This window comes from Streptomyces sp. NPDC048196, from assembly GCF_040652715.1.
In the GTDB taxonomy this organism is placed as follows: Bacteria; Actinomycetota; Actinomycetes; order Streptomycetales; family Streptomycetaceae; genus Streptomyces; species Streptomyces siderophoricus.
In genome coordinates this window covers 1-48,292 of sequence record NZ_JBEZMM010000056.1, presented here as the reverse complement: position 1 = coordinate 48,292, position 48,292 = coordinate 1, and the positions used below count along the sequence as shown (strand labels likewise).

42 protein-coding genes and 1 tRNA gene are annotated in these 48,292 nt (G+C 73.9%); 28 read left to right on the top strand and 15 right to left on the bottom strand.

What is annotated here, in order from left to right:
* Positions 1-396 precede the first annotated feature (396 nt).
* A complete protein-coding gene (locus tag AB0E02_RS33715; RefSeq protein ID WP_362146704.1) occupies positions 397-1,290 on the bottom strand; it encodes a DMT family transporter in 894 nt (297 codons plus the stop codon).
* A gap of 220 nt (positions 1,291-1,510) precedes the next feature.
* On the opposite strand from AB0E02_RS33715, the gene AB0E02_RS33710 reads away from it, so the two are divergent.
* From AB0E02_RS33710 to AB0E02_RS33685, 6 genes are all read left to right on the top strand, one after another.
* Entirely contained in the window at positions 1,511-3,166 is a 1,656-nt protein-coding gene (locus tag AB0E02_RS33710; protein WP_362146701.1) for an FAD-binding dehydrogenase, read from the top strand.
* 214 nt (positions 3,167-3,380) lie between these two features.
* Positions 3,381-4,373, top strand: a complete 993-nt coding sequence (locus AB0E02_RS33705) for a hypothetical protein (RefSeq protein WP_362146698.1) — start codon at positions 3,381-3,383, stop codon at positions 4,371-4,373.
* A 76-nt stretch (positions 4,374-4,449) separates the two neighbouring features.
* The gene (locus AB0E02_RS33700; protein ID WP_030416229.1) at positions 4,450-5,202 is read left to right on the top strand and encodes a molybdopterin-dependent oxidoreductase; all 753 of its coding nucleotides are present in this window, start codon (positions 4,450-4,452) and stop codon (positions 5,200-5,202) included.
* Entirely contained in the window at positions 5,186-5,839 is a 654-nt protein-coding gene (locus AB0E02_RS33695; protein WP_362146693.1) for a cytochrome b/b6 domain-containing protein, read from the top strand. The genes AB0E02_RS33700 and AB0E02_RS33695 overlap by 17 nt, the downstream gene beginning before the upstream one ends.
* Before the next feature lie 86 nt (positions 5,840-5,925).
* A complete protein-coding gene (locus AB0E02_RS33690) occupies positions 5,926-6,579 on the top strand; it encodes a helix-turn-helix domain-containing protein (protein WP_362146690.1) in 654 nt (217 codons plus the stop codon).
* Positions 6,576-7,883 carry an MFS transporter gene (locus AB0E02_RS33685; RefSeq protein ID WP_362146687.1) on the top strand — a complete coding sequence of 436 codons (1,308 nt, stop codon included), beginning with the start codon at positions 6,576-6,578 and terminating at the stop codon, positions 7,881-7,883. Before AB0E02_RS33690 ends, AB0E02_RS33685 begins: the two co-directional genes overlap by 4 nt.
* Before the next feature lie 180 nt (positions 7,884-8,063).
* Here the strand turns inward: AB0E02_RS33685 and AB0E02_RS33680 are convergent, their stop codons facing one another.
* From AB0E02_RS33680 to AB0E02_RS33670, 3 genes are all read right to left on the bottom strand, one after another.
* On the bottom strand, positions 8,064-9,188 hold the full coding sequence (locus AB0E02_RS33680; RefSeq protein ID WP_030801935.1) for a HAMP domain-containing sensor histidine kinase: 1,125 nt from the start codon (positions 9,186-9,188) through the stop codon (positions 8,064-8,066).
* Positions 9,185-9,979 carry a response regulator transcription factor gene (locus AB0E02_RS33675; protein WP_362146679.1) on the bottom strand — a complete coding sequence of 265 codons (795 nt, stop codon included), beginning with the start codon at positions 9,977-9,979 and terminating at the stop codon, positions 9,185-9,187. Before AB0E02_RS33675 ends, AB0E02_RS33680 begins: the two co-directional genes overlap by 4 nt.
* A gap of 138 nt (positions 9,980-10,117) precedes the next feature.
* On the bottom strand, positions 10,118-10,525 hold the full coding sequence (locus AB0E02_RS33670) for a (2Fe-2S) ferredoxin domain-containing protein (RefSeq protein WP_362146676.1): 408 nt from the start codon (positions 10,523-10,525) through the stop codon (positions 10,118-10,120).
* A gap of 119 nt (positions 10,526-10,644) precedes the next feature.
* Between AB0E02_RS33670 and AB0E02_RS33665 the strand changes: the two genes are divergently transcribed.
* The 3 genes from AB0E02_RS33665 to AB0E02_RS33655 all read left to right on the top strand — a co-directional run bounded on the left by AB0E02_RS33665 (position 10,645) and on the right by AB0E02_RS33655 (position 16,094).
* A complete protein-coding gene (locus AB0E02_RS33665) occupies positions 10,645-12,087 on the top strand; it encodes a cytochrome P450 (RefSeq protein WP_362146673.1) in 1,443 nt (480 codons plus the stop codon).
* Between the two features lie 303 nt (positions 12,088-12,390).
* Positions 12,391-14,022, top strand: a complete 1,632-nt coding sequence (locus tag AB0E02_RS33660) for an ABC-F family ATP-binding cassette domain-containing protein (RefSeq protein ID WP_362146670.1) — start codon at positions 12,391-12,393, stop codon at positions 14,020-14,022.
* A gap of 113 nt (positions 14,023-14,135) precedes the next feature.
* A complete protein-coding gene (locus tag AB0E02_RS33655) occupies positions 14,136-16,094 on the top strand; it encodes a HEAT repeat domain-containing protein (RefSeq protein WP_362146667.1) in 1,959 nt (652 codons plus the stop codon).
* Here the strand turns inward: AB0E02_RS33655 and AB0E02_RS33650 are convergent.
* The 4 genes from AB0E02_RS33650 to AB0E02_RS33635 form a co-directional block, all read right to left on the bottom strand.
* Positions 16,091-16,546, bottom strand: a complete 456-nt coding sequence (locus AB0E02_RS33650) for an NUDIX domain-containing protein (protein ID WP_362146664.1) — start codon at positions 16,544-16,546, stop codon at positions 16,091-16,093. The genes AB0E02_RS33655 and AB0E02_RS33650 overlap by 4 nt on opposite strands.
* A gap of 38 nt (positions 16,547-16,584) precedes the next feature.
* Positions 16,585-17,259 (bottom strand): HAD family hydrolase, encoded by a 675-nt coding sequence (locus AB0E02_RS33645; protein ID WP_362146661.1) that lies wholly within the window; start codon positions 17,257-17,259, stop codon positions 16,585-16,587.
* An 87-nt stretch (positions 17,260-17,346) separates the two neighbouring features.
* Positions 17,347-18,315: a pseudouridine synthase gene (locus AB0E02_RS33640; protein ID WP_362146658.1), complete on the bottom strand. Its 969-nt coding sequence runs from the start codon at positions 18,313-18,315 to the stop codon at positions 17,347-17,349.
* A gap of 96 nt (positions 18,316-18,411) precedes the next feature.
* Positions 18,412-18,496 (bottom strand) — tRNA-Leu (locus AB0E02_RS33635).
* Positions 18,497-18,727: 231 nt separating this feature from the next.
* Here AB0E02_RS33635 and AB0E02_RS33630 point away from each other — a divergent pair.
* The 3 genes from AB0E02_RS33630 to AB0E02_RS33620 all read left to right on the top strand — a co-directional run bounded on the left by AB0E02_RS33630 (position 18,728) and on the right by AB0E02_RS33620 (position 21,584).
* Positions 18,728-20,053: a M20/M25/M40 family metallo-hydrolase gene (locus AB0E02_RS33630; protein WP_030801914.1), complete on the top strand. Its 1,326-nt coding sequence runs from the start codon at positions 18,728-18,730 to the stop codon at positions 20,051-20,053.
* Positions 20,054-20,235: 182 nt separating this feature from the next.
* Complete coding sequence (gene chpH / locus AB0E02_RS33625) at positions 20,236-20,469, top strand: chaplin ChpH (RefSeq protein WP_362146654.1); 234 nt, start codon at positions 20,236-20,238, stop codon at positions 20,467-20,469.
* 185 nt (positions 20,470-20,654) lie between these two features.
* Positions 20,655-21,584, top strand: a complete 930-nt coding sequence (locus AB0E02_RS33620; RefSeq protein ID WP_362146651.1) for a chaplin — start codon at positions 20,655-20,657, stop codon at positions 21,582-21,584.
* Between the two features lie 133 nt (positions 21,585-21,717).
* Here the strand turns inward: AB0E02_RS33620 and AB0E02_RS33615 are convergent, their stop codons facing one another.
* Positions 21,718-21,906 (bottom strand): DUF5703 family protein, encoded by a 189-nt coding sequence (locus AB0E02_RS33615; protein WP_030416245.1) that lies wholly within the window; start codon positions 21,904-21,906, stop codon positions 21,718-21,720.
* Between the two features lie 47 nt (positions 21,907-21,953).
* Between AB0E02_RS33615 and AB0E02_RS33610 the strand changes: the two genes are divergently transcribed.
* Positions 21,954-22,628 carry a hypothetical protein gene (locus AB0E02_RS33610; RefSeq protein WP_362146646.1) on the top strand — a complete coding sequence of 225 codons (675 nt, stop codon included), beginning with the start codon at positions 21,954-21,956 and terminating at the stop codon, positions 22,626-22,628.
* 43 nt (positions 22,629-22,671) lie between these two features.
* Here the strand turns inward: AB0E02_RS33610 and AB0E02_RS33605 are convergent, their stop codons facing one another.
* Both AB0E02_RS33605 and AB0E02_RS33600 read right to left on the bottom strand, forming a co-directional pair.
* Entirely contained in the window at positions 22,672-25,047 is a 2,376-nt protein-coding gene (locus tag AB0E02_RS33605; protein ID WP_362146643.1) for a helix-hairpin-helix domain-containing protein, read from the bottom strand.
* Positions 25,044-26,027 (bottom strand): aldo/keto reductase, encoded by a 984-nt coding sequence (locus AB0E02_RS33600; protein WP_362146640.1) that lies wholly within the window; start codon positions 26,025-26,027, stop codon positions 25,044-25,046. The genes AB0E02_RS33605 and AB0E02_RS33600 overlap by 4 nt, the downstream gene beginning before the upstream one ends.
* Positions 26,028-26,154: 127 nt before the next feature.
* On the opposite strand from AB0E02_RS33600, the gene AB0E02_RS33595 reads away from it, so the two are divergent.
* Together AB0E02_RS33595 and AB0E02_RS33590 are read left to right on the top strand one after the other, a co-directional pair.
* Positions 26,155-27,210 (top strand): LLM class F420-dependent oxidoreductase, encoded by a 1,056-nt coding sequence (locus AB0E02_RS33595; protein ID WP_030414739.1) that lies wholly within the window; start codon positions 26,155-26,157, stop codon positions 27,208-27,210.
* A gap of 315 nt (positions 27,211-27,525) precedes the next feature.
* Positions 27,526-28,314, top strand: a complete 789-nt coding sequence (locus AB0E02_RS33590) for a ferritin-like domain-containing protein (protein WP_362146637.1) — start codon at positions 27,526-27,528, stop codon at positions 28,312-28,314.
* Between the two features lie 34 nt (positions 28,315-28,348).
* Here the strand turns inward: AB0E02_RS33590 and corA are convergent, their stop codons facing one another.
* Complete coding sequence (corA, locus tag AB0E02_RS33585) at positions 28,349-29,344, bottom strand: magnesium/cobalt transporter CorA (RefSeq protein WP_362146634.1); 996 nt, start codon at positions 29,342-29,344, stop codon at positions 28,349-28,351.
* Positions 29,345-29,403: 59 nt separating this feature from the next.
* Between corA and AB0E02_RS33580 the strand changes: the two genes are divergently transcribed.
* From AB0E02_RS33580 to AB0E02_RS33560, 5 genes are all read left to right on the top strand, one after another.
* Positions 29,404-30,099: a histidine phosphatase family protein gene (locus AB0E02_RS33580; protein WP_362146631.1), complete on the top strand. Its 696-nt coding sequence runs from the start codon at positions 29,404-29,406 to the stop codon at positions 30,097-30,099.
* 105 nt (positions 30,100-30,204) lie between these two features.
* The gene (locus tag AB0E02_RS33575; RefSeq protein WP_078872005.1) at positions 30,205-30,795 is read left to right on the top strand and encodes a DUF3090 domain-containing protein; all 591 of its coding nucleotides are present in this window, start codon (positions 30,205-30,207) and stop codon (positions 30,793-30,795) included.
* Positions 30,759-31,682, top strand: a complete 924-nt coding sequence (locus tag AB0E02_RS33570; RefSeq protein WP_362146628.1) for an SCO1664 family protein — start codon at positions 30,759-30,761, stop codon at positions 31,680-31,682. Before AB0E02_RS33575 ends, AB0E02_RS33570 begins: the two co-directional genes overlap by 37 nt.
* A 131-nt stretch (positions 31,683-31,813) precedes the next feature.
* Positions 31,814-33,043 carry a cysteine--1-D-myo-inosityl 2-amino-2-deoxy-alpha-D-glucopyranoside ligase gene (gene mshC / locus AB0E02_RS33565; RefSeq protein WP_362146625.1) on the top strand — a complete coding sequence of 410 codons (1,230 nt, stop codon included), beginning with the start codon at positions 31,814-31,816 and terminating at the stop codon, positions 33,041-33,043.
* Positions 33,044-33,213: 170 nt separating this feature from the next.
* Positions 33,214-36,270 carry an NPCBM/NEW2 domain-containing protein gene (locus tag AB0E02_RS33560; RefSeq protein WP_362146622.1) on the top strand — a complete coding sequence of 1,019 codons (3,057 nt, stop codon included), beginning with the start codon at positions 33,214-33,216 and terminating at the stop codon, positions 36,268-36,270.
* Positions 36,271-36,371: 101 nt separating this feature from the next.
* On the opposite strand, the gene AB0E02_RS33555 is transcribed toward AB0E02_RS33560, so the two are convergent.
* Positions 36,372-37,430 carry a PAC2 family protein gene (locus AB0E02_RS33555; RefSeq protein ID WP_051798063.1) on the bottom strand — a complete coding sequence of 353 codons (1,059 nt, stop codon included), beginning with the start codon at positions 37,428-37,430 and terminating at the stop codon, positions 36,372-36,374.
* 305 nt (positions 37,431-37,735) lie between these two features.
* Between AB0E02_RS33555 and AB0E02_RS33550 the strand changes: the two genes are divergently transcribed.
* The 8 genes from AB0E02_RS33550 (at position 37,736) to AB0E02_RS33515 (ending at position 46,504) form a co-directional block, all read left to right on the top strand.
* The gene (locus tag AB0E02_RS33550; RefSeq protein ID WP_362146617.1) at positions 37,736-39,061 is read left to right on the top strand and encodes an enolase C-terminal domain-like protein; all 1,326 of its coding nucleotides are present in this window, start codon (positions 37,736-37,738) and stop codon (positions 39,059-39,061) included.
* Complete coding sequence (locus AB0E02_RS33545; protein WP_362146615.1) at positions 39,058-39,825, top strand: SDR family oxidoreductase; 768 nt, start codon at positions 39,058-39,060, stop codon at positions 39,823-39,825. The genes AB0E02_RS33550 and AB0E02_RS33545 overlap by 4 nt, the downstream gene beginning before the upstream one ends.
* Positions 39,826-39,880: 55 nt before the next feature.
* The gene (locus AB0E02_RS33540) at positions 39,881-40,942 is read left to right on the top strand and encodes a sugar ABC transporter substrate-binding protein (protein WP_362146612.1); all 1,062 of its coding nucleotides are present in this window, start codon (positions 39,881-39,883) and stop codon (positions 40,940-40,942) included.
* Complete coding sequence (locus tag AB0E02_RS33535) at positions 40,939-42,585, top strand: sugar ABC transporter ATP-binding protein (RefSeq protein ID WP_362146609.1); 1,647 nt, start codon at positions 40,939-40,941, stop codon at positions 42,583-42,585. The genes AB0E02_RS33540 and AB0E02_RS33535 overlap by 4 nt, the downstream gene beginning before the upstream one ends.
* Positions 42,582-43,619, top strand: a complete 1,038-nt coding sequence (locus AB0E02_RS33530) for an ABC transporter permease (RefSeq protein ID WP_362146606.1) — start codon at positions 42,582-42,584, stop codon at positions 43,617-43,619. The genes AB0E02_RS33535 and AB0E02_RS33530 overlap by 4 nt, the downstream gene beginning before the upstream one ends.
* Before the next feature lie 12 nt (positions 43,620-43,631).
* A complete protein-coding gene (locus tag AB0E02_RS33525) occupies positions 43,632-44,660 on the top strand; it encodes an aldo/keto reductase (protein WP_362146603.1) in 1,029 nt (342 codons plus the stop codon).
* Positions 44,660-45,493, top strand: a complete 834-nt coding sequence (locus tag AB0E02_RS33520; protein ID WP_362146600.1) for an amidohydrolase family protein — start codon at positions 44,660-44,662, stop codon at positions 45,491-45,493. Before AB0E02_RS33525 ends, AB0E02_RS33520 begins: the two co-directional genes overlap by 1 nt.
* A 231-nt stretch (positions 45,494-45,724) precedes the next feature.
* The gene (locus AB0E02_RS33515) at positions 45,725-46,504 is read left to right on the top strand and encodes an SDR family oxidoreductase (RefSeq protein WP_362146710.1); all 780 of its coding nucleotides are present in this window, start codon (positions 45,725-45,727) and stop codon (positions 46,502-46,504) included.
* Positions 46,505-46,553: 49 nt separating this feature from the next.
* On the opposite strand, the gene AB0E02_RS33510 is transcribed toward AB0E02_RS33515, so the two are convergent.
* Both AB0E02_RS33510 and AB0E02_RS33505 read right to left on the bottom strand, forming a co-directional pair.
* Positions 46,554-47,225 (bottom strand): FadR/GntR family transcriptional regulator, encoded by a 672-nt coding sequence (locus tag AB0E02_RS33510; protein ID WP_362146707.1) that lies wholly within the window; start codon positions 47,223-47,225, stop codon positions 46,554-46,556.
* Positions 47,226-47,395: 170 nt separating this feature from the next.
* On the bottom strand, positions 47,396-48,292 hold an 897-nt coding region (locus AB0E02_RS33505), incomplete at its 5' end, for an FAD-dependent oxidoreductase (protein WP_362146597.1).

Genomic DNA, 48,292 nt, shown 5'->3' with positions numbered 1-48,292 from the left:
GGCGCAACGGCGAACATCCCCGCGGCGCCGCAGATGGCTACGTGCGGGGGCGCCGCAAGGCGCAACGGCGAGACGCCCCGCGGCGCAGCAGACAGGTACGTGCGGCGCGCCGCAAGGCGCACAGCGGCGAGCCCCGCGGCGCAGCACACGGGTACGTGCGGGGCGCCGCAAAGCGCAACGGCGAGACGCCCCGCGGCGCGAAAGACAGCCACGTGCGGGGCGCCGCAAAGCGCGCAACGGCGAGTAGCCCCGCGGCGGGACGGCGAGCTACGTGCGGGGCGCCGCAAAGCGCAACGGCGAGACGTCCCGCGGCGGATCAGACGGCTACGTGCGGGGCGCCGCAAAGCGCACAACGGCAACCCCCGCGGCGGGACAGCCAGCTACGTGGGCAGAAGCTCAATGCGGCTGCATCGCGCGGACGTCCTCCGGACGCCCCGCGCCCGGTGGCATCGCCGGGTGGGTGCCGATCAGGACGATGCCCGCGACCACGGCCGCGATGCCGGCGACCTCCCAGGCCAGTGCGCCGGGGGTGACCCGCAGCTGGTCGCCGAGGAAACCGACTCCGCACAGGATCCCGGCCAGCGGCTGGGCGGCGGTGAGTGCGGGCAGGGACAGCCGCAGCGGCGCAGACTCGAAGGCGCTCTGCACCATCACCAGTGCCAGCACCCCGAGGACCACGATCGCGTACGGCTGCCAGCTGGTGAGCAGGGCCGACCAGCCGCCCTGGCCGAAGTGCTCGCCGCTGATCCGGGTCAGCGCGTCCTGCAGGCCGTATATCAAGCCGGCCGCCACGCCCAGCAGCGCGGCCTCCAGGCTCACGTGCACCCGCTCCCGTTTGGCCACCGCCGCCAGCGTCAGGGCGATGCCCAGCACCACGCCCATGATCAGCCACTGCCACAGGTGGTCGGTGCTGCGCTGGCCGCCCCGGGGCCGGCCGGCCACGATGAACGCGGTGACGCCGCCGGCCAGCAGCCACAGGCCGGCCCAGCCGGTGCGGCCCAGCCGCTGTCTGGTCAGCCGTCGGGACAGGGCCATCGCGAAGAGCAGATTGGTCGCGAGCAAGGGCTCCACCAGAGTGATGTCGCCCATGCCCAGCGCCACCGCCCCCAGTGCCATGCCCACCACCATCAGCCCGATACCGGCCACCCACAGGGGCATCCGCACGAGGTCGAGCAGCAGGCGGAGGGAGAGGTAGTCCTTCATCGGGGCGTGCTGTGCGGCGGCTTGCTGGAGTACGAAGCCGAGTCCCAGACAGCAGGCCGCTCCAAGGGCGAGCAGTATCACCGTCACGTCGCACCTCTATCGCGCGGGGCGGGGGATGCGCCTGAGGATAGCCATCCGGCGGCGGGTGAGGGGTGGCCCTGGTCACCCCCCATTCTCCCGCGCGCCTTCCTCTACTGCGCGGTAACGGACGGTTGACGCGGCAGTCGGGTGCACTGAGGATCGTTCCACCCGGGTGGGCCCGGGGCGGCCGGGACGCCCGGCGGGCCCCGGCGAGGAGAGGCTGCTGATGGCGTACGACGCTGATGTGATCGTGATCGGAGCGGGTCTGGCGGGGCTGGCGGCCACCGCGGAACTGGTGGACGCGGGACGCAAGGTGATCCTGCTCGACCAGGAGCCCGAGCAGTCCCTCGGCGGGCAGGCCCACTGGTCCTTCGGCGGCCTCTTCCTCGTCGATTCACCCGAACAGCGCCGGCTGCGGATCCGCGACAGCCACGCCCTGGCGTGGCAGGACTGGCTCGGCACGGCCGGATTCGACCGTCCGGAGGACCACTGGCCGCGCGCCTGGGCCGAGGCGTACGTCGATTTCGCGGCCGGCGAGAAGCGGTCCTGGCTGCACCGGCAGGGCGTACGGTTCTTCCCCGTCGTGGGCTGGGCCGAGCGGGGCGGCTACGCCGCGACCGGGCACGGCAACTCCGTCCCGCGCTTCCACATCACCTGGGGCACCGGCCCCGGTCTGGTCGCGCCGTTCGCGCGCCGGGTGCGGGCCGGGGCCGCGCGCGGCCTGGTGGACCTCCGCTTCCGGCACCGGGTCACCAGTCTCACCCGGAGCGCCGGCAGCGTGGACACGGTCGGCGGCGAGGTCCTGGCGCCCTCCGACGTCCCGCGCGGGAAGCCCAGCAGCCGCGAGGTGACCGGTGCCTTCGAGCTGCGGGCGCAGGCCGTGATCGTCACCTCCGGCGGGATCGGCGGCAACCACGAGCTGGTGCGCGCCAACTGGCCCGAGCGCCTGGGCACCCCGCCGGAGCGGATGCTGTCCGGTGTGCCCGCGCACGTCGACGGCAAGATGCTGGGCATCGCCGAGGCGGCCGGCGGGCGGATCATCAACCGCGACCGGATGTGGCACTACACCGAGGGCATCGAGAACTGGAACCCGATCTGGCCGCTGCACGGCATCCGGATCCTCTCCGGCCCCTCCCCGCTGTGGCTGGACGCCCGCGGCCGGCGGCTGCCGGTGCCGCTGTTCCCGGGCTTCGACACCCTCGGCACCCTCGAACACATCATGCGCACCGGCCACGACCACACCTGGTTCGTGCTCACCCGGAAGATCATCGAGAAGGAGTTCACCCTCTCCGGCTCCGAGCAGAACCCGGATCTGACCGGCAAGAGCATCCGTGACGTGCTGGGCCGGGCCAGGGCCGGCGCGCCCGGCCCGGTGCAGGCGTTCATGGACCGGGGCACGGACTTCATCGTCGAGCGCTCGCTGCCCGATCTCGTACGACGGATGAACGCGCTCACCAAGGAGCCGCTGATCGACGAGGCCGCGCTGCGCGGCGAGATCGTGGCCCGGGACCGGGAGATCGCCCACTCCTTCACCAAGGACCTCCAGGTGACGGCGGTGCGCGGGGCCCGCAAGTACCTCGGTGACCGGCTGATCCGCACCGCGGCCCCGCACCGGCTGCTCGACCCCAAGGCGGGCCCGCTGATCGCCGTCCGGCTGAGCATCCTCACCCGCAAGACGCTCGGCGGGCTGGAGACCGACCTCTCCTCGCGGGTGCTGACCGACGGCGGGGCGCCCCTGCCGGGCGTCTACGCGGCGGGCGAGGCGGCCGGCTTCGGTGGCGGCGGGGTGCACGGTTACCGCTCGCTGGAGGGCACCTTCCTGGGCGGCTGCCTGTTCTCCGGCCGTACGGCGGGCCGGGCGGCTGCCCGGGCGGTGGCCTGACGGCGTGGGGGCCGCGGAAAGATGTTGGCGGATCCAGCCATTCCTCTTTCCGCCTTGACGGGGAGCTCTGCGTACCGCTTTGCTGTGCGTGATGACTGGTGCGGACCAGACCGTCACCCTCTGCACAGGCGCGCGCAGAACCGGCCCCGCCCACCAAGGACGACAGGTGCGGCGCACGACCGGCGCGGCGCGCCATGGAGCCCGCTGACCCGTGATGTCGATTTCCCCCTCGCCGCCCCTCGCACCCCCGGCCCCCGGCCCCACCGGCCGGGCGGCCGGCCCGGCCACCGGCCCCGCGCTGGACGACGCCGAACTGGCCGTCGCCGCCGACGCCCTGGCGCTCGGCCAGTGGGCCCGGGTGCGCACCCTGCTCGCCGGGACCGGCACCGACTGGGACCGCCGGGGCCACCGATTAACGGTGCTGGCCGGCGTCCCGGGCAGTGCCGCCTGGGCCGGTGACTGGCAGCTCGCCGAACCGGACAGCGGGGACGCGGCCACCCTCCTCGCCGTCGCCACCGTCCGGCGGGCGCTGCGCGGCGAGACCAGCAGTGGTGCCGCCGCCGCGGCCTGTGCGGCCGCCGCCCGGCTGCTGCCCGACGACCCCACGCCCTGGCTCGGCGCGCTGATCCTGGCCCGCCGCACCGGCACCGAGGACGCCCGCGCCCACGCCTTCAGCCAGATCCGGGCCCGGCACCCCGACCACCACCACGCCCACCACGTGATGGCCGCCTGCCTGGCCGAACAGCAGCCGCACGCGGCCGACGACCCGCGGCACCCGGCCCATGACTTCGCCGCCCGTGCCGCGGCCCGCGCCCCCGCGGACTCCCCGCTCGCCCTGCTCCCCGTCGTCGCCCACGCCGAGCGCTACCGCGTACGGGCCGCCGCCGGCCTGGAGCCGCCCGACCCGGCGGACTCCGGCCACTGGCGCACCCGGCACGCGCACCGGCTCCGGCAGGCCGCCTTCGACTGGTGGCTGGAATGGGAGGGCGAGGACCACCCCCGCGGCAAGGTCGACCTCAACTTCCTGGCCCACGCCACCTTCCACGAGGGACGGATGGCCGAGGCCGCCACCCTCTTCGCGCGCATCGGCCGCCACCGCACCCGCGCCCCCTGGTCGTACGCGGGCCGCGACCCCGACCGCGCCTTCCGGGCCGCCCGGGCCGCCGCACTGCGCCGGGCCCGGGGGTTCGGGCGCACCGGCCCATGACGGAAGCCCATGACGAAAGTCTGACGCCGGGGCCCCGACACTGGCCCCGGCGCCCGCGCGGTGTTCGAATCGAGGGGTGACCAAGGACGAAAATCCGGCCCGCCCGGCCGGCCACGACGACGACCGGCGCGGCACGCCCGTCGGCCGCCGCGTGGTGCTCGGGATGCTCGCGGCCGGCGCCGCCGGCGTCGCCGCGGCCCCCTACCTCCAGCGCGCCTACGACGAGACCCTCGGCGCCGCCGCGCAGAACGACCCCACCGGTCTGTCCGGTCTGCTGCCCGCCGGCGGCGGCTTCCGCTACTACTCGGTGACCGGTTCCGTCCCGGACAAGGACGAGCACAGCTACCGCCTCACCGTCGACGGCCTGGTGCGCCACCGCGCCAGCTACCGCCTCGCCGATCTGCGCGCCCTGCCGCAGACCCGGCTGGTCCGGGACGTCCAGTGCGTGACCGGCTGGCGGGTGCCCCGTACCCCGTTCGAGGGCGTGCGCCTGGCCACCCTCCTGGATGCCGCCGGGGTCCGCCCCGAGGCCAAGGCCGTCCGCTTCACCTGTTTCGACGGCGCCTACAGCGAATCCCTCACCCTCGAACAGGCCCGCCGCCACGACGTCCTGGTCGCCCTGCGGATGCAGGACCGGCCGCTCGGCCACGACCACGGCGGGCCGGTGCGCCTCTACGTCGCGCCCATGTACTTCTACAAGTCGGCGAAGTGGCTCTCCGGGATCACCGTCACCGACCACGTCCAGCCCGGATACTGGGAGCAGCTCGGATATGACGTCGATGCCTGGGTCGGCCGGTCGAACGGACGGGACGATGTCCCCACGACCTGAGACCGCCGCCGGCCCGGACCGAGGCCGCCCCCGTGTCCCGCGCTTCACCCGCGCCGAACACCGGGTGCACCGGGCCACCGCCGCCCTCATGGCCGTCTGCGTGGCCACCGCGGCCTGCCTCTACCTCCCCTTCCTCGCCCAACTCGTCGGCCGCCGCGCCCTGATGGTCACCCTCCACGAGTGGTCCGGCATCCTGCTGCCGGTCCCGCTGCTGCTCGGCCTGGCCTCCCGTGCGCTGCGCGCCGACCTCACCCGCCTCAACCGCTTCGGCCCGCACGACCGGCGCTGGCTGCGGGCCGTACTGCGCCGCCGGGGAGGCCGTCCGGCCGGGAAGTTCAACGCCGGCCAGAAGCTGTACGCGGCCTGGCTCGCCGGCGCGGTCCTGGTGATGACCGGCACCGGCCTGCTGATGTGGTTCACGCACCTGGCGCCGCTGGTCTGGCGCACCGGCGCCACGTTCGTCCACGACTGGCTCGCGCTCAGCCTCCTCATCGTGATCGGCGGCCACCTCTGGATGGCGTACCGGGACCCCGAGTCGAGGGTGGGGCTGCGCACCGGGTCGGTCGACGCGGCATGGGCCCGTCGCGAACACCCGTTGTGGACGCCGGAGGACGACAAGGGAGGCAGCGGGGAGTAGGAAAACCCACTGCAGAGGGTTCTCTGCACAGAATTCTCTGCAGAGAACTCTGTGCAGAGGGCCCTCTGCAACGCTATGCTCAGGTCATGCCTGACGACCCCTCAACACCGCCTGCGCGGCCGGCCGGCGCCCTTCCCGAGCGCCGGATGGACGCCCGCAGCCTGCGCGGCCTGGCGCATCCGCTGCGGATGCGCATCCTGGACCTGCTGAGCCTCGACGGCCCGGACACCGCGACCGGGGTGGCCCGGCGGCTCGGCGAGAACACCGGCACCGTCAGCTGGCACCTGCGCCACCTCGCCGACCACGGTTTCATCGAGGAGGACACCGGCCGGGGCACCAAGCGCGAACGGTGGTGGCGGGCGGCCCGGGTCTCGCACCGCCTCGACACCGCCGAATTCCGCGACGATCCGGCCACCCGCGGCGCCTTGTCGGTCTACCTCCACGAGTTCGTCCAGCGGGACTTCCACCAGGTCACGACCTACCTCACCGAGGACTGGGAGCCCGAGTGGCACAACGCCGGCACCCTCTCCCGCTGGCAGGACCTGCGGATGACGGCCGAGCAACTGGAGGCGCTCAACGCCGAGCTGGCCGAGGTCGTCGAGAGACACCGGGCGGCGGCGCTGGACGCGAACCGCAACCCGTCCGCGGTGGACGGCGAGGCGGTCCGGCCGGTCCTCGTCCAGCTGCAGTCCTTCCCCCGGAAGGAGAGCGGGGGCGCGGACGGGGGCGGCGACCGATGAGCGGACTGCTCCGCCGGCACCGCGACTTCCGGCTGCTGTGGTGCGGCGAGACGGCCGGGAAGTTCGGGGCCGCGGTCACCAACGTGGCCATGCCGCTCGTCGCGGTGTCCACCCTGCACGCCTCCACCTTCGCGGTCGGACTGCTCGCCGCCGCCGGCTGGCTGCCCTGGCTGCTGATCGGCCTCCCGGTCGGCGTATGGGTGGACCGGGTGCGCCGCCGCCCCCTGATGCTCGCCTCCGCCGCACTGTCCCTGGCGCTCTTCGCCGCCGTCCCCGTCCTCGCCAGGTACGGCAGGCTCGGCCTGGGAGCGCTGCTCGCGGTGGCCCTGCTGACCGGCGGTGCCGCGGTGGTCTTCCAGACCGCGTACAGCGCCTACCTCCCCACCCTCCTCGACCCCGCCGACCAGGCCGAGGGCAACGCCAAGCTGCACGGCAGCGCCTCCGCCGCGCAGATCGTCGGACAGGGCACCGCCGGCCTCCTCGCCCAACTGGCGGGCGCGGTCAACGGCTTGCTGGCCAACGCCGGCACATTCCTCATCTCCCTGCTGTGCCTGCTCGGCATCCGGCACCGCGAACCCCGCCCGGCGGAGCGGAACGACGGCCGCGCGGCGCGCTCCCTGCCCGCCGAGATAGCCGAGGGCGTGCGGCTGGTCGCCGGCGATGTGTGGTTCCGTACGCTGACGCTCTTCGGCGCGCTCTCCAACCTCGCGCTGATGGCCTATCAGTCCCTGGTCGCCGTCTTCCTGGTACGCGAGGTCGGCCTGCCGTCCGGAGCCGTCGGCGGACTGCTCGCGCTGGCCAGCACGGGCGGGATAGCGGGCGCGTTCCTGGTGCGCCGCACCGCCGCCCGGCTCGGCACCGCCCGCGCCATGCTGCTGTACGAACTCGGCCTGCCCAGCGCCGCGTTGCTCATCCCGCTGACCACCCAGGGCGCCGGCACGCTGCTCTACGTCGCGGGCAGCTTCGGGGTCAGCGCGGGCGTGGTGGGCGGCAACATCCTCAAGGTGGGCTTCCAGCAGCGGTACTGCCCGCCGTCCCTGCTCGGCCGGCTGGTGGCCAGCAGCGCCTTCCTCAACTACGGGACGCTGCCGCTGGGTGCCCTGCTCGGCGGTGCGCTCGGCTCCGCCCTCGGGGTCCGCACCGCCCTGTGGATCACGACCGCCGGTGTGCCGCTCGCGGCCCTGACCCTGGTCCTCTCGCCGGTCCGTACCGTCCGGGACTTCCCGGAGCGCCGCACGGACGACACGCACCACGCCACCGGCCCCGGCCCGGAGGAACGGGACGGGGCGGCGGCCCGCGGCTGAGCCGGTACACGACCGCCGGGCCCCTACGTCCCAGCCCCCGGCCCGGAGGAACGGGACGGGGTGGCGACCCGCGGCTGAGCCGATACACGACCGCCGGGCCCCTACGCCCCCCGCCCCCGGCCCGGAGGAACGGGACGGGGTGGCGGCCCGCGGCTGAGCCGGTACACGACCGCCGGGCCCCTACGCCCCCGCCCCCGGCAGTGCCACCTCGAAGCGGCAGCCCGCGCCGGCGTTCCGTACCGTCGCCCGGCCGCCGTGGGCCTCCACGATGCCGCGGACGATCGCCAGCCCGAGCCCCGCCCCGGCCTGGCCGTCCGCGCGCGGGGTGCGGGCGCTGCCGCCGCGCCAGCCGGTGTCGAAGACCCGGGCCAGGTCCTCCGGCGGGATGCCGCCGCAGCCGTCCTCGACGGCCAGGACCACCCGGTCCGCCTCCTGCCGGGCGCTGACCGCGACGGTCCCCTCGGCCGGGGTCGCCCGGATCGCGTTGACCAGCAGATTGCCCAGGACCCGGGTGATCTGCTGGGCGTCCACCCGCACCGGCAGCGGCGCCACCCCGCCGTCCACCAGCCGCACCCCGCCCGCCCGCGCCAGCGGCCGGGCCCCGGTCAGCGCGTCGTCCACCAGGTCGTACACCGACACCCGCGACAGGGTCAGGGCCAGCGCCCCGGCCTGGATCCGGGACAGTTCGAAGAGGTCGTCGACCATGGCGGACAGCCGTTCCACCTCGATCCGGATCCGGGAGTGGTAGCGCGCGGGGTCCTCGGCGACCCCGTCCTCCAGCGCCTCGGCCATCGCCCGCAGCCCGGCGAGCGGGGTCCGCAGATCGTGCGAGATGCCCGCGATCAGCTCACGGCGGGAGCCGTCCAGGGCCCGCTCGCGTTCCCGGGCCTTGGCCAGCCGCGCGCTGGTCTCCTCCAACGCTCGTGACAGCGCGGCGAGTTCGGCCGTCGGCGGCTCGTCCGGCGCGACGAAGCCGCCCTCGCTGCCGACCGTACGCGCCGACCGCGCCAGCTCCCGGCTGCCCGCCGCGATCCGCCGGCCGAAGAGCAGCGCGGCCGCCAGCGACACCACCCCGGACACCGCCACCACGGCCATCACCACGCCCAGGTCGTGTCCCGACAGGAACATCGCCTGGGCGACCGCCACCGTTCCCGCGGCCATCGCGGCCACCGCCAGCGCCGCCACCGCGAACAGCGACAGAGCCACCGAACGGCGCCGCAGCGCCCGTACCGCGGGCGCGGCGAGCAGCCCCACCAGAGCCGCGCCGAGCGCCGCCAGCGCCACGATGACCAGGAAGTCCGTCATGGCAGACACCCCTCGTCCGCCTCTCCCGGCCCGGGGGAGCCCGGCGCCGGATCGAAGCGGTAGCCCGCGCCCCACACCGTCGTCACCAGCCGGGGCGCCGCCGGATCCGACTCGACCTTCTCGCGCAGCCGCCGCACATGGACGGTCACCGTCGACAGATCGCCGAACTCCCAGCCCCACACCCGTTGCAGCAGCTCCTCCCGGGAGAAGACCCGGCCCGGGTGGCGCATCAGGAAGACCAGCAGGTCGAACTCGCGGGCGGTGAGGGCGAGTTCGCGTCCGCCGCGGTCGGCCCGCCGGCCCTCGGGATCGGCGGTCAGGTCCCCGGCCCGCAGGACGGGCGCGGGCGCCGCGGCCGGCGGCGGGGCCTCCGCGCGCCGCAGCACCGAGCCGATCCGCAGCACCAGCTCGCGGGGGCTGAACGGCTTGGTGACGTAGTCGTCCGCGCCCAGCTCCAGCCCGAGGATGCGGTCCGCCTCCTCGCCGCGCGCGGTCAGCATCACCACCGGGACCGCGGGCCCGTCGTGGGCGCTGCGCAGCCGGCGGCACACCTCCAGGCCGTCGAGGCCGGGCAGCATCAGATCCAGGACGACCAGATGCGGCCGGAAGGCCGCGGCCCGGTCCAGCGCGGCGAACCCGTCGGCGGCGTGCTCGGTGGCGTATCCGGCGCGGGAGAGATAGCCGGTGACGACCTCGGCGACGGTCGGATCGTCCTCGACGACCAGGACGCGCCGGGGCGGTCCGGACGCGGGGGCGGGCGGGGGAGCGGCGGGCGGCGGTTCGCGGTGCACGGTCAGCGGGCCCTTCCCGGGAGAGACCTCATGGCCCCAGCCAACACCACCGGGCGGCGCGGCGCGCGGTCCGGCGTGCGGCCGTAAGACTCCGGTAACCGGCGGCAGGAGCCGGACGTCGGGGCGGCACGCGCGCGCTCAGTCCGCCAGTCCCTCGCGCACCCGCCGCGACACCGTGATCGTGTACAGGTCCAGGACGCCCGGAGGTTCGGCGAGACCGGGGCCGCCGGCCCGGATCCAGGCGGCGATGTCCGCCAGCGCGTCGTCGTCGTTGACCAGCCCCAGCCACACCGGCCGGCCACCCGCCGCCCGGCCGGCCGGCGAGGGCTGCACCACCACGACGTTCGCCTGGTCGCAGACGTCCAGGCAGTCCGAGGCGCGCACCGGTGCCGCGCCGTCCAGGGCCGCCCGCAGCCGGGGTATCTGACCGGTGTGGTCCACGCCCGGGATCTTGGCCGCATCGCCGCAGCAGCAGCCGCGGCAGACGGTGACCCGGCAGGACGTCGCGGCCGCGGGGGCCGGGCGCCCGGCACGCTTGTTGATCATCCGGCCCATGTTACGCGGCCCGGCACGGCGCCGCCCCGGGCCCCTGCGCCTTCCCGCCACATTGCGGCCGGGCCCCCGCCGGGGGTAGGAACACCCGTCGCCGGGATAGACATCCGACCATGCCCATAACCGACTCCCAGCCCGACTCGCCCTCCGGCTCCCGGCCCGCCCCGGCCGCCGTCGACGCCATCCCCGGCCCGGCCGGGCTCCCCCTGCTCGGCTCGATGCTCGACCTGCGGCGCGACTCCCTCAGCACGTTCGCCCGGGCCCGGCGCGAACACGGCGACGTGGTCCGCCTGGAGGCCGGCCCGCCCGGTCTGCGCAGCGTGTTCCACGCCGTCTTCGCGCCCGAGGGCGTCCAGCAGATCCTCGCCTCCCAGGCCGCCAACTTCCGCAAGGACCACCCGCTGTACGAGGAGGTCCGGCAGGCGTTCGGCAACGGCCTGCTCACCAGCCAGGACGCCGACTACCTCCGGCAACGGCGGCTGGTGCAGCCGCTGTTCACCAAGCGCCGGGTGGACGGCTACGCCTCGGCCGTGACGGGCGAGGCCGCCACCGTCGTCGACCGCTGGCGGACCGCCGAGGACGCCACCGTCGACCTGGTCCCCGAGATGAACCGGCTCGCGCTGCGCACCGTCGCCCGGATCCTCTTCGGCCTGGACGCCGAGGAGGCGGTGGCCGCCATCCACCGCTGCGCCCCGGTCATCAACGCGTACGTCGTCCAGCGTGCCTACGTGCCGGTGAAGGTCCCGCGGCACTGGCCGACCCCGGGCAATCTGCGGGCGCGGGCCGCCATGGACGAACTCGACGCGCTGTGCGACCGGATCATCGCCGGCCGTCGCGCGGCGACCGGGGCGGCGGACGGCCCGGACACCGCCGGGGGCGAGGACCTGCTCTCGCTGCTGGCCGCGGCCGGCAACGCCGAGGACGGTTCGCTGGACGCCACCGAGATCCGCGAGCAGGTGCTGATCTTCCTGCTGGCCGGCCACGAGACCACCGCGATCTCCCTGGCCTTCACCCTGCACCTGCTCGCCCGCCACCCCGAGGAACAGGCCCGGGTCCGGGCGGAGATCGACGGTGTGCTGGCGGACCGGGTGCCCACCGCCGCCGACCTGGACCGGCTGCCGTACCTGACCCAGGCGCTCAAGGAATCGATGCGGTTGTACCCGGCGGCCCCGGTCGTCAGCCGGCGGGCCGTGGCGGCCACCGAGATCTGCGGCTTCCGCATCCCGGCCGGTGCGGACGTGGTGGTCGCGCCGTGGGTGACCCATCGCGACCCGGCGCTGTGGCCGGACCCGGAACGCTTCGATCCCGGCCGGTTCGCACCCGAGCGGGACGGGGAAAGGCACCGGTACGCCTGGTTCCCGTTCGGCGGCGGTCCGCGCGCCTGCATCGGGCAGCACTTCTCCATGCTGGAGTCGGTGCTCGCGCTGGCGATGCTGCTGCGCGCGTACGAACTCGACGCCGTGGACGAGGAGGTGCCGGTCGCCGCCGGCATCACCCTGCAGCCGACCGGTCCCGCCCGGGTACGGCTGCGCCCGCGCGAGGGGGCGGGGGAGTAGGGCGGGATTCCGGGGGCGCCGGCGCGCACCACCGCTTACAAACGCAACGAAAAATGCGTTTGCTTTTTCGTGGCGTCCCCCGTACCGTCTTTCCCGGCCCCATTGCCGCCGATTGGAGAAGGCCGTTGCTCGTCTGAGGTCTTGAGACACCGCGCGCACGCGTACGCCCTGACGTACCGCGTGGCGCCGTCCGTGACCTCGGCGTGCCGACCGGCGTACCCCGGCGCACCCGGCCCTTCGGCGTCCCCCGCGGTGTCTCCCGCGCAGCTCCCCGCACACTTTCCGCGCACCCAGGAGACCCGTATGTCACAGACCCCCGCATCCCGTGCCGCCTCCGCCGCCTCCCTCGCCTGCTCCGGCCTCGGCTTCAGCTGGCCCGACGGCAGCTGCGTCTTCGAGGACTTCCAGCTCACCGTCGGCCCCGGCCGCACCGGCCTGATCGGCCTCAACGGCTCCGGAAAATCCACCCTGTTGAAGCTCCTCGCGGGCGAGCTGACCCCGACCGCGGGCAGCGTCCGGACCGCCGGTGAGATCGGCTACCTCCCGCAGCACGCCCCGCTCGACACCGCGCTCCGCGTCGACCAGGCACTCGGCATCGCCGCGGCCCGCGCCGCCCTGCACGCCATCGAGAGCGGCGACCCGAGCGAGGAGCACTTCGCCGTCATCGGCGACGACTGGGACGTCGAGGAGCGGGCCCGCGCCACCCTCGACCAGCTCGGGCTGACCGGTATCGACCTCGACCGCACCATCGGCGAGATCTCCGGCGGGGAATCCGTCCTGCTCCGGCTGGCCGCCCTGCTGCTCGGCCGGCCGGACGTCCTGCTGCTCGACGAGCCCACCAACAACCTCGACCGGGCGGCCCGCGAGCGCCTGTACACCGCGGTGGACGGCTGGTCCGGCGTGCTCGTCGTGGTCAGCCACGACCGGGAACTCCTCGGCCGGGTCGACCGGATCGCCGACCTCCGCGGCGGCGAGGTCCACTGGTACGGCGGCAACTTCGCCGACTACGAACGCGCCCTGGCCGCCGAACAGGAGGCGGCCGAACGGATGGTGCGGGTCGCCGAGGCCGACGTCCAGCGCCAGAAGCGCGAACTGTCCGACGCCCAGGTCAAGTTGGCCCGCCGGGCGCGATACGGCAGCAAGATGAACGCCAACAAGCGCGAACCCAAGATCGTCATGAACGGACGCAAGCAGGACGCCCAGGTCTCCGCCGGCAAACACCGCATCCTGCACACCGAACGCCTCAAGGAGGCCAGGGAACGCCTCGACGAGGCCGTCGAAGCGGTCCGGGACGACGACGAGATCCGCATCGACCTGCCGCACACCGCCGTCCCGCCGGGCCGCGGCGTGCTCACCCTGCGCGAGGTACGCACCCGCTACGGCGCCCGCGCCCACCTGGAGGTGCACGGTCCCGAACGCATCGCCCTCACCGGCCGCAACGGTTCCGGCAAGACCACCCTCCTGCGCACCCTCGCCGGCGAGATCCCACCGGAGTCCGGCACCGCGGAGGTCCACGTCCCGCACCGCTTCCTCCCCCAGCGACTGGAGGTCCTCGACCACGACCTGACCATCGTCGAGAACGTCGCCCGCTTCGCCCCGGACGCCACCAACAACCGCATCCGGGCCCGGCTCGCACGCTTCCTCTTCAAGGGCGCCCGGGCCGACCAGCAGGCCGGCACGCTCTCCGGCGGCGAACGCTTCCGCGCCTCGCTCGCCGCGCTGATGCTGGCCGAGCCCGCCCCGCAGCTGCTGCTGCTCGACGAGCCGACCAACAACCTCGACATGGCCTCGGTCCGCCGGCTGGTCACTGCCCTGGAGTCCTACGAGGGCGCGCTCGTGGTCGTCAGCCACGACCTGACGTTCCTCCGGGAACTGGGCATCACCCGCTGGCTCGCCCTGGAGGACGGCGAACTCACCGATGTCGCACCGCTGTAGGGCCGCGGAGGAAGGCGACGGAAGGCTCGTCCCGTAAATGCGTTGCCGCCGCCCTTCCCGTGGTTCATGATCCTCCCCATGACCTACAGGAAGGGCGGCCACCGCCCCACCCGATGACCACGCGGACGCCGGGCCAGGATCCGGCCTCCACCCCGTCGACCACTGCCGGCCCGTCGACCGATGCCACCGAGTCGACCTCTCCCGGCCCCGACCGTCCGCCGGACCTCACCGCGGCGGTCCTCGACGGATCCGTCCTCACCCCGGGCACCCCGGCCAGAACCGCCGTCTTCGAAGCGGTCGGCGCCGACGCCGACGGCCCGGCCACCCGCGAACTGCTCTCGCTCACCCGCCACATCAGCCCCGCGGTACGCCGTACCGCGCTCACCCTCCTCGGCGAGCTGACGTACGGCCGTACACCCTGGCCGGCGCCGGCCCCGGCGGCCGCGGCAGCGCTCCACGACCCGGACCCGGACGTCCGCAGGGCCGCCGCCACGCTCCTCGTCCGCACCGGTGCCGCCGACCGGGCCCGTACCGCCCTCGGCGAACTCACCGACCCCGGCACCCGGATCGCCCTGGCCGACGCGCTGCTCGGCACACCGGGCGCCTCCTGCCCGACCGGCCCGCTCCGCACCGACCCGCTCCCCGAGATCCGGCTGCTCGGCTGCCTGGAGGAGCTGGCGACCGCACCGCGCGAACGCTGGCCGGAACTGGACGCCCAGATCCTGACGGAGGTCACCGCGCTCACCGCCCACGACGCCGACCGCGGCTGCTCCATCGGCGCACGCTGGGGCCGCGCCCTCCACCGCCAGGAACGCGAACAGGACTGCTACGCCACCGTTACCCGGCTGCTGGCCGGCGAGGCCGGCGCCTACGGGCGACGGGTCGGGGTGCAGCTGGCCCACCGGGCGTTCCAGGAGTGGCGGGCCGCCCCCGGCACCCTGGCCCCGCACCTCGTCCGGCTGCTGCCCACCGCACCGCCCGGCCTGCGCGCCCTCGTCGTGCCCGCCCTGTGCGCCTCCCGCACCGCCACCCGCCGGTCCGCCGCCGCCCTGGGCGCCCTGGTGCCGGACCCCGCCACGGCCCCGGCCGCGGACCCCACCGGCCCGGGCGCCGACCCCTCCGCCGCCCTTGCCTGGGACATCACCTACGCCCTCGCGACGGTCGACGATCCACGCGCCGCCCCGCACGTCCACGCCCTGCTGACCACCGGCGCCCGCCCGCCCGGCATGCTCGCCGCCCTCCGCGGCCTGCTCCGCGCCGGAGCCGTCGATACCGCCCAACTGGCCACCTACGCAGGCGAGTTGCTCCGATTCGAAGACCACGACGCACTGTCCCTCGCCCTCGGCATCCTCGACGCCCTCGATCCGGCGGACGCCGCTCCGTGCGTCCCCGGCCTCCTCACCGCGCTGCGCGCAGTGTGCGAGGCGGCCGAGGCCCGCGGCGCCACCCTGGCCACCTGGCCGGAGCTCTCCCTCGTCGGCACGCTCGGCCGGATCGGCCCGCCCGCGGCCGCCGCGGTGCCGCTGATCACCACGCTCACCCGCGACTCCCGCCGGCGCCCCGGCCACGGCGCACTGGCCCTGGCCCGGATCACCGGCGACCGGGCGCCCGTCGAGACCTACCTGCGCACCCGTCGACCGGAGGGCCGCCGCACCGCCGACCACTCCGCCCTCTTCCGGTGGCTGCTCGACCACGGCGGCCTCGACCACGAGCAGTCCGAGCAACTGCGCGCCGCCGTCCTCGGCCGCCCCGGCGCCATGCAGGTACGCGGCTCACTGCTGCTGTGGCGGAACGAGGGCCCACCCGTGGCCACCGAACTCCTCGCCGTACTCCCGGCCTACCTCGACGACGACCTCTTCGGGCCCGTCGCGATGACCACCCTGGCCGCCATGGGGCCGCACGCCCGTCCCGCGCTCCCGCACCTGCGCGCGCTGATCGACCGACGCACCCGGCTCCCGCTGTACGCCGGTTCCGCGGACGCCGACCTGCGCGCCGACGAACAGCTCCTGGAAGCCGCCGAGCGCACGGTGGCGGCGCTCACCGGCCCCACCGGCCCCACCGACGGGCCCTAGCCACCCGCCTCCGCGGACGAGACGGACCGCACGAACAACGCCAGGCTCTCCCCGCACTGCGAATGCAGCGGCGCGGGGAGGGCGTCCGGCGGGCACCACCTCAGCGCGTCGAACTTGTGCGGCTCGCCGATCGTCACCGCCTCCGGCGCCACCCGCACCGCGAAGACCACCGCGACCCAGTGCGAGTCCACCGGATCGCCGCGCAGCACATTGCGCACCCCGAGCTGCTCGATACCGAGCGGCCGGGTGCCGTACTCCTCGTGGACCTCCCGCGCCACCGCGGCCTCGAAGGTCTCGCCGAACTCCAGCGCCCCCGCACCGCAGTCCCACGTCCCCGGCTCGTCCCGGGCCCCGGCGCTCCGCCGCGCCAGCAGCACCCGCCCCGCACCGTCGTGGCACACGAACACGCACGACACCCCCGGCCGCCGCACCGCACCGTCACCTTCTCCCACGTCGCCCCTCCTCACTTCCGTACCGGTGCCTGCCGCCCTCAGAAGTGCCGCAGCAGCTCCTGGAACGCCGACAGGTGCAGCACCTTCTTGTCGTCCGGGTCGAGCTCGTCGTGCTCCAGCACCCAGGTGTGCCGGTGCGGGATGAACACCGCGTTCAGCCCGGCCGAACGCGCCGGCAGGATGTCCGACTTGGGGGAGTTGCCGATCATCCAGGTCTCGTCCGGCACCAGGTCGTAGGCGCGCTTCAGCCGCTCGTACGTGGCGACGTCCTTCTCCGCCACGATGTGCACCCCGCGGAAGTGCCCGGTCAGCCCCGAGGCCGCCACCTTCCGCTCCTGCTCCTCGGTGTCGCCCTTGGTCAGCAACAGCAACTCGTGCCGCCGTGCCAGCTCCGCCAGCGTCTCGGCGACCCCGGGTATCAGCTCCACCCGGTCCCCGGCGAAGGCGGCCGCCCACCCGGCGATCCGCGCCGTCTCCTCGGCCGTCGCGGCCCGCCCGCGCAGCCGCGCCACGCACTCGCCCAGGCTGTGCAGGAAGACCTTGCTGCCGTACCCCAGCGTCGGGGCGTTCGCGGCCTCGATCCCGTCGAGCACCGTCCGCACCGCGACCCGGTCGAGCCCCGGCTGCACCATCCACTCCAGGAACTCGTCGATGACCCGCTCGAAGATCACGTTGTTCTCCCACAACGTGTCGTCCGCATCAAAGATCAGCATCCGGCCGGCCCTTCGCCCCAGTTCACCAACCCCCGCACCCTACGGACGCCGGACCCCCGCCCGCACCCCAAATTCCGCCTGCGGACGTCAGCCGGCCGCGGCCCCCGGCCACGCCGCCAGCCGCAGCCCGCTCTCGAACCGCCGCTCCCGCCCGTCCACCGGGTCCCGGAACGCCAGCACCTTCGCCAGCAGCTGCAACGGCGCCCCGAAGTCCTCGGCGCCCGCCCCACCGGCTCCCTGGGCACCCGCCGCGCCATCACCGCCCGGATACAGCGGATCATGGAGGATCGGCAGCCCCAGACCGTGCATGTGCACCCGCAGCTGATGCGTGCGCCCGGTCGCCGGCAGCAGCCGGTAGCGTCCGAGCCCGCCCCGCCGCTCGACCAGCTCGATCCGGCTCTCCGCGTTCACCGCCCCGGGCACCTCACGCGCCGTCTGCACCCCGCGCTCCTTGACGATCCGGCTGCGCACCGACACCGGCAGCGCCACATCCGGGTCGTACGGGGCCACCGCCTCGTACTCCTTGCGCACCCGGCGCCCGCCGAACAGCCCCTGGTACGCCCCCCGGTCCTCGGGCCGTACGACGAACAGCACCAGCCCCGCCGTCAGCCGGTCCAGCCGGTGCGCGGGCTGCAGCGCCGGCAGCCCGAGCTCGCGCCGCAGCCGGGCCAGCGCGGTCTCGGTGATGTGCTGCCCGCGCGGCGTGGTGGCCAGGAAGTGCGGTTTGTCGGCGATCACGATCCGTTCGTCCCGGTGCACGATCCGCACCTCGAACGGCACCCGCACCTCCGGCGCGAAGTCCCGGTGGAACCACACATACCGCCCCGCGACGTACGGCTCGTCCCCGCTCAGCGCCCCCTCAAGCCCCACGAACCGGCCCGCGCCCAGCATCTCCACCACCCGCCCGGCCCCGATCGCCCCACCGAACCGCGCCACGAGATGATCCCCGACCGTCCCCCACACCCCACCCGGATCGGCCGGCAGCCGCACCCGCACCGCATCGATCCCGTCCCGCTGCGGCAACGGCGCGGGCGGCACGGGGGAGCGGCGTCTCACGGGATCTCCGGGGCGGGGGGAAACGGCGAAGCGAAGAACGTGGGAAAACACCGAGGCCCGCTTGGTCAGTGCCAAGCGGGCGTCGATGTTGATGAGTGTCCGAGGGGGGACTTGAACCCCCACGCCCGATAAAGGGCACTAGCACCTCAAGCTAGCGCGTCTGCCATTCCGCCACCCGGACCAGGTGTCTGCCGGTGTGGCCTGGGCCGTTCCGACGTGGAAAACAATAGCAAACGTTCGGGGGTGGTCGATCACCCGTACATTCCGCCGGGTGCGGGCCTGTGACCAGCGGATGTCGGGAGTATTGCGGCCTTGGGCAGAGCGTGGCCGGGGTGGAGGATGGCGGTGGACCCCCGCCGCGGACCGGGCGCCTCGGGGCGCGCGACGCGGCCGTGAACCAAGAGGAGGCAGCGTGATCGAGTCACAGCCGGCCCGTACGGTGACCGGCGAGGACGAGGTCGTCGACCTGTGCCGGGATCTGATCAGGATCGACACCAGCAACTACGGCGACCACTCGGGCCCCGGTGAGCGGGCCGCCGCCGAGTACGTCGCGGAGAAGCTCGCCGAGGTCGGCCTGGAGCCACGGATCTTCGAGTCGCACAAGGGGCGCGCGTCGACCGTCGCCCGCATCGAGGGCGAGGACCGCTCCCGGCCCGCGCTGCTCATCCACGGGCACACCGACGTCGTGCCGGCCAACGCCGCCGACTGGACCCACCACCCGTTCTCCGGGGAGATCGCGGACGGGTGCGTCTGGGGGCGCGGCGCGGTCGACATGAAGGACATGGACGCGATGACGCTGGCCGTCGTCCGGGACCGGCTGCGCACCGGCCGCAAGCCGCCGCGGGACATCGTGCTGGCGTTCCTCGCGGACGAGGAGGCGGGCGGCACCTACGGCGCGCGGTACCTCGTCGACCACCACCCGGAGCTCTTCGAGGGGGTGACCGAGGCGATCAGCGAGGTCGGCGGCTTCTCCTTCACGGTCAACGAGCAACTGCGGCTGTACCTGATCGAGACGGCCCAGAAGGGCATGCACTGGATGAAGCTGACCGTGGACGGCTCGGCCGGCCACGGCTCGATGATCCACAAGGACAACGCGATCACCGAACTGTCCGAGGCGGTCGGGCGGTTGGGGCGGTACGAGTTCCCGGTGCGGGTGACCAAGACGCTGCGGGTCTTCCTGGACGAGCTCGGCGACGCGCTGGGCACCGAGCTCGACCCGGAGGACATGGACGGCACGCTGGCGAAGCTCGGCGGCATCGCCAAGCTGATCGGCGCCTCGCTCCGCAACACCGCCAACCCCACGCAGCTGGGCGCCGGGTACAAGGTCAACGTGATCCCGGGGCAGGCCACCGCACACGTCGACGGGCGCTTCCTGCCGGGCTACGAAGAGGAGTTCCTGGCCGACCTGGACCGGATCCTCGGCCCGCGGGTCAAGCGCGAGGACGTGCACGCGGACAAGGCGCTGGAGACCACCTTCGACGGGGCGCTGGTCGCGGCGATGCAGTCGGCGCTGCAGGCCGAGGACCCGATCGCGCGCGCGGTGCCGTACATGCTGTCCGCCGGTACGGACGCCAAGTCGTTCGACGACCTGGGAATCCGCGGATTCGGCTTCGCGCCGCTGAAGCTGCCCCCGGAGCTGGACTTCGCCGGAATGTTCCACGGCGTGGACGAGCGGGTTCCGGTGGACGGACTGAAGTTCGGGGTGCGGGTGCTCGACCGGTTCATCGAACAGAGCTGAAACCCGCGGGGCCCGCGGGAAGAGCTGCCGTCGAAGCCGAAATCGACGCGGATTTCCTGCCGTTCGCGTCGGTGTCGCCGGAAAGAGTGAATGCTTTGATGTGTTCGTAGCTTCAACGTCCTTTTCCTCGTTGCAGGGTGTGCGGTCCGCGGCTGGGACCGCATTGCCTACTAGGAGGAACAATGCTGAAGAAGATCGTCGCTGCTGCGGCGGCCACCGGTGGTCTGGTGCTCGCCGGTGCGGGCCTGGCCGCCGCCGACTCGGGTGCCCAGGGCGCTGCCGTGAACTCTCCGGGCGTCGTGTCCGGCAATGTCGTCCAGGTACCGGTGCACGTTCCGGTGAACGCCTGCGGCAACACGATCTCCGTGGTCGGTCTGCTGAACCCGACCTTCGGCAACTACTGCGTCAACAAGTGACTTTCTGACGCCGTTTGACGTTGTACCTGCACCCGTAAGGGTCAGATCCGGTTCGGCTCCGTAATGCGTGGCACGCATTCCGGGGCCTCTGGGTATTTCGGTGGGCGGGCGGATGATCCCCCGGTCTCCCCGGGGGATCGCCGCGCGCACGCATTCCTGTAAGGCACTAGGCAGGGGAACAATTTATGAGACAGGTCGCACGAAAGGGCCTGATCACCATGGCGGCGGCCGGCGGTGTACTCGCCGCGGTCGCCGGCTACGCACACGCGGATGCGGGGGCCGCCGGCGGCGCGGCGAACTCGCCCGGCGTGGGATCCGGCAACAACGTCCAAGTACCGCTGCACATCCCGGTGAACGCCTGTGGCAACACCGTCAATGTCGTCGGGCTGCTGAACCCCGCGTTCGGCAACCACTGCGCCAACGACGGCCACGGCCACCACACCGGACACCCGGGCGGCCCGCACCAAGGGGGCCACCACCAGGGTGGGCATCCGGGCGGGGGCGGCCACCACGGTGGCGCCAGCGCCGCGGGCGGTACCGCGAACTCACCCGGTGTGGGTTCCGGCAACAACGTCCAGGCGCCGGTCGACGTCCCGGTCAACGCCTGCGGCAACAGCGTTTCCGTGGTCGGTCTGCTGAACCCGGTCTTCGGCAACGACTGCGCCAACGACGCGCCGCTACCGGGCCGTCCGCACCAGCCGGGCCAGCCCCACCACCCCGGCAACCCGCAGCACCCGGGACATCCGCACCACCCCGGGAAGCCGCACCACCCGGGTAAGCCGCACCACCCGGGTAAGCCGCACCACCCCGGCACCGGCGACAACTCGGGGCACCACCCGCACCACCCGCACCACCCGGGGAAGCCGCACCAGCCGGAGCAGCAGCACCCGGGCAAGCCGCAGCACCCGGGGAAGCCCCAGCACCCGGCCACCCCGCAGGGGCACACCCCGGCAGTGCAGCCGCAGACCGCGCCGCACAGCCAGGTCGTGCCGGCTCCCCGCCAGCAGCTCGCGGAGACCGGTGCCGGCACGGCCGGCTACGCGATTCCGGCCGCCGCCGGGATGCTGCTCGGGGGCGCGGTGCTGTACCGCAAGGCGCGTGCCGTCCGCCGGTGAACGGCGGCGCTCACGCGGCGATCATGCGACGGTCGGCGCTGTGTGACGAGCGGTAGCTGAGCGCGCATGAGCGCACCAAGGAGCGGGCCCTGCCGAGGCGGGGCCCGCTCTGCTGCTCACGCGCCGGTGGTGATCACCACGTGGCGCGGAGCTGGCGGATGATCCGGCGGCGCAGCCGCACCTTGCGGCTGCCGTCCGGATTAAGCCGCAGACGGTCCAACTCCCAGTGTCCGTACTCGGCATGGTCGGTCAGCAAGCGTGTGGTGGCCTTCCGGGAAACGCCCCGTGGCACGTACACATCGCAGAATTCGTATTCCGGCATCGCATCTATTGTGCGGGACCGGCCCCGGTACGGATAGCGTCTGCACTATGTCTGATGCTGCGCAGCCCTCCGCTGCCGAGGTACGTGCCGCCGCCGAGGCGGTCAAAGCCGCGCTGGACCGTCACCTCGACGCGGTCGAACGCCGCTCGGGGCAGGACGATCCGGCTGTCTACGCCGCGTTCGACGAGCTCGCCGCCGCGGCCGAGGTGTACGACGAGCTGCTCTACGACACCTACGACGAGGTCACCCCCTTCGAGATCCCCGGTAGCGACGCGCTGCCCGCGTACGCGGGCCCGGAGGATCCCAGTGCGCTCAGCGTGCTGATCCGGCGCGACTACACCGTCGCCGAACCGCAGCGGCTGCTGCACCAGGCGCAGCGCATCGCGGACCTCGATCCGGACGCCGCCGACGAGGCGGCGGGCCCCTCCGCCGACGCCGCCGCGGTCGTCGGCAGCAGCGTCCATGCGGCGCTGGGGGTGCTGTTCGGGGAGTTCGAACCCGATGAGATCGCCTCCCGGCACAAGGAGTTCGGCCTGGAGGAGGGCGACTCCACGCTGTGGGTGGCGGCCGCCGACGAACCGGCGGAACCGGGGGAGTGGCTCTCCGCGCCGTTCGACCAGGCGGACCCGCAGCGGGTGGTGTGCCGCTTCGACGTCAGCGCCGTCTTCGACGAGGAACTGGGCGACGACGACCTGCTGGAGCCGCTCGACCGCGAGAGGTGAGGGCGGAGGCGGCCGCTCCGGGCGGCCGCCTCCGCGCCCCGTCTCACTCCTGGGCGTCCTCCGCGGACGGCACGCTCTGCTGCCCGAGCAGCGTCCGCAGCCGGGTGGTCCGCTCCTTGACGGGCACCTCGGCGATCGCCCGGGCCAGCGCCTGATCGGCGCCCTGCACCACCGACAGATGCCGCTCACCGCGGCTGAAGGCCGTATAGGCCCAGGCGCGGGTCAGTCCGCCGGCGGCGTCCCCCGGCACCACGACCACCGCGGCCGGCCAGCGCATCCCGGCCGCCTGGTGGGCGGTGAGCGCCCAGCCGTGCCGGACCGCGCCGCCGACCCGCTCGCGCGGCACCACGACCGCGGTGCCCGCGCAGTCCAGTTGCAGCCCCGCGGCGTCGGCGCCGGTGACCGTGCCGGGCAGCGTACGGCCGGGGGCCGGGGCGTAGGCCACGCGGTCGCCGGGGTCGAAACCGCCGAACCGGCCGGGGCCGGGGTTGAGCCGCTCCTTGAGCGCGGCGTTCAGCGCCCGGGTGCCCGCCGCGCCGCCGTGTCCGACCGTGATGACCTGGGTGTCCTCCGGCGGGACGCCCAGCGCACGGGGCACGGAGTCGGCGACCAGCTGGACGGCGCGGTGCACCGCCTCGCCGGCGTCCCGCACCGGAACGATCACGACCTCCTTGCCGGGCGCCTCGACCTGGCTCAGCTCACCGATGCCGATGCCGGACACCAGCTCGCCGATCGGGCCGAAGTCCGGGGTGCGGGAGGCGACCTGGGGGCAGAAACGGGCCGCGAGGACATCGGCGAAGAGACGGCCGGGGCCGGCGGACCACAGGACGCCGGGATCACCGCTGAGCACCAGCCGGGTCCCGTCGGTCAGCGACTCGACGAGCAGGGCCGCGGTCTCCAGATCCAGCTGCGGCGCGTCCAGCACCACCAGCAGATCGAGCGCGAGGGCACCGTCCGCGTCCCGTCCGGGGCCCTCCTGCCCCGCCAGCAGCCCGGCGACCGTCACCGCCGCTGCGCCCACGCCTGCGGAACCGGCCTCCGGGCCCGCCTCGGGCGCGAGCGCGGCGAGGTCGGCGGCCAGCCGGCGGCGGCCGTTCTCGCTGTGGGCGGCGCCGAAGGCCCGCAGGCCCAGCGCACGGGCCGCGGCGATCAGCGCGGCCGGCTCGGCGCGGGCCGCCTCCGCGCCCGTATGCGCCACCAGGCCGCTGTGCGCGGCCGCACGGATCAGCTCCGCGGCCGACGGCGACGGCGCGGCGGCGGCCGCGGCCTCCCAGGCGGCGGCGGAGGGACGGACCGGGGCCGGGGCCGGGGCGTCACCGGCCTCCGAGGACGGACCGGCGGTCTCCGCCCGCTCGTCGGCGTCCGCGGAGTCGGCGTCGGAATCAGAGCCGGCGTCCACCGCACCGGATTCGGCGTCCGGCGTCCCGGAGCCGGTGTCCGGAGCGTCGGAGTCCGGGACCGGCTCGAAGGTGTTGAGCAGCCGGGCCAGGCCGTCGGCGACGCTCTCCTCGGCCATGGCCCAGCGGTCCAGGCCCAGCAGGATCCGGACCGGCCGCTCCTCCTCGTCCTCGTCCGTCGCGGGCCGGGCCCGGCCCGGTTCCTCGATCGCGTCCTGGAAGACCAGGACGGCGCCCTCGGCGATGGCAATCTGCAGGGCCTCGTCGGGGTCGGGCACCTGGCGCTGCGCCAGCGCGCTGCGCAGCGCGCCGGCCTCCAGCGCGGAATGCCCCGCGACCGCGGCCTGCTCCAGCAGCCAGCCGACCAGCGCCTGGCCGCGGCGCTCGTCGCCCGGCCCGGCGGCGGCACCGAGCAGCGCCCGCGCGAAGCCGTCGGCCTGCTCGGGCCGCACACCCGGCACCCCGAGCAGCTGCCAGGGATCCTCGCGCAGGACCTCCGCGGCCCGCTCCCCGAGCAGCTCGGCGGTCCGCTCCGCGAGGGTCTCCGGGGCCCCGCCCGCCCGCAGCACCTGTCGTACGCCGTCGAGGCCGGGGGCGGGGGCCGGGAGAGGTGCGGTGGTGGGAGCGGCGGCGCCCGGGGCCGCTACGGGCGGTGCGGAGGGCCCGGCCGGTGCGGCGGCGCGGTGCACGGTCGCCGGCTCCGGGGGCGGGCCCGCCGGCCCGCCTTGGGGTGCCGGTCCGGCGGGTGCCGGGGCCGCCTTGGTGGCTGCGGCCGGTCGGGCGGGGCGCGGGGCCTGGGTGAAGAACGACGCGGCCGAGCGCTCGCCGCTCTCCACGGCCCGGACGGCCGCCGCCAGCGCCGCCGCGGTGGTCCGGCCGGCCGGGGGCGCCGCGGCCGGTGCCTCGCTCGCCGGTGCGCCCGGGTCCGCCGCCTGCGCCCCCTCGGGCGTACGGGCCTCCGCGGTCCCGGGTGCGGCCTCCTGCCCGGGCGGGGTGTCGCCGGCGGGGCGGTCGGTGCTCACAGCGTGCTCCAGTCGTGATCGGGGTAGTGGTGCACCGGAGCCGACACATCGTCCAGCGCCCGGCGGATCTCGTCAGGAAGAGTAAGGGCCTCCACTGACAATGCCGCTCTGAGCTGCTGTGCCGTACGGGCGCCCAGGACCGGCGCGGTCACTCCCGGCCGGTCCCGGACCCACGAGAGGGCCACCTGCAGCGGGGTGACGGCCAGTCCGTCGGCGGCGGTCGTGACGGCCTCCACGACCCGGCCCGCCGTCTCGTCGAGATACGGCGCGACGAACGCCGCCAGGTGCTCCGAGGCACCGCGCGAGTCGGCGGGGGTCGCATGGCGGTACTTCCCGGTCAGCACGCCCCGGCCCAGCGGCGAGGACGGCAGGACGCCCATCCCGAGGTCGAGCGCCGCGGGCAGCACCTCGCGCTCGATGCCGCGCTGCAGGAGGGAGTACTCCATCTGGGCGCTCGCCAGGCGGTTGCGCACCCCGGGCGCCGCGAGCTGCCAGGTGGCGGCCTTGGCCAGCTGCCAGCCGGAGAAGTTCGACAGGCCCACGTAGCGCGCCCGGCCGCTGCTGACCGCGAGGTCCAGGGCCTGGAGGGTTTCCTCCAGCGGCGTGTGCGCATCGAAGGCGTGGAGCTGCCACAGGTCGACGTACTCGGTGCCCAGCCGTCCCAGGGAGGCGTCGAGGGCGGCGAGGAGATGGCGCCGGGAGCAGTCCACCCGGCGGTCGGCCTCCAGCACGCTGCCGGCCTTCGTCGCGATCACCAGGTCCTCGCGCGGAACCAGCCCCTCCATCAGCCGGCCGAGGAGGTACTCGGCACCGCCGTCGGCATAGATGTCGGCGGTGTCGACGAGCGTGCCGCCGGCCTCCCAGAACGTCTTGAGCTGGTCGGCGGCTTCCTGCTCGCCCGTGTCGCGGGCCCAGTTCAGGGTGCCGAGCCCGAGCCGGGACACGCGCAGGCCCGTTCGGCCGAGGTGCCTTTGCTCCATGGGCCCTGAGAGTACGCGCCGGGCGCCGGGAACAGGGGACCTGTGGACAACCCGTCGGTGACGTCCGGCGGGCGTGCGCGCTACAGTCCCCGGAACAGCGACGTTACCGATGGGTAAGGGGAGCGGCATGAGGCTTGGCATCAACCTCGGCTACTGGGGCGCCGGGATGGACTCCGACAATCTCGCGGTGGCGAAGGAGGCCGACCGCCTCGGCTACGACGTCTGCTGGGCCGCCGAGGCGTACGGGTCCGACGCCGCCACCGTGCTCTCCTGGGTCGCCGCCCAGACCGAGCGCATCGACATCGGCTCCGCCATCTTCCAGATCCCGGCGCGGACGCCCGCCATGACCGCGATGACGGCCGCCACCCTGGACTCGCTCTCCGGCGGCCGGTTCCGGCTCGGTCTGGGCGTCTCCGGCCCGCAGGTCTCCGAGGGCTGGTACGGCGTCAAGTTCGACAAGCCGCTCGCCCGCACCCGCGAGTACGTCGAGATCGTCCGCAAGGCGATGACCCGCGAGCGGCTGTCCTACGAGGGCGAGCACTGGACACTGCCGCTGCCCGGCGGTCCGGGCAAGCCGCTGAAGCTCACCGTCCACCCGCAGCGCCCGCACATCCCGCTCTACATCGCCGCGATCGGCCCCAAGAACCTGACGCAGACCGGTGAGATCGCCGACGGCGCGCTGCTGATCTTCCCCGCCGCCGAGAACCTGGAGGAGACCGCGGTCGCCCCCCTCCGGGCCGGCCGGGAGAAGGCCGGCAAGACCCTGGACGGCTTCGACATCTGCCCGACGCTGCCGTTGGCCGTCGGCGCCGACAAGGACGTCAGCGCGCTGGCCGACATGTTCCGCCCGTACACCGCGCTCTACGTCGGCGGCATGGGCAGCCGCAAGCAGAACTTCTACAACCAGGCGGCCCGGCGGATGGGCTACGAGAAGGAAGCCGTCGAGATCCAGGACAAGTACCTGGCCGGCGACAAGGAGGGCGCCGCCGCGGCGGTCCCCGAGGAGCTCATCGACCGGACCACGCTGCTCGGCTCCGTCGAGCGGATCGCCGACCGGATGCGGGCCTATGCGGAGGCCGGGGTGACCACGCTGACGCTGTCCCCGGCGGGCTTCGGACTGGAGGACCGGCTGGCCTCGCTGCGGGCCGGTACCGAGGCCCTGGAGCGCGCCGGGCTGGCATGAGCGCCGCCGGGCGAACGGACCGGCGGCGCTCAGCGAGAGGCGCCCGGTGAAACGCCCGGTAGCGACCGGCGAAGGGCCCGGCGCCGGGGCGCCTGGACCTCGGGCCTTTCCGAGAGCCTGCGGCCGTGGTGGGGGCTCGGGGGATCTTCCCCGCCACGGCCGTCGCGCTGCACAACGCGGGTACGGGCGGGCGGGTTACGCCCCGCCACCCGGCCGCGCCTCGTCCGAACGGGCGAACGGGCGTCCCGCCCGGTTGCCGCGCCCGGAACACCTGCTTTGACTGATTGCGGGTGTGTCCGTTCGGAGGTGAGGCAGATGCTCTCGGCCCGGAGCCTGTTCCAGGAGATCGTCGACAACGATGAGGCCTACCGCCTCTTCTGCTCCATAGCGGCGAGCGGTGAGGCGCAGGGCGGCTGGGAGAACGGACGGATCGCCGCACTGCTGCCCGAGTCGTTGCGCGAGCTGGCGCCCAAGGTAGCCCGGCACGGCGCCGACGAGGACAAGCACGGCCGGATCTTCCAGGCCCTGTTGCGCAAGCGCGGACTGACCCCCACCGACGTCCCCCGGACGACCGACTACACCATGCTCCTGGAGCGGCGGGGCATCGGCCTGGCGCACGACAAACTGCGCCGTGACGAGCCGCTCGGCGAGCTCGACGTCATCACCTACCTCACCCACAGCCGGGTCACCGAACAGCGCGCCGCCGACCAGATGGCCCTGCTGACCAAGCACTTCGGCGACCACCCCGAGGTGGGCAGGGCGATCCGGATGATCTCGCACGACGAGACCAATCACCTCGCCTACTGCCACGAGGAACTGCTCCGCCTCGCCCGGGCCGGCCACGGGCGGACCATCCAGCGCGCCCTCCACGAATGCGCGCACGCCGAGATCGCCGTCTACCGGGACGTCAGTCTGGCCGTGATGGAGCACATGGGCCGCATCCTGAAGTGGCCGGGGGCCAAGTCCGCGGCGCTCACCGCCGGTATCGCGGCGGCGTACGGCTACGAGCGGCTGGGCGGCTGGCGGCGGATGGTCAGCCTCCGGATGCCCGAGCGGCGGAACGCGCTGGGCGGCCCGGCCACCTCCGCCCCGGAGTTCGCGTAAGGGCGCCGCTGCCGGGCGTCTTCGCGCCGGCCCCTCAGAGCCAGCCGCGGCGCTTGAACAGCCGGTAGAGCGACACCTCGATGAGGACCATCACCACGAGCACCCCCGGGTAGCCCCACTGCCATCTCAGTTCCGGCATGTTCTCGAAGTTCATGCCGTAGACCCCGGCGATCAGGGTGGGGACGGCCGCCAGCGCCGCCCAGGCCGAGATCTTGCGCATGTCGTCGTTCTGCCGGACGCCCATCTGTGCCAGATGGGCGGACAGAATGTCCGAAAGCAGGCGGTCCAGGCTGTCCACCGACTCATTGGCGCGGGTGAGGTGGTCGTCGACGTCGCGGAAGAACGGCCGGGCGTGATCGTGCACGAACGGCACTCCCGGGTTCTGCAAGCGGGCCATCGGCTCCGCCAGCGGGCCGGTCGCCCGCCGGAACTCCATCACCTCGCGCTTGAACGCGTAGATCTGCGCGGCGGTGTTGCGGGTGTCCCGGCCGCGGACCGGAGCGAACACCTCCGCCTCCAACTCCTCCATGTCCAGGGCGAGTTCGGCGGCCACCTCGATGTAGTGGTCGACCACCGCGTCGCTGATCGCGTAGAGCACCGCGCCCGGCCCGTGCCGCAGGATCTCCGGATGCTCCTCCAGCCGGCGCCGCACCGCGGCCAGCGGGCTGGCCGCCCCGTGCCGGACGGTCACCACGAACGAGTCCCCCACGAAGACCATCAGCTCCGACGCCGTCACCGTGTCGGCCCGGGTGTCGTACGTGACCGGCTTCAGCACCATGAACAGCGAGTCGTCGTAGACCTCCAGCTTGGGTCTCTGGTGCGCCTTGAGCGCGTCCTCGACGGCCAGCGGGTGCAGCGCGAACTCGCTGGTGACGCGGTCGAACTCCGCCTGCGTCGGCTCGTGCATCCCCAGCCAGAGGAAAGAGTGCCCCTCCGCCCGCGCCGCCTTCAGGGCGCGGGAGAAGTCGGCCGCGCAGTCCGTGCGGCGGCCCTCCCGGTAGATGGCGCAGTCCACAATCACACCAGGCATTCTCGCGCGTCCCAGGGACCCCTGCCAGGACGCGGCAGCCGGAACGTAGGGTGGCGGGCATGCCCACGCTGATCCTGGTGCGGCACGGCCGCTCCACCGCCAACACCGCCGGAGTGCTCGCCGGGCGGGCGCCCGGCGTCGCCCTCGACGAGCGCGGCGCGGCCCAGTCCGCCGCGCTGCCCGCGCGGCTGGCGCAGGTACCGCTCGCCGCCCTCGTCACCAGCCCCCTGCAACGCTGCCGGGAGACCATGGCGCCGCTGCTGGCGGCCCGGCCCGGGATCACCCTGCACATCGACGACCGGATCAGCGAGTGCGACTACGGCGACTGGTCGGGCCGCAAACTGGCCGAGCTGACCGACGAGCCGCTGATGGAGGCCGTCCAGCAGCACCCGTCCTCGGCCGCCTTCCCCGGAGGCGAGTCGATGCGGGCCATGCAGGCCCGCGCGGTCGACGCGGTCCGCGACTGGAACGCCCGCGTCGAGCAGACGCACGGCGCCGAGGCCATCTACGCCATGTGCTCGCACGGCGACATCATCAAGTCCCTGGTCGCCGACGCGCTGGGCATGCACCTCGACCTCTTCCAGCGGATCTCGGTCGAGCCCTGTTCCTTGACCGTGATCCGCTACACCCGGCTGCGCCCCTACCTCGTACGCCTCGGGGACACCGGCGACTTCGCCTCGCTGGTGCCCCGGGAGGACGGCGGCGGTCCGGCGGACCGGGACGCGACCATCGGCGGTGGTGCGGGCGCAGGGTGATCAGTCGGCGCAGTAGGGTGGTGCGACGGCGCTGCCCGCCGCCCCTGCGGTCCGCAGGACCCGCAGCGACCGCAGACCCCGCAGTCGAGCAATCGGAGCAGGACGTTGTCCCGTCAGGTGTTCTTCTACGACGTACCGGACCGCTTCGTCGCCGGTACGGTCGGGCTGCCTGGCCGCCGTAGCTTCTACCTCCAGGCCACCGCGGCCGGCCGGACCACCAGCGTCGCCCTGGAGAAGACCCAGGTCGCGGCGCTCGCCGAGCGGATCGACGAGCTGCTGGACGAGGTCGTCCGGCGCAGCGGCGGCAACGCCCCGGTCCCCGCCGTCTCGCCCGCCGAGCTCACCGACACCGCGCCGCTGGAGATGCCCGTCGAGGAGGAGTTCCGGGTCGGCACGATGGCGCTGGCCTGGGACGGCGAGGACGAGCGGATGATCGTCGAGGCCCAGGCGCTGGTGGAGCTCGACGCGGACAGCGAGGAGGACCTCGCGGACGCCGAGGAACGGCTGCTCCAGGACGACGAGAACGGCCCGCCGATGCTGCGGGTGCGCCTGACCGGGACGATGGCCAGGGCGTTCGCCAAGCGGGCCCTGGAGGTCGTCAACGCCGGCCGCCCGCCGTGCCCGCTGTGCAGCCTGCCGCTCGACCCGGAGGGACACGTATGTCCGCGCCAGAACGGATACCGGCGGGGCGCCTGAGCGCCATGGAGCCCGCCGTCGAACCGGCCGGGCAGCTGCCCGGTCCCACCGGTCCGCAGGACCCGCCGGCCGCGGCGGAGCCCGCCGGCGGGCTGACCGACGCCCTCCTCGCCGAAGGCGAGCTGACCGTGCGCGGCCGTATCCGGGAGGCGTCCAACGCCGTGCTCTACTGCACGGTCGCCCACGACGGCCGCACCGCCTCGTGCGTCTACAAGCCCGTCGCCGGCGAGCGCCCGCTGTGGGACTTCCCCGACGGCACGCTCGCCCAGCGCGAGGTCGCCGCGTACGAGATCTCCCGTGCCTGCGGCTGGGACCTGATCCCGCCGACCGTGCTGCGCGACGGGCCCTACGGCACCGGCATGGTCCAGGAGTGGATCGATCCGCCGGAGAGCAGCGACGAGGTGCCCGAACTGCTGGCACTGGTGGAGGACGAGGAGCCCGGGCCCGGCTGGAAGGCCGTCGGCTTCGCGGAGCTCGGGGAGGGCCGCACCGCGCTGCTGGTGCACGCCGATCATCCGCGGCTGCGGCGGCTCGCGGTCCTCGACGCGGTGATCAACAACGGTGACCGCAAGGGCGGCCATCTGCTGCCCGGCGTGGACGGCGAGTTCTTCGCCATCGACCACGGCGTGACCTTCCACACCGAGGACAAGCTGCGCACGCTGCTGTGGGGCTGGGCCGGCGAGCCGCTGACCGAGGAGGCGGTGGAGGTGCTGCGGAGGCTCGGGGCGGCCCTGGCGGACGCAGCGCCGCTCGCCGCCCGACTGGCCGAACTCCTCACGGCCGCCGAGATCGACGCGCTCCGGGCGCGGGTGGCCGGGCTGCTGGAGCGCGGCCGGCACCCCGAGCCGAGCGGGGAGTGGCCCGCCATCCCCTGGCCGCCGGTCTGAGCCCGTCCGGTGCCCCTTCGGGGCCGGCGGTGCGCCCATGCACGTCCGGCCGCGAACCGCAAGACCGCCTTTCCGGCCAAGACCCGTGGTCCGGTTCGTATGCGGAACATGCATCCGGTTACGCTCATGGCATGCATGCATGGCCCGCTTCTGAGGTCCCCGCCCTGCCCGGTCAGGGCCGCGACCTGAGGATCCACGACACCGCGACCGGCGGACGGGTGACCCTCGCCCCCGGTCCCGTCGCCCGTATCTACGTCTGCGGCATCACGCCGTACGACGCCACCCACATGGGGCACGCGGCGACCTACAACGCGTTCGACCTGGTTCAGCGCGTGTGGCTCGACACGAAGCGCCAGGTGCACTACGTGCAGAACGTCACCGACGTCGACGATCCGCTGCTGGCGCGGGCCGAGGCCACCGGCGACGACTGGACCGCGCTCGCCGAGCGCGAGACCGCCCTGTTCCGCGAGGACATGACGGCGCTGCGGATGCTGCCGCCGCGAGCCTACATAGGCGCCGTCGAGTCGATACCCGGCATCGTCCCGCTGGTGGAGCGGCTGCGCGACGCCGGCGCCGCCTACGAGCTGGACGGCGACATCTACTTCTCGGTCGCCTCCGACCCGCACTTCGGCGAGGTCTCCGGACTCGACGCCGAGGCGATGCGGCTGCTGTCCGCCGAGCGCGGCGGCGACCCCGAGCGCGAGGGCAAGAAGAACCCGCTCGACCCGATGCTGTGGATGGCCGCCCGCGACGGCGAGCCGAGCTGGGACGGCGGCTCGCTGGGCCGCGGCCGGCCCGGCTGGCACATCGAGTGCGTCGCGATCGCCCTGGACCACCTCGGGATGGGCTTCGACGTCCAGGGCGGCGGCTCCGACCTCGCCTTCCCGCACCACGAGATGGGCGCCTCGCACGCCCAGGCGCTCACCGGCGAGCACCCGTTCGCCAAGGCGTACGTGCACGCCGGGATGGTGGCCCTGAACGGCGAGAAGATGTCCAAGTCCAAGGGCAACCTCGTCTTCGTCTCGAAGGTGCGGCGCGACGGCACCGACCCGGCGGCGATCCGCCTGGCGCTGCTCGCGCACCACTACCGCGCCGACTGGGAGTGGACCGACGCGGTGCTCGACGAGGCCGTCGAGCGGCTGGCGCGCTGGCGCGCCGCGGTCTCCCGCCCCGACGGCCCGCCCGCCGAGGCGCTCCTGGAGGAGATCCGCACCGCGCTCGCCGACGACCTGGACGCGCCGGCCGCACTGGCCGCCGTGGACCGCTGGGCCGCCGCGCAAGCGGCCGACGGCGGCACCGACGAGGGCGCCCCCGGCCTCGTCTCCCGCGCCGTCGACGCGCTCCTGGGCGTGGCCCTCTGACGGCCACCGCCTGACCCCCGTCCCGCAAGGGGCGCCCGTGCCGGCCGGTACGGGCGCCCCTTTTTCCGTGCCCGGGCCCGCGCCCGCACCGGCCGGGCGACCGGAAATCCAGCAACCCGGCGCAAGAATCCATGGTGGGCCGCCCCGCCGGCGGGCTAGAGCTGTCCGGCATGAGGAAACCAACAGGACTGCGGGCGGCGGTCGTTGCCGCGCTGCTCGGGCTCGTGGTGGCGGTCGCCGGCCCGGCCGGCAGCGCACCGGCCGCCGGCCCCGCGCCCGCCCACACCGTCGGGGACGTCACCGGCTTCGAGGCCGACGGGCCCGTCTACCACCTGCACGCGGGCCGGGCCGAGGCCCGCGTCAGCTTCGTGACGGACCGTACCTTCCGCCTCGAACTCGCCCCGGACGGCACCTTCTCCGACCCCACCGGCAAGGACATCGTGCTGCCGCAGGGCGCCGCGCCGGCCACCCACTGGCGGGACGCCGGCGACGCCTACGAACTCAGCACGGCCAAGGTGACGTTGACGGCGTACAAGGCGCCACTGCGCTTCGAGCTGCGCCGGGCCGACGGCTCCCTGGTCTGGTCCGAGGCCAAGGGTCTGAGCTGGGACGACAAGACCACCACCCAGACCCTCGCCCGCGGCGCCACCGAGCAGTTCTACGGCGCCGGCATGCAGAACGGCCGCGGCAACACCTCCCACCGCGGCCACACCGTCGAGGTGGGCGTCGACTACCACTGGGACGACGGCGGCCACCCCAATTCCGTCCCCTTCTACCTCTCCACCGCCGGATACGGCGTCTTCCGCAACACCTATGCCCCCAACACCTACGCCTTCGACGACCCGGTGACGACCACGGCGAAGGAACGGCGCTTCGACGCCTATTACTTCGCCGGGCCGAGCACGAAGGACGTCATCGGTCAGTACACCGCACTGACCGGAAAGCCCTTCCTGCCGCCGATGTACGGCCTGGAGATCGGCGATTCGGACTGCTATCTGCACAATGCGAACCGCGGCGAGCGGCACACCCTGGATTCCCTGAAGGTCGCCGACGGATATGTGCAGCACGACATGCCCAACGGCTGGATGCTGGTGAACGACGGCTACGGCTGCGGTTACGAAAACCTCGGCCGGACCTCCCAGGGGCTCGGCGACCGGAAGATGAAACTCGGACTGTGGACCGAGGACGGTATCGCCAAACTCGCCGACCAGGTCAAGGCCGGACAGCGGATCGCCAAACTCGACGTCGCCTGGGTCGGCGACGGCTACAAATTCGCCCTGGACGGCTGCAAGGACGCCTACCGGGGGATCGAGGACAACAGCGACGCACGCGGCTTCACCTGGGCCCCGGAGAGCTGGGCCGGCGCGCAGCGGTGCGGCGTCCAGTGGTCCGGCGACCAGAGCGGCAGCTGGGAATACATCCGCTGGCAGATACCGACCTATGCCGGCGCGACGATGTCCGGGCTCGCCTACACCACCGGTGACGTGGACGGCATTTTCGGCGGCAGCCCCAAGACGTACGTCCGCGATCTGCAGTGGAAATCCTTCCTCCCCGCGGTCATGACGATGGACGGCTGGGCCGCCAGCGACAAACAGCCCTTCCGCTACGGCGACCCGTACACGGCCATCAACCGGAAATACCTGAAGCTGAAGGAATCGCTGCTGCCCTACATGTATTCCTACGCGGCCGAGGCGACCCGGACCGGGGTCGGGCCGGTGCGTCCGCTGTCGCTGGAATACCCCGACGACCCGAAGGCCGCCTCGGACGCCGCGAAGTACGAATTCCTCTCCGGCCAGGACTTCCTGCTCGCGCCTGTCTACCAGGACACCGACCTCCGCAACGGCATCTACCTGCCCAAGGGCACCTGGATCGACTACTGGTCCGGACGCACCTACCAGGGGCCGATGACCCTCGACGGCTACAGCGCGCCGCTGGACACCCTGCCGCTGTTCGTCAAGGCCGGTGCCGCCGTGCCGATGTGGCCGGGCATCACGTCCTACCAGGACCGGACCGCCGGATCACCGCTCGCCTGGGACGTGTACCCGCAGGGCCGCTCGTCGTTCACGCTCTACGAGGACGACGGGGTCACCCGCGCCCACCGTACGGGCGCACATGCCACCCAGCGGGTGGACGTCACGGCGCCCCGCTCCGGCGCCGGTGACGTACGCCTCGCCGTCGGGGCCTCGAAGGGCTCCTTCCACGGCAAGCAGACCAGCCGGCCGTACGAGTTCACCGTGCACACCGGGGACGCACCGCGCGGGGTGGAGCTGGCCGGCCGGCCGCTGAAGCGGCTGCCGTCCGCGCGCGCCCTCCGAGCGGCCGACCAGGGCTGGTACTACGACCCGGCCGACCGCGACGGAGTCGTCCACGTCAAGACCGCCCCCCGCCCCACCGACCGGGCCTTCGGGCTGACGCTCAAGGGTGCCAGTGCGGTCGGCGGCCGGACCCCGGGCGCGGGCGTCACGGTCGGCACCCCGGGCGGCCAGGAGGTGACCAAGGGCGCGCCGACGACGGTTCGGACCGCGGTGACGGCCGGCACCCGGGACGCCACCGATGTCTCGGTGTCGCTGTCCGCGCCCGAGGGCTGGCGGGTCTCCGCGCCGGTGCACCACGGCCGGCTCGCGGCCGGCGGCACCGTCCGCGACGCGCTGACCGTGACCGCACCCAAGGACGCGAGCAGCGCCGACCCGGTGACCGTCACCGCGACCGTCCGCTACCGGGCGGCGGGGGCGTCGCGCACCACCGTGCACCGCTTCGAGGTACGTCCCGTGCCGCCCGCGCCGACCGCCGACACCTGGGCGAGCGACCTGGAATGGCTGACCGCCACCAACGGGTACGGTCCGGCCGAACGGGACCGCAGCAACGGTGAGTCGGGCCCGGCGGACGGCCATCCGCTCACCCTCGCGGGGAAGACGTACGCCAAGGGCATCGGTGCGCACGCCAATGCCGACCTGGAGTTCTTCACCGGGGGCCGCTGTACGTCGTTCACCGCGGACGCCGGGATCGACGACGAGATCGCCGACTACGGGGAGGTCGCCTTCTCCGTGGAGGCGGACGGCAAGGTGCTGTGGACCTCGCCGAAGCTGACCGGTAAGTCGGCGCCGGTGGCGGTGGACGTACCGCTCGGCGGCGCCCGGCACGTACGGCTGAAGGTGACCGACACCGACGGCAAGAAGTCCGGTGACCACGGCGACTGGGCGGGGGCGCGCTTCCACTGCTCCGGATGACGGCCCTGCGACCGGGATGACACGGGGGCGCCGGTCCGGCTCGACGGCCGGTCGGCGCCCCTGTGCTGTGCGTGTGCCTCGTCCCCGGGGTGCGCCCGGGTTCAGTCGCCGCTCTCCTCCGGGCCGTCCTCGTCGGGCCGCCGCGAGGAGTCGGACGGACCGGTGTCCTTCGGTCCGGTGCCGGGCTCGCGCGGCTCCTTGGGCGCCGGGCGGGGCGGCCGGGTGCGGCCGCTGGTCGTGTCGCGGAGGTAGGAGCTGTCCCGGCCCTCCGCGAGCCCGCCCTCGGTGGCCACGCCGGGCCCGGACTGCGGGTCGCGGCGGCGCAGATAGCGCTCGAATTCGCGGGCGATCGCCTCGCCGGACGCCTCCGGCAGATCGGCGGTGTCCCGCGCCTCCTCCAGCGACTGCACGTACTCGGCGACCTCGCTGTCCTCCGCCGCCAGCTGGTCCACGCCCAGCTGCCAGGCGCGCGCGTCCTCGCTCAGCTCGCCCAGCGGGATGCTGATGTCGAGGAGGTCCTCCAGGCGGTTGAGCAGCGCGAGGCTGGCCTTCGGGTTGGGCGGCTGGGAGACGTAGTGCGGCACCGCCGCCCACAGGCTCACCGCCGGCACGCCCGCGTGGGTGCACGCCTCCTGGAGGATCCCGACGATGCCGGTCGGGCCCTCGTAGCGCGACTCCTCCAGATCCAGCCGGCGGGCCAGGTCCGCGTCCGAGGTGACCCCGCTGACCGGGACCGGGCGGGTGTGCGGGGTGTCCCCGAGCAGCGAGCCCAGCACCACCAGCATCTCCACGCCCAACTCATGGGCGAAACCGAGGATTTCGTTGCAGAACGAACGCCAGCGCATGCTCGGCTCGATGCCGCGGACCAGGACCAGATCGCGCGCCCGCCCCTTGCCGTTCGCATCGCTGACGCGGACCACGGAGAGCCGGGTGGTCGGCCAGGTGATCTTGCGTACGCCGCCGTCGAGGAAGACGGTGGGGCGGTTCACCTGGAAGTCGTAGTAGTCCTCGGCGTCCAGCGCGGCGAAGACCTCGCCCTTCCACTCCCGGTCCAGGTGGGCGACCGCGGCGGAGGCGGCGTCGCCGGCGTCGTTCCAGCCTTCGAACGCGGCCACCATGACCGGGTCGATCAGCTCGGGCACCCCCTCCAGCTCGATCACCCAGCGCCTCCTTCCGACCGGCCCGGCCGTCGGGGACGGCGGCCGGCAGCAGTTCCATTGCGTGCGTCACCAAGCCTACGGCTTGTGTGGGCCCGGTCCGCAGCCCCTGTGCACGAACGCGTCCCGAGTCATCCGATCTGTGTCCGAGGTCATGCGGCTTTCCGTCCTCAACTCCCGCAGACTTTCGGTACGGGGGCTGGACGCCGCCTCGCGCACGGGTCTATACATCGGATGACCCGGAAAGGTCCGATGTTAGCTCCGCCGGCAGGAACGATGTTCCTCCGCTACTCCCCAGGGGCGTGCGCATGGCCATCACCGGCACCGTCACCGCGTTCGAGATCCACGACGTCCGCTTCCCCACCTCGGAGCGGCTCGACGGCTCGGACGCCATGCACCCCGACCCCGACTACTCCGCCGCCTACCTCGTCCTGCACACCGGCGGCGGACCGCGCGGCCACGGCCTGTGCTTCACCCTCGGGCGCGGCAACGACGTCATGGCCGCCGCGATCCGTGCCCTCGCGCCGTACCTCGTCGGCCGCCCGGCCCCCGCCACCGCCGCGGACCTGGCCGCCCTGCACCGCGACCTCACCCACGACTCCCAGCTGCGCTGGCTCGGCCCCGACAAGGGCGTGATGCAGATGGCGGCCGGCGCGGTGGTCAACGCCGCCTGGGACCTGGCCGCCCGCCGGGCCGGCCTGCCGGTGTGGGAGTTCCTCGCCGCGATGACCCCCGAGGACCTCGTCTCGCTCGTCGACTTCCGCTACCTCTCCGACGCCCTCACCCCCGGCGAGGCGCTGGCCCTGCTGCGCGCCGCCGAGCCCGGCCGGGCCGCCCGCGCCGCCCGCCTGAAGGCCGAGGGCTACCCCGCGTACACCACCTCGCCCGGCTGGCTCGGCTACGACGACGGCAAGCTGGTCCGGCTCGCCAAGGAGGCGGTGGCCGACGGATTCGGGCAGATCAAGCTGAAGGTGGGCGCCGACCTCGACGACGACCGGCGGCGGCTGCGGCTGGCCCGCGCCGCGGTCGGGCCCGGCGTACGGATCGCGGTCGACGCCAACCAGCGCTGGGACGTGGCCGAGGCGGTCCGCTGGATGACCGCGCTGGCGCCGTACGCCCCGTACTGGATCGAGGAACCGACCAGCCCGGACGACGTGCTGGGGCACGCCGCGGTGCGCTCCGGGCAGCCCGTGAAGGTCGCCACCGGTGAACACGTCGCCAACCGGGTGGTGTTCAAACAGCTGCTGCAGGTCGGGGCGGTGGACTTCGTCCAGATCGACGCGGCCCGGGTGGCCGGGGTCAACGAGAACCTGGCCGTCCTGCTGCTGGCCGCCAAATACGGCGTCCCGGTGTGTCCGCACGCGGGCGGGGTCGGGCTGTGCGAGCTGGTGCAGCACCTGGCGATGTTCGACTACGTGGCCGTCTCCGGCAGCCGGGAGAACCGCGTCATCGAGTACGTCGACCACCTCCACGAGCACTTCGTCCACCCGGTCGTGGTCGAGCACGGCCGCTACCGGGCCCCGGCCGCCCCCGGCTTCTCCGCCGAGATGCACCCGGCGTCGCTCGCCGCCCACCGCTACCCCGACGGACCCGTCTGGCGGGCCCGGCAGGCCACCGAGGAGGCCCTCGCATGACCGACTTCGACGGCCTGGCCGCCCTCGTCACCGGTGGCGGTTCCGGTATCGGCGCGGCCACCGCCGCCCTGCTCCAGCAGCGCGGCGCCAAGGTCGCCGTACTGGACCGCGACCCGTCCGGCGCCCCGCCCGGCACCCTCGCGGTCACCGCCGACGTCACCTCCGCCGCCGCCGTACGCGCCGCCGTCGACGAGGCGGCGGCCGAACTCGGCGCCCTGCACACCCTCGTCGGCAACGCCGGCATCGGTGCGACCGGCACCGTCGAGGACAACGACGACGAGGAGTGGCAGCACGTCCTGGACGTCAACCTGCTCGGCCTGGCCCGCACCGCCCGCGCCGCGCTGCCGCACCTGCGCCGGGCGGCACCCGACCGCCCCGGGGCCGTGTCGATCACCCACACCTGCTCCATCGCCGCCACCGCCGGGCTGCCCCAACGGGCCCTGTACGCCGCCAGCAAGGGCGCGGTGCTCTCGCTGACGCTCGCCATGGCCGCCGACCACGTCCGCGAGGGCATCCGGGTCAACTGCGTCAACCCGGGCACCGCCGACACCCCGTGGATCGGCCGGCTGCTGGACCGGTCCGACGACCCGGCCGCCGAACGCGCCGCCCTCCACGCCCGCCAGCCGATGGGCCGGATGGTCACCGCCGCCGAAGTGGCCGCCGCCATCGCCTCGTTGGCCTCCCCGGCCGCCGCCGGCATCACCGGCACCGCGCTCGCCGTCGACGGCGGCATGCAGGGCCTGCGCCTGCGCCCCGCGACGTGACCCCGGCCGCGAACGGAGCGCCGGGACAGCCCATCCGACCGACCGAGGGACTCCCATGAGACTGCGTACGACCGGTGCGGCGGCGGGTGCCGCGGTGTCCGTACTCGCTGCCCTTGCCGCCCTCACCGCGCTCACCGGCTGCAACCGCGGCAGCGACGCCGCCGGCCGGATCGGCATCGACCTGCCCCGCACGGACACCGACTTCTGGAACTCCTACCAGCAGTACCTCCAGAAGGACCTGGACCACGGCGGCCCGAAGGCCCTCCCGTTGGCCAACTCCCAGAACGACATCGCCAAGGTCGTCGCCGACGTCCAGGCGCTGACCGGCCAGGGCGCCAGGGCGATCGTGATGGCCCCGCAGGACACCGGGGCCATCAGCGCCGAGCTGCAACGGCTGGCGGCGAAGAAGATCCCCGTGGTCAGCGTGGACACCCGGCCCGACGACGGCACGGTCTACATGGTCGTGCGTGCCGACAACCGCGCCTACGGCGAGAAGTCCTGCGACTACCTCGGCCGCAAGCTCGGCGGCCGGGGCCGGGTCGCCGAACTCCAGGGCGACCTCAGCTCGGTCAACGGGCGGGACCGCTCCGAGGCGTTCGCGGCCTGCATGAAGAAGAAGTACCCGAAGATCACCGTGCACGAGCTGGCCACCGACTGGAAGGGCGAGGTCGCCTCCGCCAAGCTGCAGAGCCTGCTCGCCCAGCACCCCGACCTCGACGGCATCTACCTGCAGGCCGGCGGCGCCTTCCTGCAGCCGACGCTGGCCCTGCTGGAGCAGAAGAAGCGGCTCGTACCGGCCGGCTCCGCCGGACACCTCACCATCATCTCCAACGACGGCATACCGGACGAACTGGCCGCGATCCGCGCCGGCACGATCGACGCCACCCTCTCCCAGCCGGCCGACCTCTACGCCAAGTACGCGCTCTTCTACGCGCGGGCCGCGCTGGACGGCAAGACCTTCAGGCCCGGCCCCACCGACCACGGCTCCACCATCGTGAAGATCAAGAACGGCCTGGAGGACCAGCTCCCGGCACCCCTGGTCACCAAGGCCACCGTCGACGACCCCACGCTCTGGGCCAACCGGCTCGACCGGCCCGGGAAGCAGCAGCGGCGATGACGGCCCACGAACCGGCGGCGGTGCACGCCGAGGGAATCGTCAAACGCTACGGCCCCACCACCGCCCTCGACGGCGCCCGGCTGACCGTACGGCCCGCCGAGGCCCATGCCCTCGTCGGCCGCAACGGCGCCGGCAAGTCCACCCTGGTCTCCGTGCTGACCGGGCTGACCCGCCCGGACGCCGGCCGGGTCACCTTCGCCGGGCGGCCCGCGCCCCGCTTCGGCGACCCGGCCGCCTGGCGGCGCACGGTCGCCTGCGTCCACCAGAAGTCGATGACGGTGCCCGAACTGACCGTCGCCGAGAACCTCTTCCTGGGCCGCCTCCCGGGCGGCCGCACGCTCCGCTGGGGCGCACTGCGCGCCCGGGCCGGCGAACTGCTCGCCGATCACGGTGTCGCGGTCGACCCGGGCGCCCGGATGCGCGAACTCGGCGTGGAACAGCGGCAGTTCGTGGAGATCGCCCGAGCCCTCTCGCAGGGCGCCCGGCTGATCGTCCTCGACGAGCCCACCGCCCGCCTCGACGCGGCCGGCATCGACCGGCTCTTCGGCAAACTGCGGGCCCTGCGCGACCGGGGCGTGGCCTTCCTGTTCATCTCGCACCACCTCCAGGAGGTCTACGAGCTGTGCGACACCGTCACCGTCCTCCGCGACGCCCGCCCCGTACTGACCGCGCCCGTCCCGGACCTCCCCAGGGACGAGCTGGTCGCGGCGATGACGGGGGAGGAGCCGGGCGCCACGCGGCGCCCCCGGCCGGCCGTGCGCACCACGGGCGCACCGGTGCTGCGGGCCGAAGGGCTGGCGCTGCACGGCCGGTTCGGCCCGCTCGACCTGACCGTACGGGCCGGTGAGGTGGTGGGTCTCGCGGGCGCCACGGCCAGCGGGACCACCGCGATCGGCGAGGCGCTGGCCGGGCTGCGGGCCCCGGACGCCGGCCGGATCTCGGTACGCGGCCGCCCGGTCCGCACCGGCAGCGTGCCGCACGCCCTCGCCGCCGGCATCGGCTACGTCCCCGAGGACCGGCACCGCGAGGGCCTCGTCCTCGGCCGCAGCGTCGCCGAGAACGCCACCCTCACCGTCGCCGACCAGCTGGGACCGCTGGGGACCGTACTGCCCTCCCGGACCCGCGCGTTCGCCCGGCGCATGATCGGCGAGCTGGACATCCGGACCACCGGGCCCGGCCAGCCGGTCTCCGGGCTCTCCGGCGGCAACCAGCAGAAGGTCGTGGTCGCCCGCGCACTGGCCCGCCGGCCCGCCGTCCTGATCGCCGTCCGGCCCACCAACGGCGTCGACGTCCGGTCCAAGGAAGCCCTGCTCGGCGTCGTACGCCAGGTCGCGGACGGCGGCAGCGGTGCCCTGATCGTCTCCGACGAACCGGACGACCTCCGGGTCTGCGACCGGGTGCTGGCGGTCTTCCACGGCCGGGTGACCGCCCACTTCCCGCGCGGCTGGCGCGACCACGACCTGGTCGCGGCCATGGAGGGCCTGGCCGGCGCCGGCACCGACGAGCGGCCGGCGGGTGGCGGCACCGACATGCGGCCGGCGGGCGACGGCACCGACGAGCGGCCGGCGGGCGACGGCACCGATGTGCGGCCCGCGGGCGACGGCACCGACGACCCGCACGGAACGGAAGGGACCGCGCCATGACCGAAACCGCCGCACCGCCGGCCACCGACCTCGGCGCCGCGACCCCGCGCGCACGCCGCCGGCCCCGGATCGACCCGGCCCGCTGGCGGGACCTCTCCCTGGTGCCGGTGATCCTCGTGCTGGGTGTCATCGGCTTCGTCGTCTCGCCCGCCTTCCTGACCCAGGACAACCTCATCGGGGTCGTCCAGCAGTCCACCGAACTCGGCCTGCTGGTGCTCGGCGAGGCACTCGTCCTGATCAGCGGCCGGATGGACCTGTCACTGGAATCGACCATCGGGCTGGCGCCGGTGGTGGCGCTCTGGCTGGTGATGCCCGCGCACGGCGGACGGTTCGCCGGCCTCGCGCTCTTCCCCGCCTGGACCGCGATCCCGCTGTGCCTGGCCGTCGGCGCGGCGGTCGGCGCCACCAACGGCCTGCTGATCCTGGGGCTCAGGGTCAACGGCTTCATCGCCACCCTCGGCATGCTCACCATGCTGCGCGGCCTCCAGGTGGGCCTCTCGGAGGGGCAGTCGATAAGCAACGTCCCGGAGTCCTTCGCCTACCTGGGCAAGGCCGACTGGCTGGGCGTCCCGGCCGCCGTCTGGATCTGCCTGGCACTGTTCGCACTCGGTGGCGCGGCCCTGGGCTATCTCCGGCACGGCCGGGCGTTGTACGCGATCGGCGGCAATCCGGAGGCCGCCCGCGCCGCCGGCATCCGCGTGGACCGGCTCACCTGGGCCGTCCTCACCCTCGCCGGGGTGCTCGCCGCCTTCGCCGGCATCCTCTACACCGGCCACTACGGCGCGGTCTCCGCGAGCCAGGGCAACGGCTGGATCTTCCAGGTCTTCGCCGCCGCGGTGATCGGCGGCATCAGCCTCAAGGGCGGCCGCGGCACCCTCTTCGGCGCGCTCACCGGCGTACTGACCCTCCAACTGGTCATCAACGTCATGACGCTGGGCGGGGTGCCGCCGCTGTGGACCCAGTTCCTCAACGGCGCGATCATCATCGTCGCCCTGGTCATCTCCCGCTTCACCAGCGGCGAGAAGCAGGACTGAGGACCGCCGGCCATGCGCCAACATCCTTCTGGGTTCCGCGAGTTGGGACACAGCGGCGTCACCGTCCCGCCCCTCGGCCTGGGCTGCGCCCCGCTCGGCAACCTCTACCGCGCCGTCCCCGAGGAGCAGGCCCGGGCCGTCGTCCACACCGCCCTCACGGCCGGCGCCGGCTACTTCGACACCGCACCGCACTACGGCCTCGGCCTCTCCGAGGAGCGGCTCGGCCGGGCACTGCACGGCCGGGACCGGGGCGGCTACATCCTGGCCACCAAGGTGGGCCGCCGGCTGCGCCCGCTCGCACCGGGGGAGGAGGTGGCCGGTGAGGGCTTCGTGGACACCCCCGCCCGGGCCTGCGTCCGCGACTTCTCCCGCGACGGCATCCACGCCACCCTGGAGGCGTCCCTGGCGCGGCTCGGCGTCGACCGCGTCGACATCGTCCACCTGCACGACGTCGAGCACCATCTGCGCGAGGTGTACGCCACCGGATACCCGGCCCTCGCCGAACTGCGCGCCCAAGGGGTCGTGCGCGCCATCGGCTTCGGGATGAACCACAGCGACGTCCTGGCCCGCCTCGTCGCCGACCTCGACGTGGACGTGGTGCTCTGCGCCGGCCGCTGGACGCTGCTGGACCGCTCCGCCCTGGCCGACCTGCTGCCGGTCTGCGCCCGCCGCGGCACCTCCGTCGTCGTCGGCGGGGTCTACAACTCCGGGCTGCTCGCCGACCCGTCACCCGGCGCCCGCTACGACTACGCCCCGGCCTCGCCCGCCCTGTTGCTCCGCGCCTGCCAACTGGCCGCCGTGTGCGGGGAGTTCGGGGTACCGCTGAAGGCCGCCGCGCTGCGCTTCCCGTTCGGTCACCCGGCCGTGGCCGCCGCCGTCGTGGGCGCCGCCACCCCCGGCGAAATGGCGGAGAACGCCCGGCTCTTCACCCAGGAGATCCCCGACGCGCTCTGGCACACGCTCGTCGCCCGCGGCCTGCTCGACCCCGACCTGCCGCTGCCCCTCACCGACGGCCCCGACACCCCCGGAGCACGCCCCTGATGCGCATCGACGCCCACCACCACCTGTGGGACCTCACCAGACGGCACCAGCCGTGGATGGCCGGGCCCTGGGCCGACCCGATCCGCCGCAGCTACGCGCTCGCCGACCTCGTCCCGCACCTGACCGCACACGGCATCGACCGCACGGTCCTGGTCCAGTCGTCGTCCTCGTACGACGAGACCGCCGAACTGCTGGCCGTCGCGGTGGGGGAGGGCCCGGTCGCGGGCGTCGTCGGCTGGGCCGACCTCACCGACCCGGCGCTGCCCGGCCGCCTGGCGGACCGGCCGGCCGAACTGGTCGGCATCCGCCACCAGGTCCAGGACGAACCCGACCCCGACTGGCTCACCCGCCCCGCGGTCCTGCGCGCCCTGGCCGCCCTGGCCGAGGCCGGTCTCGTCTATGACCTGCTGGTCACCCCGCGCGAACTGCCCGCCGCACACACCGCCGCCCGGGCCCTGCCCCAGCTGTCCTTCGTCCTGGACCACGCGGCCAAACCCGCGGTGGCGGCGGGGGAGTGGCAGCCCTGGGCCGACGCGGTCGGCGCGTTCGCCGGGCTGCCGAACGTCAGCTGCAAACTGTCCGGCCTGGTCACCGAGGCCGACCGGGACGCCTGGCGGCCCTCGCAGATCCTCCCCTACGCCCGGCACGTGCTGGACGCCTTCGGCCCGGACCGGCTGATGTTCGGCTCCGACTGGCCGGTGTGCACCCTCGCCGCCGGCTACGACGACGTCCTCGACCTCGCGGAAGCAGCCACCGCCGGCCTCACCACGACCGAGCGGGCGGCGGTCTTCGGCGGGACAGCGGCGCGGGTCTACGGGCTCGCGGCGCGGTAGCCGAACGGCGGCCGGGGCGAGGGTGGTTGGGGCACGGGTCCGGTGGCCGCACGGACCGGGGCGGCCGCCGCCCGGGCCCGCCGGTTCGGCGTCCGGTTTCCGCCAGCCCCGTGGCCGGCCACGCCCGAGGATCGAGGCGTACCGCGGATCGACGCGGTGCTCGTCCAGTACGGACGACGGACACGCACGAAGGCGACGGTGACGACGATGACCGCGACGGTGATGGCTCCCATGACCCCCATGACGGCGACCGCGGCGGGGGAGGGCGGCGGCCGGCCGCTGGCGGGCAAGGTGGCCCTGGTGACCGGCGGCAGCCGGGGGATCGGGGCGGCGATCGCGCGCCGGCTGGCCGCCGGGGGCGCGGCGGTGGCACTGACCTACCAGAGCCGGCAGGACCTGGCCGACCAGGTGGTCAAGGAGATCGAGCAGGCCGGCGGACAGGGCTGGGCGGTCCGGGCCGACGTGGCCGACGCCGAGCAGGTGTGGGCCTCGGTGGCCGGAGCCGTGGAGCGCTTCGGGCGGCTGGACATCCTGGTGAACAACGCCGGGACCGGCATCCTCGGGCCGTTCGAGGGGATCTCCCTGGAGGACGTGGACCGGGTGCTGCGCACCAACGTCCGCGGGCCGTTCCTCGCGGCGCAGGCCGCGGCCGCGCATCTGACCGAGGGCGGCCGGATCATCTCGATCGGCAGCTGCATGGCCGAACGGGTCGCCTTCCCCGGCGGGACCCTCTACGCCACCAGCAAGTCCGCGCTGACCGGCCTCACCAAGACCCTGGCCAGGGAACTGGGGCCGCGCGGGATCACCGCCAACCTCATCCACCCGGGCCCGATCGACACCGACATGAACCCGGCCGACGGCGAGAGCGCGGAGTTCCAGGCGGGGCTGACCTCCCTGGGCGCCTACGGCCGGGACCTGGACGTCGCGGAGACCGTGGCCCACCTGGCGGGCGAGGGCGGGCGCTACATCACGGGCGCCTCCATCGCGGTGGACGGCGGCTTCGCGGTCTGAGCCGGGACCGGCGGCCCGCCGGCGGGGCAGCGGGCGGGGTGGCGGCGGGTCACAGCGAGGTGCGCAACCACTGCTCCACGCTGGCGATGTGCACCGTCGCCCAGGCCCGTGCCGCCTCCGCGTCCCGGTCGCGCAGTGCGCCGAGGATCGCCCGGTGCTCGGTGAGGGTGCGGGCCACCGCGTCCTTCTGGGTCAGCCCGCGCCAGATCCTGGCCCGGGTGGTCGGCCCGGACAGCCCGTCCAGCAGCGAGCAGAGCACGGAGTTGCCGGACGCCGCGACGATCCCGCGGTGGAACTCCAGGTCCGAGGCGACCAGATCCTCCACGGACGGGCTCGGGCCCAGCGCGTCCAACCGGGCCTCCAGGGCGTCGAGTTCGTCGCGGCCGATCCGGCCGGCCGCCATCGCCGTGGCGGCCGGCTCCAGGATCCGGCGGACGGCGAGGAACTCCAGCACCGTGTCGTCGCGGTGGAAGTCCACCACGAAGCTCATCGCCTCCAGCAGCACCTGCGGATCGAGACTGGTGACGTAGGTGCCGTCGCCCTGCCGCACGTCGAGGATGCGGATGAGGGAGAGCGCCCGCACCGCCTCGCGCAGCGAGTTGCGGGACAGCCCGAGCTCGGCCGCCAGCTCGCTCTCCTTCGGCAGCCGGTCGCCCGGCCGCAGCGCGCCGGAGACGATCATGCCCTTGATCTTCTCGATGGCCTCGTCGGTGACCGCCATGCCGACCTCCCAGACATCCGATGTCTGGGTCATTATGGCCCCGCGACCCGGCCACGGCCGCCTCCGTATCACCCCTCCGTACGACCCCCTCCGCCTTGCGGTACGACGAAGGGGCGGCCCCCCGGGCCGCCCCTTCGTGCGTCAGCGGACGCTGCCGTGCTGACCCGGCGTCAGCCCTCCAGCATGTCCTTGACCTTGGCCCGGACGTCCTCGGTGTCCAGCCCGCGGATGGTCAGGGTGGTACGGCGGCGCAGCACGTCGTCGACGGTCTCGGCCCACTCGTTGTCCCGGGCGTAGGCGACCTGCGCCCAGATCTCCGGGGCGTCCGGGTGGATCCGCTCGGCCAGCGCGGGGTCGTCGTTCGCCAGCCGGGCGATGTCGAAGGACAGCGAGCCGTAGTGGGTGGCGAGGTGCCGCGCGGTCTCCGGGGCCATCCGGGGGCCGGGGGTGCCGCCGTCGACGAGCAGCCGGTGGGCGACCGCGTTCGGGTTGGCGATACCGGGCAGCGGGAGCTTCTTCGGCAGCTGCGCGATCGGCTCCATGTCGTCGGCCAGCGGCCGGCCGGGCAGCGCGGCGAGCTTGTTCATCACCGTGCGGCCGATGTGCCGGAAGGTCGTCCACTTGCCGCCGGCCACCGACAGCATGCCGCCGCTGCCCTCGGTGACGACCGTCTCGCGCTTGGCCTTGGAGGTGTCACCGGGGCCGCCCGGCAGCACCCGCAGACCCGCGAAGGAGTACGTGATCAGATCGCGGGACAGCTGCTGGTCGCGGATGGAGAAGGCGGCCTCGTCCAGGATCTGGGTGACGTCCTTGTCGTTGACCGCGACGTCCGCCGGGTCGCCCTCGAACTCCTCGTCCGTGGTGCCCAGCAGCAGCATGTCCTCCCAGGGGAGGGCGAAGGTGATGCGGTACTTGTCGATCGGGGTGGCCAGCGCCGCCTTCCAGGGGGAGGTGCGCTTGAGGACCAGGTGTGCGCCCTTCGACAGCCGGATGGAGGGGGCCGCGTTCGGGTCCTCCATCTTGCGCAGGTGGTCCACCCACGGGCCGGTGGCGTTGAGCACCAGGCG

Excerpts from the sequence above, each read along its gene's own strand:
- AB0E02_RS33520 (WP_362146600.1), top strand. The coding sequence starts at position 44,660 with ATGCGCATCGACGCCCACCACCACCTGTGGGACCTCACCAGACGGCAC.
- AB0E02_RS33685 (WP_362146687.1), top strand. The coding sequence starts at position 6,576 with ATGAGCGGACTGCTCCGCCGGCACCGCGACTTCCGGCTGCTGTGGTGC.
- AB0E02_RS33645 (WP_362146661.1), bottom strand. The coding sequence starts at position 17,259 with ATGCTGATCTTTGATGCGGACGACACGTTGTGGGAGAACAACGTGATC.
- AB0E02_RS33610 (WP_362146646.1), top strand. The coding sequence starts at position 21,954 with ATGTCTGATGCTGCGCAGCCCTCCGCTGCCGAGGTACGTGCCGCCGCC.
- AB0E02_RS33600 (WP_362146640.1), bottom strand. The coding sequence starts at position 26,027 with ATGGAGCAAAGGCACCTCGGCCGAACGGGCCTGCGCGTGTCCCGGCTC.
- AB0E02_RS33510 (WP_362146707.1), bottom strand. The coding sequence starts at position 47,225 with ATGGCGGTCACCGACGAGGCCATCGAGAAGATCAAGGGCATGATCGTC.
- AB0E02_RS33525 (WP_362146603.1), top strand. The coding sequence starts at position 43,632 with ATGCGCCAACATCCTTCTGGGTTCCGCGAGTTGGGACACAGCGGCGTC.
- AB0E02_RS33590 (WP_362146637.1), top strand. The coding sequence starts at position 27,526 with ATGCTCTCGGCCCGGAGCCTGTTCCAGGAGATCGTCGACAACGATGAG.
- chpH (WP_362146654.1), top strand. The coding sequence starts at position 20,236 with ATGCTGAAGAAGATCGTCGCTGCTGCGGCGGCCACCGGTGGTCTGGTG.
- AB0E02_RS33705 (WP_362146698.1), top strand. The coding sequence starts at position 3,381 with ATGTCGATTTCCCCCTCGCCGCCCCTCGCACCCCCGGCCCCCGGCCCC.
- AB0E02_RS33660 (WP_362146670.1), top strand. The coding sequence starts at position 12,391 with ATGTCACAGACCCCCGCATCCCGTGCCGCCTCCGCCGCCTCCCTCGCC.
- corA (WP_362146634.1), bottom strand. The coding sequence starts at position 29,344 with ATGCCTGGTGTGATTGTGGACTGCGCCATCTACCGGGAGGGCCGCCGC.
- AB0E02_RS33570 (WP_362146628.1), top strand. The coding sequence starts at position 30,759 with ATGTCCGCGCCAGAACGGATACCGGCGGGGCGCCTGAGCGCCATGGAG.
- AB0E02_RS33695 (WP_362146693.1), top strand. The coding sequence starts at position 5,186 with ATGTCCCCACGACCTGAGACCGCCGCCGGCCCGGACCGAGGCCGCCCC.
- mshC (WP_362146625.1), top strand. The coding sequence starts at position 31,814 with ATGCATGCATGGCCCGCTTCTGAGGTCCCCGCCCTGCCCGGTCAGGGC.
- AB0E02_RS33710 (WP_362146701.1), top strand. The coding sequence starts at position 1,511 with ATGGCGTACGACGCTGATGTGATCGTGATCGGAGCGGGTCTGGCGGGG.
- AB0E02_RS33655 (WP_362146667.1), top strand. The coding sequence starts at position 14,136 with ATGACCACGCGGACGCCGGGCCAGGATCCGGCCTCCACCCCGTCGACC.
- AB0E02_RS33560 (WP_362146622.1), top strand. The coding sequence starts at position 33,214 with ATGAGGAAACCAACAGGACTGCGGGCGGCGGTCGTTGCCGCGCTGCTC.
- AB0E02_RS33690 (WP_362146690.1), top strand. The coding sequence starts at position 5,926 with ATGCCTGACGACCCCTCAACACCGCCTGCGCGGCCGGCCGGCGCCCTT.
- AB0E02_RS33545 (WP_362146615.1), top strand. The coding sequence starts at position 39,058 with ATGACCGACTTCGACGGCCTGGCCGCCCTCGTCACCGGTGGCGGTTCC.
- AB0E02_RS33615 (WP_030416245.1), bottom strand. The coding sequence starts at position 21,906 with ATGCCGGAATACGAATTCTGCGATGTGTACGTGCCACGGGGCGTTTCC.
- AB0E02_RS33680 (WP_030801935.1), bottom strand. The coding sequence starts at position 9,188 with ATGACGGACTTCCTGGTCATCGTGGCGCTGGCGGCGCTCGGCGCGGCT.
- AB0E02_RS33665 (WP_362146673.1), top strand. The coding sequence starts at position 10,645 with ATGCCCATAACCGACTCCCAGCCCGACTCGCCCTCCGGCTCCCGGCCC.
- AB0E02_RS33580 (WP_362146631.1), top strand. The coding sequence starts at position 29,404 with ATGCCCACGCTGATCCTGGTGCGGCACGGCCGCTCCACCGCCAACACC.
- AB0E02_RS33540 (WP_362146612.1), top strand. The coding sequence starts at position 39,881 with ATGAGACTGCGTACGACCGGTGCGGCGGCGGGTGCCGCGGTGTCCGTA.
- AB0E02_RS33550 (WP_362146617.1), top strand. The coding sequence starts at position 37,736 with ATGGCCATCACCGGCACCGTCACCGCGTTCGAGATCCACGACGTCCGC.
- AB0E02_RS33515 (WP_362146710.1), top strand. The coding sequence starts at position 45,725 with ATGACCCCCATGACGGCGACCGCGGCGGGGGAGGGCGGCGGCCGGCCG.
- AB0E02_RS33530 (WP_362146606.1), top strand. The coding sequence starts at position 42,582 with ATGACCGAAACCGCCGCACCGCCGGCCACCGACCTCGGCGCCGCGACC.
- AB0E02_RS33595 (WP_030414739.1), top strand. The coding sequence starts at position 26,155 with ATGAGGCTTGGCATCAACCTCGGCTACTGGGGCGCCGGGATGGACTCC.
- AB0E02_RS33670 (WP_362146676.1), bottom strand. The coding sequence starts at position 10,525 with ATGATCAACAAGCGTGCCGGGCGCCCGGCCCCCGCGGCCGCGACGTCC.
- AB0E02_RS33535 (WP_362146609.1), top strand. The coding sequence starts at position 40,939 with ATGACGGCCCACGAACCGGCGGCGGTGCACGCCGAGGGAATCGTCAAA.
- AB0E02_RS33620 (WP_362146651.1), top strand. The coding sequence starts at position 20,655 with ATGAGACAGGTCGCACGAAAGGGCCTGATCACCATGGCGGCGGCCGGC.